Source organism: Pseudonocardia xinjiangensis, from assembly GCF_012911925.1.
Classification (GTDB): domain Bacteria; phylum Actinomycetota; class Actinomycetes; order Mycobacteriales; family Pseudonocardiaceae; genus Pseudonocardia; species Pseudonocardia xinjiangensis.
The window spans coordinates 1-44400 of sequence record NZ_JAAXKY010000051.1; the positions used below are offsets into that span (position 1 = coordinate 1).

The 44400-nt window shown below is 72.4% G+C and carries 44 protein-coding genes; 33 read left to right on the top strand and 11 right to left on the bottom strand.

Annotated elements, in window-relative coordinates:
* Positions 1-290: 290 nt before the first annotated feature.
* The 9 genes from HF577_RS39285 to HF577_RS16840 all read left to right on the top strand — a co-directional run bounded on the left by HF577_RS39285 (position 291) and on the right by HF577_RS16840 (position 12735).
* The gene (locus HF577_RS39285) at positions 291-1151 is read left to right on the top strand and encodes an NUDIX domain-containing protein (RefSeq protein ID WP_312859183.1); all 861 of its coding nucleotides are present in this window, start codon (positions 291-293) and stop codon (positions 1149-1151) included.
* 54 nt (positions 1152-1205) lie between these two features.
* Positions 1206-2168 carry a DUF559 domain-containing protein gene (locus HF577_RS16805; RefSeq protein WP_169396809.1) on the top strand — a complete coding sequence of 321 codons (963 nt, stop codon included), beginning with the start codon at positions 1206-1208 and terminating at the stop codon, positions 2166-2168.
* A 475-nt stretch (positions 2169-2643) separates the two neighbouring features.
* On the top strand, positions 2644-4572 hold the full coding sequence (gene typA, locus HF577_RS16810) for a translational GTPase TypA (RefSeq protein ID WP_169396810.1): 1929 nt from the start codon (positions 2644-2646) through the stop codon (positions 4570-4572).
* An 83-nt stretch (positions 4573-4655) separates the two neighbouring features.
* The gene (locus HF577_RS16815; RefSeq protein WP_312859184.1) at positions 4656-6536 is read left to right on the top strand and encodes an ABC transporter family substrate-binding protein; all 1881 of its coding nucleotides are present in this window, start codon (positions 4656-4658) and stop codon (positions 6534-6536) included.
* A gap of 227 nt (positions 6537-6763) precedes the next feature.
* The gene (locus HF577_RS16820; protein ID WP_169396812.1) at positions 6764-8515 is read left to right on the top strand and encodes an ABC transporter family substrate-binding protein; all 1752 of its coding nucleotides are present in this window, start codon (positions 6764-6766) and stop codon (positions 8513-8515) included.
* Between the two features lie 141 nt (positions 8516-8656).
* Complete coding sequence (locus HF577_RS16825; protein WP_169396813.1) at positions 8657-9637, top strand: ABC transporter permease; 981 nt, start codon at positions 8657-8659, stop codon at positions 9635-9637.
* Entirely contained in the window at positions 9630-10568 is a 939-nt protein-coding gene (locus HF577_RS16830; RefSeq protein WP_169396814.1) for an ABC transporter permease, read from the top strand. The genes HF577_RS16825 and HF577_RS16830 overlap by 8 nt, the downstream gene beginning before the upstream one ends.
* Positions 10569-10633: 65 nt before the next feature.
* The gene (locus HF577_RS16835; protein ID WP_425563878.1) at positions 10634-11683 is read left to right on the top strand and encodes an ABC transporter ATP-binding protein; all 1050 of its coding nucleotides are present in this window, start codon (positions 10634-10636) and stop codon (positions 11681-11683) included.
* A gap of 11 nt (positions 11684-11694) precedes the next feature.
* A complete protein-coding gene (locus tag HF577_RS16840) occupies positions 11695-12735 on the top strand; it encodes an ABC transporter ATP-binding protein (RefSeq protein ID WP_169396845.1) in 1041 nt (346 codons plus the stop codon).
* Positions 12736-12778: 43 nt separating this feature from the next.
* Here the strand turns inward: HF577_RS16840 and HF577_RS16845 are convergent, their stop codons facing one another.
* The 5 genes from HF577_RS16845 to HF577_RS16865 all read right to left on the bottom strand — a co-directional run bounded on the left by HF577_RS16845 (position 12779) and on the right by HF577_RS16865 (position 18378).
* Complete coding sequence (locus HF577_RS16845; RefSeq protein WP_169396816.1) at positions 12779-13795, bottom strand: ABC transporter ATP-binding protein; 1017 nt, start codon at positions 13793-13795, stop codon at positions 12779-12781.
* Complete coding sequence (locus HF577_RS16850; protein ID WP_169396817.1) at positions 13792-14793, bottom strand: ABC transporter ATP-binding protein; 1002 nt, start codon at positions 14791-14793, stop codon at positions 13792-13794. The genes HF577_RS16845 and HF577_RS16850 overlap by 4 nt, the downstream gene beginning before the upstream one ends.
* Positions 14793-15755: an ABC transporter permease gene (locus HF577_RS16855; RefSeq protein ID WP_169396818.1), complete on the bottom strand. Its 963-nt coding sequence runs from the start codon at positions 15753-15755 to the stop codon at positions 14793-14795. Before HF577_RS16855 ends, HF577_RS16850 begins: the two co-directional genes overlap by 1 nt.
* Positions 15748-16674 (bottom strand): ABC transporter permease, encoded by a 927-nt coding sequence (locus tag HF577_RS16860; protein ID WP_169396819.1) that lies wholly within the window; start codon positions 16672-16674, stop codon positions 15748-15750. Before HF577_RS16860 ends, HF577_RS16855 begins: the two co-directional genes overlap by 8 nt.
* Before the next feature lie 102 nt (positions 16675-16776).
* Positions 16777-18378, bottom strand: a complete 1602-nt coding sequence (locus HF577_RS16865) for a peptide ABC transporter substrate-binding protein (protein WP_312859185.1) — start codon at positions 18376-18378, stop codon at positions 16777-16779.
* Positions 18379-18625: 247 nt separating this feature from the next.
* Between HF577_RS16865 and mshB the strand changes: the two genes are divergently transcribed.
* From mshB to HF577_RS16880, 3 genes are read left to right on the top strand one after another with little or no spacing between them, the layout of a single operon-like run.
* Positions 18626-19510 (top strand): N-acetyl-1-D-myo-inositol-2-amino-2-deoxy-alpha-D-glucopyranoside deacetylase, encoded by an 885-nt coding sequence (mshB, locus tag HF577_RS16870; RefSeq protein WP_312859186.1) that lies wholly within the window; start codon positions 18626-18628, stop codon positions 19508-19510.
* On the top strand, positions 19494-19892 hold the full coding sequence (locus tag HF577_RS16875; protein WP_246266472.1) for a hypothetical protein: 399 nt from the start codon (positions 19494-19496) through the stop codon (positions 19890-19892). The genes mshB and HF577_RS16875 overlap by 17 nt, the downstream gene beginning before the upstream one ends.
* Positions 19885-20652 carry a hypothetical protein gene (locus HF577_RS16880; RefSeq protein WP_169396821.1) on the top strand — a complete coding sequence of 256 codons (768 nt, stop codon included), beginning with the start codon at positions 19885-19887 and terminating at the stop codon, positions 20650-20652. The genes HF577_RS16875 and HF577_RS16880 overlap by 8 nt, the downstream gene beginning before the upstream one ends.
* A gap of 19 nt (positions 20653-20671) precedes the next feature.
* On the opposite strand, the gene HF577_RS16885 is transcribed toward HF577_RS16880, so the two are convergent.
* On the bottom strand, positions 20672-21634 hold the full coding sequence (locus HF577_RS16885) for a GNAT family N-acetyltransferase (protein WP_169396822.1): 963 nt from the start codon (positions 21632-21634) through the stop codon (positions 20672-20674).
* A 115-nt stretch (positions 21635-21749) separates the two neighbouring features.
* Between HF577_RS16885 and fdxA the strand changes: the two genes are divergently transcribed.
* The 3 genes from fdxA to HF577_RS16900 are packed head-to-tail and all read left to right on the top strand — an operon-like array spanning position 21750 to position 24407.
* Complete coding sequence (gene fdxA, locus HF577_RS16890) at positions 21750-22076, top strand: ferredoxin (RefSeq protein WP_169396823.1); 327 nt, start codon at positions 21750-21752, stop codon at positions 22074-22076.
* A gap of 31 nt (positions 22077-22107) precedes the next feature.
* Positions 22108-23205, top strand: a complete 1098-nt coding sequence (dapC, locus tag HF577_RS16895) for a succinyldiaminopimelate transaminase (RefSeq protein WP_169396824.1) — start codon at positions 22108-22110, stop codon at positions 23203-23205.
* Positions 23206-23249: 44 nt separating this feature from the next.
* The gene (locus tag HF577_RS16900; RefSeq protein ID WP_312859187.1) at positions 23250-24407 is read left to right on the top strand and encodes an MFS transporter; all 1158 of its coding nucleotides are present in this window, start codon (positions 23250-23252) and stop codon (positions 24405-24407) included.
* Between the two features lie 11 nt (positions 24408-24418).
* On the opposite strand, the gene dapD is transcribed toward HF577_RS16900, so the two are convergent.
* Entirely contained in the window at positions 24419-25369 is a 951-nt protein-coding gene (gene dapD / locus HF577_RS16905) for a 2,3,4,5-tetrahydropyridine-2,6-dicarboxylate N-succinyltransferase (protein WP_169396826.1), read from the bottom strand.
* A gap of 170 nt (positions 25370-25539) precedes the next feature.
* On the opposite strand from dapD, the gene dapE reads away from it, so the two are divergent.
* From dapE to HF577_RS16955, 10 genes are all read left to right on the top strand, one after another.
* Positions 25540-26613, top strand: coding sequence for a succinyl-diaminopimelate desuccinylase (gene dapE / locus HF577_RS16910; protein ID WP_312859190.1), 1074 nt, complete (start codon positions 25540-25542; stop codon positions 26611-26613).
* 97 nt (positions 26614-26710) lie between these two features.
* On the top strand, positions 26711-27490 hold the full coding sequence (locus tag HF577_RS16915; protein WP_169396828.1) for an LOG family protein: 780 nt from the start codon (positions 26711-26713) through the stop codon (positions 27488-27490).
* A complete protein-coding gene (locus HF577_RS16920; RefSeq protein ID WP_425563877.1) occupies positions 27487-28122 on the top strand; it encodes an LOG family protein in 636 nt (211 codons plus the stop codon). The genes HF577_RS16915 and HF577_RS16920 overlap by 4 nt, the downstream gene beginning before the upstream one ends.
* Positions 28123-28184: 62 nt before the next feature.
* Positions 28185-29000: a dihydropteroate synthase gene (folP, locus tag HF577_RS16925; RefSeq protein ID WP_169396849.1), complete on the top strand. Its 816-nt coding sequence runs from the start codon at positions 28185-28187 to the stop codon at positions 28998-29000.
* Positions 29001-29161: 161 nt separating this feature from the next.
* Positions 29162-30091 (top strand): glucosyl-3-phosphoglycerate synthase, encoded by a 930-nt coding sequence (locus HF577_RS16930; RefSeq protein WP_211174399.1) that lies wholly within the window; start codon positions 29162-29164, stop codon positions 30089-30091.
* Positions 30092-30118: 27 nt separating this feature from the next.
* Complete coding sequence (locus HF577_RS16935; protein ID WP_169396829.1) at positions 30119-30463, top strand: DivIVA domain-containing protein; 345 nt, start codon at positions 30119-30121, stop codon at positions 30461-30463.
* On the top strand, positions 30460-30954 hold the full coding sequence (locus tag HF577_RS16940; protein ID WP_169396830.1) for an SRPBCC family protein: 495 nt from the start codon (positions 30460-30462) through the stop codon (positions 30952-30954). The genes HF577_RS16935 and HF577_RS16940 overlap by 4 nt, the downstream gene beginning before the upstream one ends.
* The gene (locus HF577_RS16945; RefSeq protein WP_169396831.1) at positions 30947-31513 is read left to right on the top strand and encodes a DNA-3-methyladenine glycosylase I; all 567 of its coding nucleotides are present in this window, start codon (positions 30947-30949) and stop codon (positions 31511-31513) included. The genes HF577_RS16940 and HF577_RS16945 overlap by 8 nt, the downstream gene beginning before the upstream one ends.
* Positions 31514-31656: 143 nt before the next feature.
* A complete protein-coding gene (locus HF577_RS16950; RefSeq protein WP_084211001.1) occupies positions 31657-31824 on the top strand; it encodes a DUF3117 domain-containing protein in 168 nt (55 codons plus the stop codon).
* 387 nt (positions 31825-32211) lie between these two features.
* Complete coding sequence (locus tag HF577_RS16955; protein WP_169396832.1) at positions 32212-32781, top strand: CGNR zinc finger domain-containing protein; 570 nt, start codon at positions 32212-32214, stop codon at positions 32779-32781.
* 5 nt (positions 32782-32786) lie between these two features.
* Here HF577_RS16955 and glgA read toward each other — a convergent pair whose 3' ends face one another.
* Positions 32787-33956, bottom strand: coding sequence for a glycogen synthase (glgA, locus tag HF577_RS16960; RefSeq protein WP_312859188.1), 1170 nt, complete (start codon positions 33954-33956; stop codon positions 32787-32789).
* A gap of 188 nt (positions 33957-34144) precedes the next feature.
* On the opposite strand from glgA, the gene glgC reads away from it, so the two are divergent.
* Positions 34145-35395, top strand: coding sequence for a glucose-1-phosphate adenylyltransferase (gene glgC, locus HF577_RS16965; RefSeq protein ID WP_246266474.1), 1251 nt, complete (start codon positions 34145-34147; stop codon positions 35393-35395).
* 55 nt (positions 35396-35450) lie between these two features.
* Here glgC and HF577_RS16970 read toward each other — a convergent pair whose 3' ends face one another.
* Positions 35451-36101: an O-methyltransferase gene (locus HF577_RS16970; protein ID WP_169396834.1), complete on the bottom strand. Its 651-nt coding sequence runs from the start codon at positions 36099-36101 to the stop codon at positions 35451-35453.
* Positions 36102-36341: 240 nt separating this feature from the next.
* On the opposite strand from HF577_RS16970, the gene sigE reads away from it, so the two are divergent.
* The 4 genes from sigE to tatB all read left to right on the top strand — a co-directional run bounded on the left by sigE (position 36342) and on the right by tatB (position 39849).
* Positions 36342-36974: an RNA polymerase sigma factor SigE gene (gene sigE / locus HF577_RS16975; protein ID WP_169396835.1), complete on the top strand. Its 633-nt coding sequence runs from the start codon at positions 36342-36344 to the stop codon at positions 36972-36974.
* Positions 36971-37732, top strand: a complete 762-nt coding sequence (locus tag HF577_RS16980; RefSeq protein WP_169396836.1) for an anti-sigma factor family protein — start codon at positions 36971-36973, stop codon at positions 37730-37732. The genes sigE and HF577_RS16980 overlap by 4 nt, the downstream gene beginning before the upstream one ends.
* An 88-nt stretch (positions 37733-37820) precedes the next feature.
* The gene (locus HF577_RS16985; RefSeq protein ID WP_169396837.1) at positions 37821-39341 is read left to right on the top strand and encodes a S1C family serine protease; all 1521 of its coding nucleotides are present in this window, start codon (positions 37821-37823) and stop codon (positions 39339-39341) included.
* A gap of 100 nt (positions 39342-39441) precedes the next feature.
* A complete protein-coding gene (gene tatB / locus HF577_RS16990) occupies positions 39442-39849 on the top strand; it encodes a Sec-independent protein translocase protein TatB (protein ID WP_169396838.1) in 408 nt (135 codons plus the stop codon).
* A 3-nt stretch (positions 39850-39852) separates the two neighbouring features.
* Here tatB and HF577_RS16995 read toward each other — a convergent pair whose 3' ends face one another.
* Together HF577_RS16995 and HF577_RS17000 are read right to left on the bottom strand one after the other, a co-directional pair.
* The gene (locus HF577_RS16995; RefSeq protein WP_169396839.1) at positions 39853-41292 is read right to left on the bottom strand and encodes an amidase; all 1440 of its coding nucleotides are present in this window, start codon (positions 41290-41292) and stop codon (positions 39853-39855) included.
* Complete coding sequence (locus HF577_RS17000) at positions 41289-42248, bottom strand: D-2-hydroxyacid dehydrogenase (RefSeq protein ID WP_169396840.1); 960 nt, start codon at positions 42246-42248, stop codon at positions 41289-41291. Before HF577_RS17000 ends, HF577_RS16995 begins: the two co-directional genes overlap by 4 nt.
* Before the next feature lie 105 nt (positions 42249-42353).
* Here HF577_RS17000 and HF577_RS17005 point away from each other — a divergent pair, with 105 nt between their 5' ends.
* The 3 genes from HF577_RS17005 to HF577_RS17015 all read left to right on the top strand — a co-directional run.
* Entirely contained in the window at positions 42354-42860 is a 507-nt protein-coding gene (locus HF577_RS17005) for a DUF3830 family protein (RefSeq protein WP_169396841.1), read from the top strand.
* A gap of 6 nt (positions 42861-42866) precedes the next feature.
* Positions 42867-43634, top strand: coding sequence for a maleate cis-trans isomerase family protein (locus HF577_RS17010; RefSeq protein WP_169396842.1), 768 nt, complete (start codon positions 42867-42869; stop codon positions 43632-43634).
* The coding region (locus HF577_RS17015) for a maleate cis-trans isomerase family protein (protein WP_169396843.1) at positions 43631-44400 on the top strand (770 nt) is incomplete at its 3' end. The genes HF577_RS17010 and HF577_RS17015, both read left to right, overlap by 4 nt.

The window sequence follows — 44400 nt, forward strand, 5'->3', positions numbered from 1 at the left end:
CCGTGACCGCGGGCGCCACCCCGTCCGGCGGCGCCCGCATCGAGGTGCGCTGGCCGGCCCCCACCCCCGCGAGTCGCCCGGTTTCCGAGGGCGAGTCGCCTCCCCCGCGAGTGGACGGCCCCGCGGCGCCGGAAGCCGGTCCCGGCCCGGAGTGACCCTCGCGCAGAGCCGCGAGATCGACGTGCCGGGGGAACTCCGGTCCGGGAACCCCGCGGAGGTCGATCTCACGGCGCTTCTGCGGAACGGACCGCGGTGCGGGGCGGCCGCGGATTCGCTGGGAACATCGCGGGGTGCCCGTCCTCAGGTCGACCGTGCTCATCGACGCCCCGCCCCGGACGGTGGCCGGGTTGCTCCGCGACGCCGACGTGGCAGCGGCGGCCCTGGAGCGCTGCGGCCACCGGCTCACCGCGCCGGTGCGGTTGCTGACCCCGGGCACCCGGGTCCGGATCGGTGTGCGCGTCGGGCCGGGTGTCCGGGTGGCGGTGCACACCCGGATCGACGCGGTCTCGCCGTCCGGGATGACCTCGACGCTGGTCGCGGGCCCGTTGCGGGAGCTCGTGCACACCGTCGTCCTCACCCCGACCGCAGCCGGCACCCTCGTCCTCGACGAACTGCGGTGGACGGCGCCGTTCGGGTGGCCGGGCCGGCTCGCCGACGTGCTGCTCCTGCGTCGGCTGATGCTGCGGATCCTCGCCGCCCGGTCGGAGGTGCTCGTCGAGCGGGCGGCCGCCCTCGCCGCCGGGCCGGTGGTCGTCGCCACCGCCGCAGTGCGCGCCGGCCTGCTGCTCATCGCCCAGCGGACCCGTCCGCCGGCCCTCGCCGGCCGGTGGGAGCTGCCCGGCGGGCGGGTGGAGCCGGGGGAGTCGGAGCCGGACGCCGTCGTGCGGGAGTGCCGGGAGGAGCTGGCCACCCAGGTGCGGGTGACCGGGAGGCTCGGCACCGACCTGCCGATCGACGCCGGGGTGCTGCGGGTGCACACCGCCGAGCTCGCCTCCGGTGCCCCCGAGCCCCAGGCGCTGGAGCACGCCGCCGTCCGTTGGGCCGGGCCGGACGAGCTGGCGGAGGTGGACTGGGTGGACGCCGATCGGGCCGTGGTCGCCGACCTCGTCGCGCTGCTGCGCTCGGGCGTCCCCGCGCCGGAGCGCGCGTAGCGGGCGGCCCCCGGGTTCAGGAAAGCCACTTTCCTGCCCTCTGCGGACCTGAAAGTGGCTTTCCTGAACCTCGGCCGGGCGGCCGGCGTTCCCCATCGCAACGGCCGTGGCCACCGGTGGAACCGGCGCGGGGGCGGCGCCGTCGATGGGGGCGTGTCCATCGACGACATCCTCGCCCGGCAGGCCGGTGTGATCGGTCGTGACCAGGCGATCCGGGCGGGCCTCTCCCGCAACTCCGTCGACCACCGGCTGCGGCTGCGGCACTGGCACCCGCTGCATCCCCGCGTCTATCTCGCAGGCGGCCACCGCTACGACGACGAGGCGCGGGTGCGGGCGGCCGTGCTGTGGGCGGGCGACGGCGCGGTGCTGTGCGGCGGCGCCGCCGCCTGGTGGCACGGCATGGCCGAGCGGCCCCCCGCCACGGTGGCGGTCACGGTGCCCCGCCAGCGCCCACCCCGGTTGCGCCCCGGGGTCGCGGTGCGCTGCCGGGACCTCGCGCCCGAGGACGTCCTCGAGCGACGTGGGGTCGCCGTCACCGCCCGGCCGATCACCGTGCTGGAGGCCGCCGTCGAGCTCGGCGCCGGCGGGGGGCCGCTGCTCGACCGCGCGCTGCAGCACTGGGTGGGGTTCCGGGAGGTGTACGCGGCCCACTGCCGCCACCTCGGCTCGCCGGGGTCGGCCACCGCCGGTCGCCTGCTGGTGGCCGCGGCCGACCGGTCGGCCGCCGTGGCGGAGCGCCTGCTGGTGCGGATGCTGCGGGATTCGGGTGCCACGGGCTGGCGGTGCGGCTTTCCCGTCGCAGGGCACCTGATCGCCCTCGCCTTCCCCGCCTCGCGGGTGGCGATCGAGGTGGACGGCTGGGCGTGGCACCTCGACGCGGAACGAGCCCGGGGCGACCAGCGTCGTCGGGATGCGGTGGCCGGGCAGGGCTGGAGGGTCCTGCGCTTCACCTGGCTCGACCTCACCAGCAGGCCGCGGTCCGTGATCGCCGAGATCGCACGGGCGGTGGCAGGGTGACGGCGCAGCGGGCCGCAACCGCTGATCATGAGCCGCGCGACGTCGGCCATCAGAGTGATCCTCGACACGTTGCCGGTGCCGTCGTGCCCCTGCGCGCAGGGCACCTCCCGGGGGAGCCGGGACCGCGCGGACGGCGTCTCGCCGGGATTCACCGTCGCCTGCCCACCCGCACCGGCTGATCCCGGCTTGTTTCCCTGGTTGTCACTCCCTGGTGCCACTGGGACCGTTCGACCCTCGGACGCTGCCGCTCGGCGCACCGATCTGGCCGAATCGGTTCAGTACGGCGGGCCGGGTGCCACCGTTCGTCGCACAGGCTCGCTGGTCGATGCCACCGAAAACGGGTCGCTGCTCCCGCCACGCAGGCGAGGAGCGGGGTGACCCGAGGCGTCGTCACCGCCTCCCGGAGGAGCGGGGGCAGGTGAGGCTGCGCTCACGCCTGCGTCCGGACGGGGGTGCGGGCGGGCTACCCTGAATTGTGAGCACAGCAGCATCTACTCTCGCGGCCCCCGCGGACAGTCCTCGCGCGACCCGCGGGACGGACGCCTCGCTCCGCAACGTCGCCATCGTCGCCCACGTCGACCACGGGAAGACCACCCTCGTCGACGCCATGCTCCGCGCCTCGGGCGCATTCGGGGAGCGTGCCGCCCTCGTCGACCGGGTCATGGACTCCGGCGACCTGGAGCGGGAGAAGGGCATCACCATCCTCGCCAAGCACACGGCGATCAACTGGCACGGCATGACGGTCAACGTCGTCGACACCCCCGGCCACGCCGACTTCGGCGGCGAGGTCGAGCGCGGCCTCTCGATGGTCGACGGCGTCGTACTGCTCGTCGACGCGAGCGAGGGCCCCCTTCCGCAGACCCGCTTCGTGCTCCGCAAGACCCTGATCGCCGGGCTGCCCGTCGTGCTGGTGGTCAACAAGACCGACCGGCCGGACGCCCGCTGCGCCGAGGTCGTGAACGAGAGCCTCGAGCTGCTCCTGGAGCTGGCCGACGAGCTGGAGCTCGACGAGGCCATCACCTCCCGCCTGCTCGACCTGCCCGTCGTCTACGCGAGCGGTCGCGCGGGGCGCGCATCCCGCAACCGGCCCGCCGACGGCGACCTGCCCGACGAGCCCGGCCTCGAGTCGCTGTTCGACGTGATCGCCGAGACGGTCCCGCCGCCTGCCGACGACCCGAACGCGCCGCTGCAGGCCCACGTCACCAACCTCGACGCCACCCCGTTCCTCGGCCGCATCGCGCTGTGCCGCGTCCGCGCCGGCGTGATCCGCCGTGGTCAGCAGGTCGGCTGGTGCACCGCCGACGGCAAGGTCACGCGCGTCAAGATCACGGAGCTGCTGCGCACCGAGGCCCTCACCCGCGTCCCGGCCGAGTCGGCCAGCGCGGGCGACCTCGTCGCCGTCGCCGGCATCCCGGACGTCACGATCGGCGACACTCTCGCCGACCCGGACAACCCGGTGGCCCTGCCGCGGATCCACGTGGACGAGCCGGCCATCTCGGTCACGATCGGCATCAACACCTCGCCGCTCGTGGGCCGCGACCCGCACCCGGGCACCAAGCTCACCGCCCGCCAGGTGAAGGGCCGGCTCGAGTCGGAGCTGATCGGCAACGTCTCCCTGCGCGTGCTGCCCACCGAGCGCCCGGACTCGTGGGAGGTGCAGGGCCGCGGTGAGCTGGCGCTGGCCATCCTCGTCGAGACGATGCGCCGCGAGGGCTTCGAGATGACCGTGGGCAAGCCCGAGGTCGTCACCCGCATGGTCGACGGCAAGCTGCACGAGCCGTTCGAGCAGCTCTCGGCCGACGTGCCCACCGAGCACCTGGGCGCCGTCACCCAGCTGCTGTCCGCGCGCAAGGGCGAGCTCGTGCAGATGGTGCACGGGGAGACCCGCGTGCGCATGGACTACCGCGTCCCGAGCCGCGGGCTCATCGGTTTCCGCACGGAGTTCCTGACGATCACGCGCGGCGCCGGCATCGTCAGCCACGTGTTCGACGGCTACGGCCCCTGGGTCGGTGAGATCAACAACCGCCTGCGCGGCTCGCTGATCGCCGACCGCAGCGGCCCGGTCACCGGCTACGCCGTCGACGCGCTGTCGGACCGCGGCGTGCTGTTCGTCGGCCCGGGCACCATCGTCTACGACGGAATGGTGATCGGGGAGTACACCCGCGCCGAGGACCTCGAGGTCAACATCGTCCGTGAGAAGAAGCTCACGAACATGCGCAAGTCCACGAGCGACGAGCTGGTGAAGCTCACCCCGCCCACGGTGCTCAACCTCGAACAGGCGCTGGAGTTCTGTGCCAACGACGAGTGCGTCGAGGTCACGCCGGAGTCGGTGCGGATCCGTAAGGTCGAGCTCGACTCGCACACCAGGGCGCGGATGCGCTCGCGGGCGCGGTCAGTCTCCTGACGGCCCGGTTCGCCGCACCTGACGGCGGTGCGAGGATGACCGCCCGCGGGCGGAGCGCCCGCCGGACCAGGTGGAGGTCGAGGGTGCCCGAGCACGCCCCGTTGGCGCGGCGTACGGGGGCGGTGCTGTGCCTGCTGCTCGCCGTGCTGCTGACGGCGTGCACGAACAGCCCTGTGAGCGGCCCGGTGCAGCCTCCGCCGCCCGCGCCGATCCCGACGGCGCAGCCCGAGCCCACGCGGCTCGTCGTCGGCGTGGGGGAGCTGGGTGCCGGGTTCAACCCGCACCTGCTCGCGGACCTGTCGCCGGTCACCACGGCGCTGGCGGCGCTGGTGCTGCCGTCGGTGTTCCGGCCGGATGCGGCCGGTGTGCTGCAGCTCGACCAGACCGTCGCGACCAGCGCGAAGGTCGTCTCCACCGCACCGTTCACGGTGAACTACGAGCTCAACCTCGAGGCCTCCTGGTCGTCGAACGCGCCGATCGCCGCAGAGGACTTCGTCTACCTGTGGGAGCGGATGCGCAGCGAGCCGGGCGTCGCCGACGCCGCCGGCTACCGGCTCATCACCGACGTGCGCTCGCGAGCGGGGGGCAAGGCGGTCGACGTCGTGTTCTCCCAGCCCTACCCGGCGTGGAAGACCCTGTTCTCCGACCTGCTGCCCGCCGCCATCCTCAAGGACGCGCCGGGTTCGTGGACGGGCGCCCTGACCGACGGCCTGCCGGCCTCCGGGGGCCCGTTCCGCATCAACTCGGTGGACCGGGCGCGCGGCGAGATCGTCCTCGAGCGCAACGACCTGTACTGGGACACGCCCACGGTCCTCGACCGGCTCGTGCTGCGCCGACTGGACGGGCCCGTGCTCGCCGACGGTCTGGCCAGCGGTGACGTGGACGTGGCCCTCCCCGAGTCGACTCCGGCGATCCGGATGATCCTCGGTGGGCTGCAGCCGCCTCCCCGGTTGCAGCCGGCACCGGAGCCGGTGGTCACCCAGCTCGGCATGCGTTCCGACTCCGGCCCGCTCGCCGACCCGCGGGTGCGCCGGGCCATCGCGTTCCTCGTCAACCGGGACGCGGTACGCACCGCCGTGGCTCCCGAGTCGCTCCCGGCCGACTCCTTCGGGCTCGCGCCGTCCGAACCCGGCTACGCCTCCACCGCACCCCCGGACGCCCCGTTGCGGCCCGACCCGGTGGCGGCGGCCCAGCTGCTGACCGCCGCGGGATGGACCCGAAACCAGGCCGGGCGCTGGACGGTCCACGGTTCGCCTGCCCAGCTCGTGCTGGCCGCCGCCGCCGAGCGGCCCGAGGACGTGCGCGTGGCCCAGACGATCGCCACGCAGCTCGACGCGGCAGGGATCGACGTCTCGGTGATCGCCCCGCCCGGGGTGGCGCTGTTCGGGCAGCCGGAGGTGCCTGCGGTCCCGCCGACGACCACGGCGCCCCCCACCCCGACGCCGACCTCGACGCCACAGACACCGTCGGCGACGCGGTCGGGCACGCAGCCGGTCGACCCCACGCAGTCGGTGCCGCGCTCCGCCAGGGCGACCCCGTCGACCACGCCGTCCGCGACGCCGAGCGCCACCCCGACGCCGTCCGCTCCGGGGGGCAACGTCGAGGCGGACATGGTGATCCTGCCGCGCACGGTCGGCGGCGACCCGGGCACGGAGCTCGCGTCCGATTTCGGCTGCCCGGCCCCGACGGCTCTCGTGCCCGACCCCCCGCGTTCACCGACGGGATTCTGCTTCCCGGCGCTGCAGCCGTTGTTCGACGAGCTGGTTTCGGCCTCGCCGCGGCCTACCACCGCGGCAGCCGTGGAGCGTGTGCTGTGGGCGCAGCTGCCGGCGCTTCCGCTGTTCCAGCCGGTGAACCTGCTGGTCAGCACCTCGGCGGCCGACGCGGCCACGCATGTCGGGCCAGGTCCACTGTCGACCGGACCGCTCACCGGGGCCCAGGAGTGGCATCCCACGAACGGGTGACATGATGCCGCGGCGCCCGGGTTACCGGAAAGTAATCTGGTTGTGTCGGTGTGTTCAGACCTGATCACCCTTTGGTCACGATCAGTGGGCCGCAGGTGACGGGTGCGACCTCGGTTTCTACCGTGCCCTGGGTCGGTGTACCCGGTTCGTCGACATGACCGGGTCAGCCGCCGTGCGCACGCAGGGCGTCCGACCGGACGATCCAGGTAGAGAGAGGTCAGAATTCCATGAGGAGAACGAGGGCTGCGTCCCTTGCCGCCACAGTGGCGGCGGCGGCGCTGGTGCTCGCCGCATGCGGTGGCGGTGGCGGTGGCGGAAGCCAGGACGCTTCCGAGGGCGGTGTCTTCGCCGACTGTGCGACCAGCCCGAACACCTGCAACTCGGCGCCGGCCGACCAGCTCCAGCAGGGTGGGACGGTCACCGTCGCGTCCGAGAAGAACATCGACAACTGGAACGTCATCTCCTCGGAGGGGAACGTCGACTGGACGGGCATGGCCACCAAGCCGCTCGTCCCGTACACCTTCTACACGGCGCCCGACCTCAAGTCGACGATGAACACCGACCTGCTCGCGTCGGCAGATGTCACCAGCGACAGCCCGTTCACGGTGACGTACAAGATCAAGCCCGAGGCCGTGTGGAACGACGGGACCCCGATCGCCGCCGACGACTTCGTTCTGAACTGGAAGTGGCAGAACGGCCGCGACTGCCCTGAGTGCGAGACCGCGGGCAACGGCGGCTACGACCTCGTCACCAGCCTCGTCGGATCCGACGGCGGGAAGACCGTCACGGCGACGTTCAGCAAGCCCTACACCGACTGGCAGAGCCTTTTCGGTTCGAGCGCCCCGCTCTACCCCGCGCACATCGGTGCGAAGCAGGGTGACCTCAACACTCCGGCCGGTGTGAAGGCGGCGTTCGACTACTTCGGCTCGACCCCGCCGAACTGGTCCGGCGGCCCGTTCCAGGTGCAGAACTGGCAGAACAACGTCGCGCTGACGCTGGTGCCCAACCCCAAGTGGTACGGGGCCACCAAGCCGAAGCTCGACCAGCTCGTCTTCCGCATCATCACCGATGCCACGCAGGAGCCGCTCGCCCTGCAGAACAACGAGGTCCAGGTGCTGTTCCCGCAGCCGCAGGTGGACCTGGTGTCGCAGCTGCAGCAGATCCCGAACGTCTCGCAGTTCCAGAACCAGGGCCTCACCTGGGAGCACTTCGACTTCAACCTGCAGAACAAGTTCCTGGCCGACAAGGCGCTGCGCCAGGCGCTGTTCACCGCGGTGAACCGCCAGGAGATCATCGACAAGACCGTGGGGCAGTTCAACAAGGACATCAAGCCGTTGAACAACCACATGTTCATCCCGCAGCAGGACGGCTACCAGGACAACATCGCCGCCACCGGCCAGGGCAGCGGTGACGTCGAGAAGGCCAAGAAGATCCTCACCGACGCGGGCTACACGGGTGTGGGGACCGCGCTGGTGGCGCCGGACGGCCAGCCGGTCCCGGCGCTGCGGATGCGCTACACCACCGGCAACGCCGTGCGGCAGAACGAGTGCGAGCTGTTCGCCGGTTACGCCAAGCAGCTGGGTGTGAACATCGACATCTCCACCACCGACTCGCTGGGCGACACGACCTCGTCGGGTGACTACGACGTGATCGTGTTCGGCTGGATCCAGTCGCCGTACCCCTTCAACGGCGCGCAGCAGCTGTGGCTCTCGAACTCGGGCAGCAACTACGGCAAGTACCAGAACCCGGCGATGGACCAGCTGATCAACGAGGCGGCGGCGTCCACCGACCCGGCCGACGCCACGGCCAAGCTGAACCAGGCCGACGAAATGCTGTCCGCGGACGCGTACGTCCTGCCGCTGTACCAGAAGCCCACGCTGGCCGCGGTGCAGAACAACATCGGCAACGTCCGCAACAACTCCTCGCTCGACGGCATCAGCTACAACACGTCGGAGTGGGGCATCAAGACCTCCAGCTGACCTGCTGGCGGGATGCCTCGGGCGGTCTACCGTCCGAGGCATCCCGCCGGGGTCTTACCCTTGATTGGTCAATGAGGGCGGAGGCCCATCCGCTGCCGCCCCCTGGCCGCCCCTCCGCCCGGAAGAAGCAGGACGACCTCCATGCTCGCCTTCGCCGTGCGCAGGATCCTCATCTCCATACCGATCCTGCTGCTCGCCTCGTTCATCGTGTTCGCGCTGGGCGTCAGCTCCGGCAACCCACTGGCTCCGCTGCTCGAGAAGAACCCACCGGCGCCTCCCAACGTCATCGCCGCCGAGACGGTTCGCCTCCACCTCGACCAGCCCTTGATCCCGCGCTACTTCTCCTGGCTGGCCGGCCTGTTCCACGGAGACTTCGGCCCGTCGGTCGTCTCCACCATGAACATCGGCCACGAGCTAGGTGCCCGATTCTGGGTGACGATCCGGCTGATCGCGCTGGCGATGGTGATCGCGCTGGTCCTCGCCGTCGTCGTGGGCGTGCTGAGTGCCGTGAAGCAGTACACGGTCACCGACTACACCACCACGTTCCTGGGCTTCCTGTTCCTGGCCATGCCCTCGTTCTGGCTGGCGATCCTGCTCAAGCAGGGCGGCATCGAGTTCAACAAGGCCGTCGACGCGCAGGTGATCTACACGATCGGCGCCACCTCGATCCCGCCGCCACCCGGCACCGGCGCGCAGATCGTCGACGTGCTCGGGCACATGGTGCTGCCCACGATCGCGCTGGCGCTCATCTCGTACGCGTCCTGGAGTCGGTTCACCCGTGCGTCCATGCTCGAGGTGATGAACAGCGACTACGTGCGGTTGGCCCGGTCGAAAGGCCTCTCGCGGCGCACCGTGATGGTCAAGCACGCGCTGCGCACCGCCCTCATCCCGTTGACCACCGTCACCGCGCTCGACATCGCGTCGATCATCGGCGGCGCTGTCGTCACGGAGACCGTGTTCCAGTGGAAGGGCATGGGTGACTTCTTGCTGACCGCAATCCGCACCGAGGACGTCTACGCCGCCTCGTCCTGGCTGCTGCTCACCGGCGTCATCGTCGTGATGTTCAACCTGATCGCCGACCTGCTCTACGGCGTCCTCGACCCCAGGATCCGCTATGCGTGAGGTAGCCCCGACGCCCGAGACCACGCCGGTGCCGGCCCCGGCGGCCGGGCAGGCTTCGGTGGAGCGCGAGTTCACCGTGGCCGAGCGCAGCCAGGCGCAGCTGGTGCTGCGGCGGTTCCTGCAGCACCGGGCAGCGATGATCAGTCTCGTCGTCCTGATCATGGTGGTGCTGCTCGCGTACGTGGGTGGCCTGCTGTGGCACTACCAGGCGGGCGACATCACCCCGGACAACTCCCAGCCGCCGTCTCTCGACCACCCGTTCGGCACCGACGCCGTGGGCAAGGACCAGTTCGCGGAGGTGCTGCGCGGCACCCGGATCTCGCTCCAGGTGGCCGTGTCCGTCGCGGTGTTCGCCACCGTCGTCGGCACCATCTGGGGTTCGCTCGCCGGCTTCTTCGGCGGCCGCACCGACTCGTTGCTCATGAGGCTCGCCGACCTCATCCTGACCCTGCCGCTGATCGCGGTGGCCGCGATGCTGGCGCACAACTTCGGTGGCACCTGGTACCTCATCGCGGTGGTCATCGCGGTGCTCTACGCCCCGTACGTCTCGCGCGTCTCCCGCGGTGTCGTGCTCTCGCTGCGGGAGAAGGAGTACATCGAGGCCGCGAGGGCGCTCGGCGCCACGAACACCCGCATCATCGTGCGGCATCTCGTGCCCAATGCGCTCGGCTCGATCCTCGTCAACCTGACGATCCTCGTCGCGCTGGCGATCCTGCTCGAGACGGCGCTGTCCTACCTCGGCTTCGGTGTGCAGACCCCCGACACGTCGCTCGGTCTGCTCGTCAGCCAGGCCCAGACGGCGCTGACCACGCGGCCGTGGCTGTTCTACTTCCCCGGCCTGTTCATCATCGTCATCGCACTGACCATCAACTTCATCGGCGACGGTCTCCGCGACGCGCTCGACCCGCAGCAGAGGAAGGTGCGCCAGTGACGGAGGATCCTCTCGCCGTGTCGACCACCCCGACCGCATCAAGGAACGGCGCCGCCACCGACGTCGTGCTGGCGGTCGACGACCTGACGGTCGGCTTCCCGAGCGACGACGGGCTGGTGCAGGCCGTGCGTGGGGTCAGCTACGAGCTGCGCGGTGGCGAGGTGCTCGGGATCGTCGGTGAGTCCGGCTCCGGGAAGTCGGTCACCTCGCTCGCCGTGATGGGACTGCTCCCGGGCAACGCCCAGGTGTCCGGCTCGGTGCGCTTCCGCGGCAAGGAACTGCTGGGGGCCCGGGAGTCCGAGCTGAACTCGGTGCGCGGTCGCAGCGTGGCGATGATCTTCCAGGACCCCATGACCTCGCTGAACCCGGTGTACTCGATCGGCTACCAGATCGCCGAGGCCGTCCGCGCGCACCACAACGTCAGCAAGGCCGCTGCGCTGGACCGGGCCACGGAGCTGCTCGAGCTCGTGCGCATCCCCAACCCGCGCCAGCGGCTGGAGAACTACCCGCACGAGATGTCGGGCGGCATGCGCCAGCGGGTGGTGATCGCCATCGCGATGGCCAACAACCCCGACGTGATCATCGCCGACGAGCCGACCACCGCGCTGGACGTCACGGTGCAGGCGCAGATCATGGACTCCCTGCAGCTCGCGCAGCAGGAGACCGGCGCGGCGATGGTGCTGATCACCCACGACCTCGGCGTCATCGCCGGGCAGGCCGACCGCGTGATGGTGATGTACGCGGGCAAGCTGGTGGAGGTCGGCACGGCCGAGGACGTCTTCTACACCCCGCGGATGCCCTACACCGTCGGGCTGCTGGGCAGCCTGCCGCGGCTCGACCGCCCCAGCGAGCGGCTGACCCCCATCGAGGGCGCACCGCCGTCGGTGGTCAACATGCCGCCGGGCTGCCCGTTCACCCCACGCTGCCCGCTCGCGGTGGCCGTCTGTGAGGAGATCGAGCCGGAGTTGGCCCCCACTACCGGACCGGGCCACCTCGCCGCCTGCCACCGCTCCGAGGAGCTCGTCGGGGCGAGTGCCGGCGACGTGTTCGACACCGATGTCGTGGACACGGAGGCGCTCGCGCACTTCGTGCGCGAGAACGAGGGACAGTCGTGAGTGCGCCTGTGATGCACGAGAGCGGCTCGTCCGCCGCCGGTTCCGAGCCGATCCTGTCGGCCCGCAACCTGGTGAAGCACTTCCCGATCCGCTCGACGGGCCTGATCCGCCGCCAGGTCGGCACGGTGCACGCGGTCTGCGACGTCTCGTTCGACCTCGGCCACGGAGAGACGCTGGGGCTGGTCGGTGAGTCGGGCTGCGGCAAGTCGACCACCGCCCGGCTGGTCCTGAACCTCATCGAGGCCACGTCGGGCGAGGTGCTCTACGAGGGCACCGACCTCACCGCGCTGTCCCCGAAGAAGATGCGCGAGCTGCGCCAGGACCTGCAGATCGTGTTCCAGGACCCGTACGCGTCGCTCGATCCGCGGATGCCGGTGAACGAGATCGTGGCCGAGCCGCTGCGCATCCACGGCCGGTACGACCGGGGCGGGCGCACCGCGGTGCAGGACCTGTTGCGCACGGTCGGGCTCAAGCCCGAGCACGGCAACCGGTTCCCGCACGAGTTCTCCGGCGGCCAGCGTCAGCGGATCGGGGTGGCTCGGGCACTGGCCCTGCGGCCCAAGGTGCTCGTGCTCGACGAGCCGGTCTCCGCGCTCGACGTGTCGATCCAGGCGGGCGTGCTCAACCTGCTCGACGAGCTGCAGGCCGAGCTGGGCCTGTCCTACCTGTTCGTCTCCCACGACCTGTCGGTGGTGCGCCACATCGCCGACCGGATCGCGGTCATGTACCTGGGCCGGATCGTGGAGACGGGCACGGCGAGCGAGCTGTTCGAGGGCCCGGCGCACCCCTACACGCAGGCGCTGATCTCGGCGATCCCGCTGCCCGACCCGCGCAAGCAGCGGGCCAGGGAGCGGATCACGGTGGTCGGTGACGTGCCGAGCCCGGCCGACCCGCCCAGCGGGTGCCGGTTCCGTACCCGCTGCCCCAAGTTCGCGGCCGAGCTGAGCGACGCCGAGCGCAGCCGGTGCGTCGACGAGGTCCCGGAGCTGGTGGACCGCGGCCAGGGCCACCCGGCGGCGTGCCACTACGCGGAGCGCAAGACCCTGATCTGACGTGCGCGCCGGCCGGGCGCGGTGCGCCCGGCCGGCGCGCGGGTCAGCCGGGGAGCAGGTGCTGCTCCTCGGCGTGGTGACACGCGCTGGGGTGGTGGCCGCCCTGCCGTACCTCCAGGGCAGGCTCCTCCTCCGCGCAGATCTCGGTGGCCTTCCAGCACCTCGTCCGGAAGCGGCAGCCGCTGGGCGGGTTCACCGGGCTGGGGACGTCGCCGGTGAGCCTGATCCGCTGCCGCCCGGCGCGGACCGACGGGTCCGGCACGGGCACGGCGGAGAGCAGCGCCTGGGTGTACGGGTGTGCCGCCCGGTTGTAGATCTCGTCCTCCGTGCCGAGCTCGACGATCTTGCCCAGGTACATCACCGCCACCCGGTCCGACAGATGCCGGACGACCGACAGGTCGTGGGCGATGAAGATGTAGGACAGCCCGAACTCGGTCTGCAGGTCGCCGAGCAGGTTCATCACCTGCGCCTGGATCGACACGTCCAGCGCCGAGACCGGCTCGTCGCAGATGATCACCTCGGGGCGGAGCGCCAGCGCCCTGGCGATGCCGATCCGCTGGCGCTGGCCACCGGAGAACTGGTGCGGGTACCGGTTGATGTGCTCAGGGTTCAGCCCGACCACGTCGAGCAGCTCCTGCACCTTCCGCCGCCGCTCACCCTTCGGAGCGACCTCGGTGTGGATCTCGAACGGCTCGCCGACGATGTCGCCGACGGTCATCCGGGGGTTGAGCGACGTGTAGGGGTCCTGGAGCACGATCTGGATCTGCCGGCGCAGCGCCTTCAGATCCTTGCCGCGCTTGCCGAAGATGTCCTCGCCGTGGAACCGCACGGCTCCCGCCGTCGGCGGCTCGAGGCGCATCAGCACCTGCGCGAGGGTCGACTTGCCGCAGCCGGACTCGCCGACGACGCCCAGCGTCTCGCCGCGCCGCAGGTCGAACGACACGCCGTCGACGGCGCGGACGTGCCCCACCGTGCGCTTGAACACCACGCCCAGCTGCACCGGGAAGTGCTTGACCAGGTCCTGGACCTGCAGGATCGGCTCGGTCCCGGTGGAGCTCATCGGGTCACCAGCTCATCGGCGAACAGGCAGGCCGAGGACCGGCCGCCGGGCAGTAGCGCCAGCGCGGGCACCACCTCCCGGCAGACGTCCACGGCCATCGGGCAGCGCGGGTGGAACGGGCAGCCCGGCGGGATGCGGGTGAGGTTGGGCGGCAGGCCCGTGATCGCCCGCAGCTGCGTGCCCTTCGTGTCCACCCGCGGGATCGACTCCAGGAGCGCGTGCGTGTACGGGTGGCACGGGTTGGAGTACAGCGTGTGGACGTCGGCGTGCTCGACGATCCGGCCCGCGTACATCACGGCGATCCGGTCGGCCACCTCGGCGACCACACCGAGGTCGTGCGTGATGAGGATCAGGCCCATGTGGCGCTCGGCCTTGAGCTCGGCCAGCAGGTCCATGATCTGGGCCTGCACCGTGACGTCCAGTGCCGTGGTGGGCTCGTCGGCGATGAGGACGTCGGGGTCCAGGGCGAGCGACATCGCGATCATCACGCGCTGGCGCATGCCGCCGGAGAACTGGTGGGGATGGTCGCGCACCCGCTGCCGGGCGGCCGGGATGCCGACCTGGTCGAGCAGCTCGACGGCCCGCCTGCCGGCGTCGCGACGGCTCATCCCGCGGCGGGTGCGCAGCTGCTCGGCGATCTGGAACCCCACGGTGAACACCGGGTTCAGGGCCGACAGGGCGTCCTGGAAGATCATCGCCATGTTCTCGCCGCGCAGGTCGCGGCGCCGCTCCGGCGTGGCCGTCAGCAGCTCCTCGCCCCGGTAGCGCACCGACCCTGCCGTCACGACGCCGGGCGGGCTCTCCAGGATCCCCATGATCGTGTTGGCGGTGACGCTCTTGCCCGAGCCCGACTCGCCCAGCACGGCCAGCGTCTCGCCGGCCTCGACGCGGTAGTCGACGCCGTTGAGGACCTTGGCCACGCCGTCGCGGGTGCGGAACTCGACGTGCAGGCCCGCCACCTCCAGCAGGGGCGCGTCCAACGGGGGTGGGATCGTCATCAGCGGCCCTTCGGGTCGAACGCCTCGCGCACGGCGTCACCCAGCATCACGAAGGCGAGCACGGTGACGGCCAGGAAGGCGGCGGGGAACAGCAACAGGAACGGGGCCACCCGCAGGTAGTCGCGGGCCTCACTGATCATCACGCCCCAGGAGACGACCGGGTCGCGCAGCCCGATCCCGAGGAACGAGAGCGTGGCCTCGGTGCCGATGAACGCACCCAGCGCGATCGTGGCGTAGACGAGCACCGGGGCCAGGCAGTTGGGCAGCATGTGCCGCCAGATCACGCGGGGCGCGCTCGCCCCCAGGCCCCGCGCCGCGCGGACGTAGTCCTGGTTGCGCGCGGCGATGGCCGCCGAGCGCATGATCCGCATCGTCACCGGCCAGGACAGCGCCGACATGGTCAGCACCACGAGCGCGGTGATCCCGACGGGCCCAGCGCCGACCGACTCGCGGAAGGTGGACAGGATCACGATCGCGCCCAGCACGAACGGCAGCCCGAAGAAGACGTCGGCGAAGCGGGACAGCATGCCGTCGATCCACCCGCCGTAGAACCCGGCGAGCAGCCCCATGGAGCCGCCGATCAGCACCGTGAGCGTGGTGGCCAGCACCCCGACGATGATCGACACACGGGTGCCGTGGATCGTGCGCGCGAAGACGTCGCGTCCCAGCAGGTCGTAGCCGAACCAGGCCTGCGCCGACGGCGCCTGCCGGCTGCGGGCCAGGTCGCCGGCGCTCGGGTCGACCGAGGTGAACAGCTGGGGCACCGCGGCCAGCACCAGCAGCACGGCGATCAGACCCACCGAGAGCAGGAACAGGGGGCGGCGGCGCAGGTCGTGCCACGCGTCGGCGGCGAGGCTGCGGGGCCGCTCCGGGCCGTCGGTGGTGGCGGCGGGGCCGGCCACGAGGTCGTGGCTCGCCTCGGCGAGCGGGCCCGCCGTTCCGAGCGACGCGGGGTCAGTCATAGCGGATCCTCGGGTCGAGAACGGCGTAGAGCACGTCCACCAGCAGGTTCATCAGCAGGTAGACGACCACGAGCAGGACGACGACCCCGGTGACGGTGGCGCCCTCCTTCGTCTGGATGGACCGGAAGATCAGCCCGCCGACCCCACGGATGTTGAAGATGCCCTCGGTGACGATGGCGCCGCCCATCAGCGACCCCAGATCCACACCGAGGAACGTGACGACCGGGATGGCGGAGTTGCGCAACAGATGCACGCCCACCACCCGGCGCGGGGTGAGGCCCTTCGCCACGGCGGTGCGGACGTAGTCGGTGCGCCGGTTCTCCGCGATCGACGTGCGCGTGAGGCGCGCGACGTAGGCCATCGAGAGGCTGCCGAGCACGAAGCCGGGCACGATCAGCTCGCCGAACCCGGCAGCCGGCGACACGGTGGGGGAGATGAGCCCGAGGCGCAGGCCGAGCACGGTCTGCAGCACGTACCCCGTGACGAACACCGGGATCGCGATGAGGAACAGCGTGGACACCAGCACCAGGTTGTCCAGGTACCCGCCCGAACGCAGGCCGGTGAGCACGCCTGCCGCCAGGCCGATCACCGCCTCGATCAGCAGCGCGACCAGCGCGAGCCGCACCGTGACGGGATAGGCGGCGGCGATCAGCGCGCCGACGGAGGTGCCGTTGAACGTCTGACCGAAGTCGCCCTGCACGAGGTTGCCCAGGTACCGGGCGTACTGGACGACGACGTTGTCGTCGAGGTGGAACTCCGCCCGCATCCGCGTGATGTAGGCGTCGGGACAGGGGCGGTCACCGCACTTGCCGGCGAACGGGTCGCCGGGGATGGCCCAGACGAGCAGGTAGATCAGGAACGTCGTGCCGAGGAACACGGGCACGAGCTGGACCAGTCGGCGCAGGACGTAGCGCCCCACGGTTCACCTCCATGGGCAGGGGCGTGGCCTCCTGGGCCGACGCCGGCCTGCGGTGGCGGCGGCCGGGACGGGTGGTCCCGGCCGCCGTGACCGTCGGCGTTGCTACGACGTTGCGGTGACGCTGAAGAGGTCGAGCTCGCGGAGCTGCGTGACCGTGACATTGGCGAGCCGCGGCGACCAGCCGGCCTGCACCGATTGGAAGTACAGCGGGATCGCCGGCATGTCCTGGATGATCATCCGCTCCGCCTCCTGGTAGAGGGCGTTGCCCTCCTCCGTGGACGGGGCGGCGTCCGCCCGCGCCAGCAGTGCGTCGACGGCCGGGTTGGAGTACTCGCCGTCGTTGGTGGACCCGCCGGTCCGGTACATCGGGTTGAGGAAGTTCTCGATCGACGGGTAGTCCGCCACCCAGCCGGTGCGGTAGATCCGGCTCATCTCGCGGCCGTTGATCGCCGAGCGGAACTCGCCGAACGTCGGGACGGGCACGAAGTTGCACTCGCGGCCCAGCGCCTGGGTGATCGTGACGCAGGTGGCCTGCATCCACTCGGCGTTGCCGGAGTCGGCGTTGGAGGTGAGCTCGATCGGCCCCTGGAACCCGGTGGCGTCGAACATCTGTTTCGCCTTGGCCGGCTGGTAGGTGCAGAGCTCACCGCACTGGCCATCGATGCGGCCCGGGACGTTGGGCGCCACGAGCCCGTCGGCCGGCGGCTTGAGACCGTTGAAGATCTGCTGGTTGACCGCCTCCCGGTCGATCGCCATCGAGAGGGCCTGGCGCAGCTGCGGGTTCTGGAAGCGCGCGTCGTAGAGCGGGAAGCCGATGCGTTGCAGGCCGAGGTAGGTCTGCGACACGCTGCGGCCCGGCAGGTCGGTCTCGAACAGGTTCCCGGCGATCGCCGAGGGCGGGATGATCTCGAGGAAGTCCAGGTTGCCCGACACCACGTCGGCGTAGGCGGCCTCGACGCTCTCGTAGAAGCGGAACTCCACTCCCTTGACGCTGGGCTTGCGCTCCCCGGCGAACTGCTCGTAGCGCTCCAGCACGATGTTCGCGCCCGGCTGGCGCGACACGAAGCGGAACGGGCCGTTGCCGACCGGGTTGGCCTCGAACGCCGCCCGGTCGGTGAAGAAGGCCTGCGGCAGCGGCATGAACGCCTGGTAGCCGAGCTGGGTGGGGAAGACCGAGAACGGCTGGGCGAGGGTGACCTCCAGCGTCCGGTCGTCCACCGCGCGCAGCCCCGACATCGCCTGGGCAGGCGGCTGCGGAGCCTGGAGCGGTCCACTCGTGCCGTCCGGGTCCTCGGTGTTGACCTGGTCGAAGCCGGCGATCTGGGCGAAGAAGCTGGCGTTCTGCTGGCCGTTGGGGGAGTAGGCCGTGTAGTTCCAGGAGTCGACGAAGCTCTGCGCGGTGACGGGGGTGCCGTCGTGGAACGTCCAGGGCTTCAGCCGGATCGTGTAGACCTGGGAGTCGGTGGTGTCGATCGACTCCGCCACGGCGTTGCTCGGCTCCGCGGTGCGGGGGTCGTACTCGACGAGGCCGGTGAACAGGGCGTCGACCACCTTGCCGCCGCCGGTCTCGTTCGTGTTGCCCGGCACCAGCGGGTTCTCCGGCTCGGTGCTGTTGACGCTGATGGTGACGTCGGTCTGCTCGCCACCGGACCCACCGCCGTCGGTGCCGCCGCCGGACCCACCGCATGCGCTCGTGAGCAACACGATGGAGATCGGAAGGGCGAACCAAGCGGTACCACGACCTGTGCGCATGGGCTCCCAAATCCTGGATACGACACAGGGGTGACCTGGGTCGTATATCGGGTGATGTTCGCGCACGGACAGTAGCTGTCCGGATCGTTACAGCGATCCGCCCGAACATCACAAATAGGTTTCCGATCGCGGGAGGGCAAGAACCCGGCGGAACAGGCGGACCCAGCGGAGTGCGTGACGCCGCACGTAGAGTGCGCTCGTGACGCCAGCTCCCCGGCGCCGGCTGCTCCTGGTGCACGCCCACCCGGACGACGAGACGCTCACCACCGGCGGCACGATCGCGCGCTACGCGGCCGAGCCGGACACCTCGGTCACCCTCGTGACCTGCACCCTCGGGGAACAGGGCGAGGTGATCCCACCGGAGCTCGCACTGCTCGCGCCGGACGAGGGCGACCAGCTCGGTGGCTACCGGATCGGCGAGCTCGCCCGCGCCTGCGCCGCGCTCGGGGTCAGCGACCACCGCTTCCTCGGCGGACCCGGGCGCTGGCGCGACTCCGGCATGGCGCTCAGTGGCCAGGGCGTCCGGGCCGCCGTCCCCGAGCGGTTGCATCCCCGCGCGTTCGCCCGCCCGGAGGCCGTCGACGAGCAGGTGGACGCGCTGGCCGCGGTGCTGGAGCAGGTGCGTCCGCAGGTGGTGGTGACCTATGCCGCCGACGGCGGCTACGGCCATCCCGACCACGTCCGGGCCCACGAGATCACCGTGGCGGCGGTGCGGCGGGTCCCGGCCAGGCTCTACTTCACGGTGATCGGCCGCTCGACGCTGGCGGCCGGGTGCGCAGCACTGGCGAACGCCCACGGGCTGCCGTTCCGCATGCCAGGGCCCGACGAGCTGCCGAGCGTTCCGGATGCAGAGATCACCGCCCGGCTCGACGTCACGGCGCAGCGCGCGGCCAGGATCGCCGCGATGCGGGCGCACGCCACCCAGATCGCGCTCTGGGAGGGCGAGGGCATGATCGCGCTGGCGATGAGCAACCTCATCGCCCAACCGCTGCTCGACGTGGAGGAGTACGTGGCGGCTCACGGTGCAGGCGACCGATCTGCGCGGGAACCGATCGGGGACCTGTTCGATGACGACGATGAATGAGCCGGAGCCGCCCGCGGTGTCCGACGGGACACTGCTCGGGCTGCTCGTCCTCGACGGGGTGCTGGTGGGCGCGCTGGGTCTGGTGTTCACCCCGCTCTACCTGGGCGGCGTGCCCGCGCCGCTCGGGGTCCTGCTCTCGGTGCTGGTCCTGCCGTGGCTCGTGTTCCGGGCAGGTGAGATCGACGTGCGGCCCTCCCGGGCGGGTGCCCCGCTGCTGGCGTGGGTGCTCACCGTCGGGGTGCTCGGCCTCGTCAGCCCCGGTGGCGACGTGATGCTGCCCCCCACGTGGCAGTCGCTCCTGCTGGCCGTCGGCGGTATCGGGGCGGGGCTGTGGGCGTTGCGCAGCGTGCTCAACTCCGCGTACCGGAGGAACGGTGGCTGATCCGGTCTCCGACGGGCCCATCCCCGACAGCGCGATCGTCGGCGTGCTGCGGCCGTTCGTGCGGGCCACCCGCCCGGTGCTCGACGGGTTGCGCGAAGCCGACCCGTTCGGCCTGCGGGCGCGCGTCCGGTCGTCCGAGATTCCCGCGCTGGGGATGCGGGAGCGGCTGCTCGACATGCTGGCCGGCGTCGAGGTGCCCGGCACCTCGGCCTGGGCGGCGATGGACGTCGAAGGCCGTTCGCGCTGGTGGGTGCGCCGGGTGGGCCGCTTCACCACGCTGGTCGCCGCCGTGCCCGGGCTGGGCGGAGCGCTGCTGAGCAGGCTGCCGGTGTCCAAGGTGCTGGGTGCCGCGGGGCAGGGGTTGCTGCTGGTCGCGATCGCGGGGGAGCACGGGATCCGCGAGGAGGACGAGCTCGTGGCCCTGCTGGGCGCGGTGATGTTCCGTCGTGAGCTGACCGTGCGCCCTCCCAGCACGGCGGACGACGCCGCCGCCGACGCCCGTGCCGCCGAACTGACCGCCGACCTCGCGGAGCCCGGCGACCAGCAGCCCATGGTGAAGCGTGTCGCGAAGGTGGTGTGGCGGCTCGGCCGGGCACTGTTCGCGGTGGAGGACGAGCTCGACAAGCGCCCGCACGGGAACTTCCTGCACGAGGGTCTCGGGATGCTGCCGGTCGTCGGGGCGTTCGGGAAGTACCTCGGGGAGTGGTCCGGGCTCAAGCGCGCGGCGCGGGAGGCCGAGAAGCGGTTCCACGGCCGGTGAGCCGGGGTCGGTGCCGGCATCAGGCCGGGGGCACCAGATAGCGGTACTGGTGGTGCTCGACGTAGCCGACGCGGTCGTAGAGCGCCCGCGCGCCGGTGTTGTGCAGCGCCACCTGCAGTACCGCCCAGCGGGCGCCGTGCTCCCTGCCCCACGCGGCCACCGAGGCGAGCAGCGCCGTCGCGAGTCCCTGCCGGCGGGCGGTCGGCGCGACCTCCAGCATCGACACGTGCAGGTGGTCCTCCACGACGGTGGCGCGGACCGTGCCGGTGACGGTTCCGTCGGGGGCCGGGACCTGGGCGAACACGGTGCGGGGGCGACCACCCGGATCGAGGACGTGTCGCTGCGCCGGCGTCGGGGGGCCACCCAGCCCGAGCTCCCACCACGCGTCGGACGGGCGCTCCGGCAGCTCCACGCGCGGGTCGCGGGTGCCGTCGAGGGGCGCCACCAGCACCGCGACCTCGGCGCCCCGCTGGTGGGCGACGTCGAGCACCCAGCCCTGCGCCGTCACGGCCCGGTCCCACGGCGAGCCGACGGGCACGTGCACCCGCGGCCGGATCGAGTGCTCCCCGGCGAACGAGCGCACCGCCTCGAGCGCGGCCGGGACCGGCATCCCGGGGTCCCCGATGGCGAGGCCGGCGTTGGCGCGACCGGTCCAGCCCGCTGCGGCGCGCAGCCGCCAGGCCCCCAGTGGCCGGTCGACCACGGCGGGCCAGGCGTCCGCGCAGAGGCCTTCCAACCGGGCGATCGCGGTCAGGGACGCCCGGCGCGGCGGGGCAGGCGGCACGGAGCGCACGGCGACCACGGCGGCGCGGTCGACGTGGACGGGGCCGCGCCGGGTCTGCACCAGCACCGTGCCCGGACCGGACGCGCTGAGCTCGCCGACCGCGTCGGTGTAGAGGAGGCGGCCGTCGCGGTGCCCGATGCGGTAGCGCAGGGCCACCCGCTGCCCGATGAGTTCGTCGGAGATCTCCACCTGCTCCATCCTGGTGCAGGATCCCGTCGCCGGTACGAGCCTTGTCACACCGCCCCGGCTCCCGGTTACCTCAGCTACAGGGACATACTGAGAAGCATCTGAACGCCCGAGTGGAGGACCACCCGTGACCTACGTGATCGCCGAGCCCTGCGTCGACCTCTTGGACAAGGCGTGCATCGAAGAGTGCCCGGTGGACTGCATCTACGAGGGCGGCCGGATGCTCTACATCCATCCTGACGAGTGCGTCGACTGCGGTGCGTGCGAGCCCGTCTGCCCTGTCGAGGCGATCTACTACGAGGACGACGTCCCCGAGCAGTGGAGCGCGTACACCAAGGCGAACGTCGACTTCTTCGATGAGCTGGGCTCGCCCGGTGGTGCGTCGAAGATCGGCAAGGTCGAGCGGGACGTCGAGCCGGCCCTGAGCCTGCCGCCGCAGCAGCACGACGAGTAAGGGAGACCTACGCAGTGACGGTCGCTGCCGCATGGTGAAGATCGAACTCCCGGACTTTCCCTGGGATTCCCTCGCCGCCGACACGAAGCTCGCCAAGGCCCACCCCGACGGGATCGTGGACCTATCGGTGGGCACTCCGGTCGATCCGGTTCCGGGCGTGGTGCGGGCGGCTCTCACCGGCCCCGCTGCAGATGAGCCCGGCTATCCGACCACCCACGGCCCGGACTCACTGCGCGAGGCACTCGCCGGCGCACTGTCCCGCCGGTTCGGTGTCACCGTCGACCCGGTGTCGGTCCTCCCCACGATCGGTCTCAAGGAGACCGTCGCCTGGCTGCCCACCCTGCTCGGGGTCGGAGCGGGGGACCTCGTGGTGATCCCGGAGCTCGCCTACCCGACCTACGAGGTCGGCGCGCGGCTGGCCGGAGCCGACTTCGTCCGCTCCGACTCCACTGCCCGGCTGGGCCCGCAGCGGGTGGCGATGGTCTGGCTGAACTCGCCGTCGAACCCGACGGGGAAGGTCCTGCCGCGCGAACACCTCCGCAAGGTCGTCGAGTGGGCCCGCGAGCGCGGTGCGGTGGTGGCGTCCGACGAGTGCTACCTGTCGCTGGCCCCCGCGGACCAGGATGCGGTCTCCGTGCTGCATCCCGACGTCTGCGGCGGCTCCCACGAGAACCTGCTCGCCCTGCACTCCATGTCGAAGTCCTCGAACATGGCGGGCTACCGGGCGTCGTTCCTCACGGGCGACCCGTCGCTGGTCGCGAGCGTGCTGGAGCTGCGCAAGCACCTCGGCATGATGGTTCCGCGTCCGGTGCAGGCGGCGTTGGCCGCCGCGGCGTCCGACGACACCCACGTGGCGGCGCAGGCCGAGATCTACGTCCGGCGCCGGGCGCAGCTGCGCGCCGCGTTGGAGGCCGCCGGGATGCGCGTCGACCACTCCGAGGCGGGGCTCTACCTGTGGGCCACCGCGGGTGAGGACGGCCGGGCCACGGTGCACCGGCTGGCGAAGCTGGGTGTCCTGGTGGCGCCCGGGGAGTTCTACGGACCGGCGGGCACCCAGCACGTGCGGGTGGCCCTCACCGCGTCCGACGAGCGGATCGCGGCGGCGGCGGAGCGGTTGCCCGCGGCGTGACCCCAGGCTCCGGGACAGCGTCGTCCTCGGGGGTCGGAACGCAGGTGGTCCGGCCCGGCGTCGTGCTGCTCGGGCTGCTCGCGCTCGCGATCAACCTCCGTGCGGCGCTGGCCGGCTACCCGCCGCTGCTGGAGACGGTGCGCGACGATCTCGGCACCTCGTCGGGCGTCGCCGGGTTCGTCCAGGCCGCTGCCGTGCTCATGATGGCCGCTGGCTCGTTCGCCGGTTCCGCGCTCGGGGCCCGGTTCGGGCGTGAGCGCGCCCTGGGCGGCGCGGTCGGGCTGGTGGCGCTGGGCAGCGCGGTGCGCGGCATACCCGCGCTGGCGAGCCTGATCGGCGGAAGCCTGCTCGCCGGACTCGGCATCGGGCTGGCCGGGGTGCTGATCGCCGGCGTGGTCAAGGAGCACCTCGCGGAGCGGGCCGGCGCCGTGACCGGTGCCTACGTGGTCTCGATGATGGTCGGGGCCACCGTCGCCAGTGCCGTGGCGGTCCCGCTGGCCACCGCGCTGGGCGGCTGGTCGTTCTCGCTCGCCGTGTGGGCGGTGCCCGCCGCGCTCGCCGTGGCCGTCTGGGTGCCGGTGGCGCGGCGGACGGCCGTGCCCGACCGCGCCGCCGCGCGTGCACCGCTGCCCTGGCGCCACGGGTTCGCCCGGCTCACGGCGTGCTACCAGGCCGGCACCTCGCTGTTGTTCTACGGCTGGCTGACCTGGCTCTCGCCGTACTACGAGGGGCAGGGCTGGAGCCCCCAGCGGGCCGGGCTGCTCCTGGCCGTCTGGAGCGTCGCGCAGATCCCCGCGGCCCTGCTCGCCCCGGCACTCGCGGAACGGCGCCGCCGCTGGCGGTTCTGGGCCGGCCTGACGCTGGCGTGCGGCGTGGTGGGCACGGTCGGCGCGATGCTGCTGCCGATGCCGTCGGGTCCCGCACCCTGGGTGTGGGCGGCGCTGCTCGGGATCGGGGTGGGGGCCGGGTTCCCGCTCGGCCTCACCGTGATCGCCTGGCGCACCCCGGACGGCGCCGCCAGCGCGGCCACCAGCGGGCTGGCCCTGGGCGTCGGTTACGTCAGCGCGGGCCTGGGCCCGTTGCTGATGGGCGTGCTGATCGACCTGACGAAGGGGTTCCCGGCCGCGATCGCCGTGCTGCTCGCGGCGGCCGCGCTCCAGGCCTGGGCGATCTGGCGGATCGGCGACCGGCCCGCCGCCTGACCTCCAGGGTGTCAGTTGGCGTGCAGGGCGCTGTTGAGCTCGATGCCCTCACCGGTGCGGGCCAGCACCTCGACGGCCCCGGTCACCGAGTTGCGCCGCAGCAGCATCCCGTTGCGTCCGGAGAGGGTGCGCGCGGCTGCCTTCTCACCGGTGGGGAGCACCACCTTCGTGCCCGCGGTGACGTACAGGCCGGCCTCGACCACGCAGTCGTCGCCCAATGAGATCCCGATCCCCGCGTTGGCCCCGATGAGGCACCGCCTGCCCACCGAGACCACCTCCTTGCCGCCGCCGGAGAGCGTCCCCATGATCGACGCTCCGCCGCCGACGTCGGAGCCGTCGCCCACGAGCACCCCGGCCGAGATCCGGCCCTCGACCATGGACGCGCCGAGCGTTCCCGCGTTGTAGTTGACGAAGCCCTCGTGCATGACCGTGGTGCCCTCGGCCAGGTGGGCCCCCAGCCGTACGCGGTCGGCGTCGGCGATCCGGACGCCCGTGGGGAGGACGTAGTCGACCATCCGCGGGAACTTGTCCACGCCGAGCACCGTGACCGGGCCGTCGGCGCGCAGCCGGACGCGGGTGAGGTCGAAGCCCGGCACGGCGCACGGGCCGCGGCTGGTCCACACCACGTTGGCGAGCAGCCCGAAGACGCCGGCGAGGTTCACCTCGTGCGGGACGACCAGGCGGTGGCTGAGCAGGTGCAGCCGCAGGTAGACGTCGTGCGCGTCGACGGGCGGGTCGGCCAGGGACTCGATCGCGGTGCGCACCACGACGGTGCGCACGCCACGGACATCGTCGGTGCCGGCCAGGTGCTCGAGGTCGGCTGCGACGTCCGGCGCGTCCGCGCCCAGCGCGGGCGATGGGTACCAGGTGTCGAGGACGACGCCGTCGCCGCCGTCGGCCGGCACGGTGACGGTGGCGAGGCCGGTGCCGGAGGCGCCTTCCCGGCGGGGTGCGGTGCTCACGACACCACGGTATCCGTCCGCAGCACCGAACCCCCGGCCCGCACCACCGCCCCGGGCGGTTCGCGAGGTTCAGGAAAGCCACTTTGCTGCCCTCACAGGGCCGGAAAGTGGCTTTCCTGAACCTTCGCGGGGGGTGGTGACGGCGGCAGGTAGCGTCGGTCCGCGTGACGATCCCCGCGTTGGACCTCACCGCCGACCCCGTCGACCTGTGTGCCGCGCTCGTCGACGTGCCCAGCGTCTCGGGTGCCGAGGGCCCGCTCGCCGACGCCGTGGAACGGGCGCTGCGCGAGCAGGCCCCGCACCTGGAGCTCCTGCGGTCGGGCGATGCGGTGCTCGCCAGGACGAACCTCGGACGCGAGCGCCGCGTGCTGCTCGCCGGGCACCTCGACACCGTCCCGATCGCCGACAACGTCCCCAGCCGCCGCGACGGGGACCTGCTCTACGGCTGCGGCACCACGGACATGAAGTCGGGCGACGCCGTGATCGCGCACCTGGCGGCCACCGTCACCGAGCCGCGCCACGACCTCACTGTCGTGTTCTACGAGTGCGAGGAGGTGGAGGCCGCCCGCAACGGGCTCCTGCGCATCGAGCGCGAGCACCGGGACTGGCTGCAGGCCGACCTCGCGATCCTCAGCGAGCCGACCAACGCGGGCGTGGAGGCCGGGTGCCAGGGCACGCTCCGCGCCGAGATCACCACCCGCGGCCGGCGCGCCCACTCCGCGCGGTCCTGGCACGGCACCAACGCGATCCACGCCGCCGCCGCCGTGCTCGACCGGCTGGGCGCCTACACCGCCCGCGAGGTCGACATCGACGGCTGCGTCTTCCGCGAGGGGCTGCAGGCGGTGCGGATCGGCGGCGGCGTGGCCATGAACGTGGTGCCCGACGAGTGCGTCGTCACGGTCAACTTCCGGTTCGCCCCCGACCGGGACGCGGCGGCGGCCGAGGCACACGTGCGCGAGGTGTTCGACGGGTTCGACCTCGCGGTCACCGACCTGGCGCCCGGCGCCCTCCCCGGGCTGGGCGAGCCCGCTGCCGGCGAGTTCATCGCGGCGACCGGGGCCACGCCGTCGGCCAAGTTCGGCTGGACCGACGTCTCGCGCTTCGCCGCGCTCGGCATCCCCGCGGTGAACTACGGCCCCGGTGACCCGAACCTCGCCCACACCCGTGAGGAGCACGTCGACACCCGCCAGATCACCGACACCGCTGCCGTCCTGCGCCGGTTCCTTTCTCCCCAGGAGCGCTGAGAGCGCGCGCACCGTTGACGGAACGGCGGACGCCGCGGGGCGCCCGGCCCGGCGGCGCCCCGGCACGGTGGGCATCGGTCTCATTACTCTGGCGACCATGACCGCCAGCGGGAACCGGCGTCCTGACGACAAGCAGCCCGAGCAGAAGCAACGGGGCCCTGTGGTGTTGCGGGGTGAGTACCGCAACGAGACCTCCACCACCGACCAGCGACTTCTGGACTCACGCGGGCCCAGCGACTGGGTGCACACCGACCCGTGGCGGGTGCTGCGGATCCAGGCCGAGTTCGTCGAGGGCTTCGGCATGCTCGCCGAACTGCCGCGCGCGGTCACCGTGTTCGGCTCCGCCCGCACCCCGCGCGACCATCTCGAGTACGCCCAGGGCCGCGCACTGGGCACCGCGCTGGCCGAGGCCGGGTTCGCCGTGATCACCGGCGGTGGTCCCGGCGTGATGGAAGCCGCCAACAAGGGCTGCTCCGAGGCGGGCGGGCTCTCGGTCGGGCTCGGTATCGAGCTGCCGTTCGAGCAGGGTCTCAACGACTGGGTCGATCTCGGCATCAACTTCCGGTACTTCTTCGCCCGCAAGACGATGTTCGTCAAGTACTCGCAGGCGTTCGTCTGCCTTCCGGGCGGCTTCGGCACGCTCGACGAGCTGTTCGAGGCGCTCACCCTGGTGCAGACGAAGAAGGTCACGAAGTTCCCCGTGGTGCTGCTGGGCAGCGAGTACTGGGGCGGCCTCTACGACTGGATCTCCAACACGGTGCACACGAGCGGCAAGGTCGGGGAGAAGGACCTGGCGCTCCTGCACGTCACCGACGACGTCGACGACGCGGTGAAGATCGTCCAGGAGGCGTGGCGGGCGTGGGAGGAGGCGCATTGAGCGAGCTTGCGAGCGAAACATCGGCGCTGGGCGAGCTTGCGAGCGAGACATCGCGCTCGTCCGCGCGTCGGCTCGCGGTCTGCGTCTACTGCGCGTCCATCGAGGGCATTCCCGCGCACTATCTCGAGCTCGCCGCCGAGGTGGGCCGCCAGATCGCCGCCCGCGGCTGGGACCTGGTGTCCGGTGGTGGCCGGTCCTCGATGATGGGCGCGCTGGGCATCGCGGCGCGGACCGCCGGGGCGCGCACCACCGGGGTCATCCCGCGCGCGCTCGTGGAGCTCGAGTGGGCCGACCACGACTCGGACGAGCTGCTCCTCGTCGACACCATGCGCGAGCGCAAGGCGTTGATGGAGGCCCACGCCGACGCCTTCCTGGCCCTGCCGGGAGGCATCGGCACCTGCGAGGAGCTCTTCGAGGTGTGGACGGCGGGCTACCTGCGGATGCACCCCAAGCCGGTGGTGCTGCTCGACCCGGACGGGCACTACACGGGCCTGCTCGACTGGGTGCGCGGGTTGGGCGAGCGCGGGTTCGTGCGCCCGGAGGCGCTCACCCGGCTGGTGGTCGTCACCGACGTGGCCGCCGCTCTCGACGCCTGCGCCCGCCCGGTGGACATGTCACGATCGCCGTCGTGACGGGTACGGCCGGCCTCATCCGGTTCGGGAAGCGCGTACCGGCCCAGGACCGTGCGCTGGTGATGGCGATCGTCAACCGGACCCCCGACTCCTTCTACGACCGGGGCGCGACGTTCGCCGACGACGCCGCGATGCGGAAGGTCGACGCCGCGCTCGCCGAGGGCGCGGACATCATCGACGTGGGAGGCGTGAAGGCCGGCCCGGGCCCCGAGGTGGACCTCGGCGAGGAGATCCGCCGCGTCGTCCCGTTCGTCGCGGCCGTCCGCGAGCAGTACCCGGACATCGTGATCAGCGTGGACACCTGGCGTGCCGAGGTCGGGAGGCTGGCCGTCGCCGAGGGAGCCGACCTGATCAACGACACGTGGGCGGGCGCCGACCCGGCGCTGGGCGAGGTGGCCGCGGCCACCGGCGTGGGCATCGTGTGCTCGCACACCGGTGGTGCGGTGCCGCGGAGCCGGCCGCACCGCGTGCGCTACACCGACGTCGTGGCCGAGGTGCTGGCCGACGTGTGCGGCCAGGCGGAGCGGCTCGTGGGGCTCGGGGTGCCCCGGGAAGGCATCCTCGTCGACCCGACGCACGACTTCGGCAAGAACACCTTCCACGGGCTCACCCTGCTGCGGCGCTGCAGCGAGCTGGTGGCCTCCGGCTGGCCGGTGCTGATGGCGCTCTCCAACAAGGACTTCATCGGCGAGACGCTGGGCGTCGCGGAGGTGACCGACCGGCTCGAGGGCACCCTCGCCGCCACGGCGCTGGCCGCCGCCGCCGGTGCGCGGGTGTTCCGCGCCCACGAGGTGGCCGCCACCCGTCGAACCGTCGACATGGTGGCCGCGATTACGGGTACCCGGTCACCGTCCCGAACGGTTCGCGCACTGGCGTGACGCGCCGCGTCACCGACACGGCCGGGCAGGTGACCACCACAGCCGTTGATCACCACTAGCCTCCCGGACCACCACCACCGACGATCGGAACGACGCGTCACCGGCACCACCAGCATCAGTCGGCAACGAGGCCGCCCCCTTCGAGCGCGTAGGAGAGGCCCATGGACCGCATCGCGGAGGACTGGTTCCGCCGTCGTACCTGGCAGGAACCGTGCTGGCACGTCGACGAGCTGGTGGCGGCGAAGGCCGGCCGTCGCGTGTCGGTCGTGCTGCCCGCCCTCGACGAGGAGGCCACGGTGGGGGCGATCGTCGCGGCGATCGTGCCGCTGACGCGCGGGGCGTCCCCGCTGGTGGACGAGCTGGTCGTGGCCGACTCCGGGTCCACCGACCGCACGGTCGAGGTCGCGGCGGCGGCCGGGGCCACGGTGGTGCTGCGCACCGACGTCCTCCCCGATCTCGCGCCCCTGCCGGGCAAGGGGGAGGTGCTGTGGCGCTCGCTCGCCGCCACCACCGGTGACGTCATCTGCTACCTCGACTCCGACCTGATCGACTTCGACGCCGGTTTCGTACCGGCGCTGCTCGGCCCGCTGCTCACCGAGCCGGGCGTCGAGCTGGTCAAGGGCTTCTACCGGCGTCCGCTGCGGCTGGAGGCGATCGAGGCCGACAACGGTGGTGGCCGGGTCACCGAGCTACTGGTGCGGCCCTTGCTCGCCGCGCTGCGACCCGAGCTCGCCGCCGTGGTGCAACCCCTTGGAGGGGAGTACGCCGGCACCCGGGAGCTGCTGGAGTCGGTGCCCTTCGCGGCGGGGTACGGGGTCGAGATCGGGCTCCTGCTCGACACCTACGCCACGGCCGGGCTGGACGCGCTGGCACAGGTCAACCTCGGCGTGCGGAAGCACCGCAACCGCTCGCTGCTGCAGCTGGGGGTGATGGCGCGCCAGATACTCGCGGCGGCACTCACCCGATGCGGTGTTCCGGACACGGGGGCGCCCCTCACCCAGTTCCTGCAGGTCGACGGCGAATGGCTGCCCTCCTACACGAAGGTCGCGGTCGCCGAGCGACCCCCGATGCGTGAGGTCTTGGTGCGCTGACCGGGGACCCGTGGTGGGATTGCCCAGGTGGGGACCGCGCTGATCTATCTGATAGTCGTCGCTGCGGTGGCCGCGGCACTGTTCGGGCTGGCCGCGGTCGTGTTCGGGCGCGGCGAGGAGCTGGCACCGCTGCCTCCCGGCACCACGCCGACACGACTGCCCGCAGGTGAGCTCGACGGCGAGGACGTCCGGGAGCTGAGGTTCCAGCAGGCGGTGCGCGGCTACCGGATGGACGAGGTCGACTGGGTGCTCGACCGGCTCGCCGACGAGCTCGACCGCTCCGGTGTGGAACGTGACGGACTGCTGGCCCGCGTCGCGGAGCTGGAGGCCGAGCTCGCGTCCGCCGGGATGCCGGCCGAGGGCGAACGGTGAGCGAGCCTCCGGGCTCCCGGGTCGAGCTGACGATCCCGGTCGACGTCGGGGCGCCCGCCGAGGCCGTCTGGCGGATGGTCACGGACTGGGAGGGCCAGGGCGAGTGGATGCTCGGCACCCGGGTCGAGGTCATGAGCGCGGGCGACGGGCGTGAGCTGGGCGCCCGGCTGCGCGCCGTGACGGGTGCCGGGCCGGTCGCGTTCGCCGACACGATGGAGATCGTGGAGTGGACGGTGCCCGCGCAGGGCGGTTCCCGGCGGTGCGTCGTGCGGCACACCGGCAAGGTGGTGCGCGGCGACGGCGTGTTCGAGGTGGTCGAGCTGGCGCCCGGACGCGCGCGGTTCGTGTGGTCGGAGCTGCTGGACCTGCCGTTCGGTCCGGCCGGCCGGTTCGGCTGGGTGCTGGTGCGGCCCGCGTTCCGCGCCGGTGTCGCCCACTCCCTGCGCCGGATGGCCAGGCTGTGCGAGTCGAGGTACGGCACCGGTGCCTGAGCCCGACGGGCGGGAGCGGTGCGGTTGGGCAGGCACCGCCCCGGAGTACGTCGCCTATCACGACGACGAGTGGGGCTGTCCGCTCCACGGGATACCCGCGATGTTCGAGCGGTTGAGCCTGGAGGCCTTCCAGTCGGGGCTGTCCTGGCTGGTCATCCTGCGCAAACGGCCGGCGTTCCGCGCGGCGTTCGCGGGCTTCGACCCGGTCACGGTGGCCGGCTTCGGCGCTGCGGACGTGGAGCGGCTGCTGGCGGATGCTGCCATCGTGCGCAACCGGGCGAAGATCGAGGCCACCGTGAACAACGCGCGCCGCGTCCTGGAGCTGGACCGGCCCCTCGACGAGCTGCTGTGGTCGTTCGCGCCGGAGCCGGCCGCCCACCGGCGGCCTGCGACGCTCGCCGAGGTGCCTGCCACCAGCGTGGAGTCCGTGGCGATGGCCCGCGAGCTGAAACGCCGTGGGCTGCGCTTCGTGGGACCCACCACCTGCTACGCGCTGATGCAGGCCGCCGGGCTCGTGGACGATCACGTAGCGGGGTGTTGGCGTGCCTCGTCCCGGTGATGCCGCAGGGTCCATCCGGGAGAGTTGATCGCTCCGGTTACACCCCGGCCCGGTCGATGAGGAAAGATGTTCGCAGCATCCCCGCCGCGCGCTTCCCCCGGCGCAGCGGCGCACCCTGCAAACGACGACGGAGGGAGCAGGAGATGGCGGCGATGAAGCCCCGGACCGGCGACGGTCCCCTGGAGGTGACCAAGGAGGGTCGGGGCATCGTGATGCGCGTCCCCCTCGAGGGCGGCGGCCGTCTGGTCGTCGAGATGTCGGCCGAGGAGGCCAGTGACCTCGGCGACGCGCTGAAAGCCGCCTCTGGCTGAAACGAGTACGAGTCCCCGGCACCACGGGGCACCGCCCGGTTCCTGAACGGCACCGACGAACGGAACGCACCGTCCGCCGGTGCCGTTCGTCGTTCCTCGTTCGGGGGACGCCCGGACGGGTACGGCTAGCGGGTGCCTGTGGACCCGGCCGCGGGCGCGGCGACCGTGCCGGAACTCCCACCGGGAGTGACGAGCTGGATCGACAGCGTGCCGCACACGCAACGCCGGTAACGCACCCACCCCTGAGATGTCGAGTGGGTCGACAGCACCGTCGCCTCGTCGACGGGCCATCCGCAGCGCTCGCACCTCATGATCTGCGGCCCCCTTCCGGTAATAGGTATCCTTCGTTGGCATGTTACACAGCGAACGGGCCGGAGTAATAGACCAATGAACTTCATCGGTTACCGCAGCGATGCGCTGGGCGCCGCCGTCGCGCTCGTCAACGAGGTGGGCGCGGGATCCGGCGGAGAGGCGCAGGCCGGGGACGAGCAGGCCGACCGGATGCGGTCGGTGCTCGTGGCGCACGGCTACCTCGCCGAGCAGGCGCCCGACTCGGTAGAACCCGCGCTGCGGGCGTGGGCGCGCCGGCTGCGCACCGTGTTCGACGTCACCGAGGTGGAGGAGGCGGCCGTGGCGGTCAACGCACTGCTCGCCGACGTCCGCGTCGAGCCGCACCTGTCCAATCACGACGGCCAGGCGTTCCACCTGCACTACACGCCGCCCGAGGCCGATGTGGTCGACCGGCTGCGCACCAGCACCGCGTTCGCGCTGGCGATGCTGGTGTCGGAGTACGGCGTGGACCGACACGGGCGCTGCGCGGCCGAGGGATGCGCCCGGGTCTACGCCGACACCTCGCGCAACGCCGCCCGCCGCTACTGCTCGTCGGCGTGCGCCAACCGCTCAGCGGTGGCCGCCCACCGGGCCAGGGCCCGGGCGTCGGGCTCCGGCGTGCGCTGAGGCGGTCAGCCCACGGCGCGGTAGATCTCCACGGTGCGCGCCGCCGCCTGCTCCCAGGCGAACTCCCGCTCGGCCCGCACCCGGCCGGCCGCCCCCATCGCGGCGGCCCGCTCCGGGTCCGCCAGCAGCGCGTTCACCGCAGCGGCCAGGCCCGCCCGGAACTCGTCGACGGCGTGCTCGTCGAAGTGCACCAGCAGCCCGGTCCCACCGTCGTCGACGACCTCGGGGATGCCACCCACGTCCGAGGCCACCACGGCGGTGCCGCAGGCCATCGCCTCGAGGTTGACGATACCGAGCGGCTCGTAGACCGACGGGCAGACGAACACCGTGGCCGCCGACAGCAACTGCCGCACCTCCGTGGTCGGGAGCATCCGGCGGACCCACACCACCCCAGGACGCGATGCGCTGAGCTCGGCGACGGCCTTCTCGGTCTCCTCGGCGATCTCCGGGGTGTCGGGTGCCCCGGCGCACAGCACGATCTGGGCCTCGTGGTCGATCTCGTGCGCCGCGGCCACGAGGTGCGCGAGCCCCTTCTGCCGGGTGATGCGCCCGACGAACACCACGCTCGGCCGGTCCGGGTCGACACCTGCGGCGCGGACCGCGTCACGGGCCGGGTCGGGGTGGTAGAAGGCGGTGTCGATGCCGTTGTAGACCACGTGCACGCGAGCGGGGTCCAGTGCCGGGTAGCAGTCGAGGACGTCGCGTCGCATCCCCTCGCTCACCGCGATCACCGCGTCGGCGTCCTCGTAGGACGTGCGTTCCACCCACGACGAGAGCCGGTACCCGCCGCCGAGCTGCTCGGCCTTCCACGGCCTGCGCGGCTCGAGGGAGTGGGCGGTGACCACGTGCGGCACGCCGTGCAGGATCTTGGCCAGGTGCCCGGCCATGTTGGCGTACCAGGTGTGGGAGTGGACCAGGTCGACGGCGGGCGGCCCGGCCAGCGCCGCGACCATCGACAGGTCGACGCCGAGGGTCTGCAGTGCCGGGTTCGCACCGGCCAGCCCGGTGGGTGGGACGTGCGCGTGCGTGTGGGGCTGCTCGGGGCGCGGCTCGCCGAAGCAGTGCACGTCCACGTCGATCAGCGCACGCAGCGCGGGCACGAGATGGTCGACGTGTACGCCGGCACCGCCGTAGACGTCCGGGGGGTACTCGCGGGTGAGCAGACCGATGCGCACATCGGGACGGTAGGGCATTGCGGGCCGCATGGCATTGACCAGGAGTGTGGCGGGTACATCGGAGGCATGATGTTCGCCGGTTCGACTCTTGCCAACGGTGGCCCGCCACGGTGTGAGAGCACTAGTGTCGGCGGCGTGACGATGCTGCCGGCACGCCAGGGCCCCGTGCCCACCGACGGAGCGCCGGAATGACCGCGGCCCGTCTGTCGCCCGCCTCGCCCCGAGCGATGGCCGCCAACGTGCTCGGCATCGTGCTCGCGGGTGGCGAGGGGAAGCGGCTCTGGCCGCTCACCGCCGACCGGGCCAAGCCCGCCGTGCCGTTCGGCGGCCACTACCGGTTGATCGACTTCGTGCTGTCGAACCTGGTCAACTCCGGGATGCACCGGATCTGCGTGCTCACGCAGTACAAGTCGCACTCGCTCGACCGCCACATCTCCACCACGTGGCGGCTCTCCAGCGTGCTAGGGCAGTACATCACCACCGTGCCGGCGCAGCAGCGGCTCGGCAGGCGCTGGTACACCGGGAGCGCCGACGCCATCTTCCAGAGCCTCAACCTCGTCTACGACGAGCGGCCGGACTACATCGCGGTCTTCGGCGCCGACCACGTCTACCGGATGGACCCCGGCCAGATGCTGGCCCGGCACATCGAGAGCGGCGCGGGCGTCACCGTCGCCGGCATCCGGGTGCCCCGGGCCGAGGCGAAGGCGTTCGGCGTGATCAACTCCGACCCCGGGGGCCGGATCACCGAGTTCCTCGAGAAGCCGTCCGACCCGCCGTCGGTGCCCGACGACCCGGACGTCACCTTCGCGTCGATGGGCAACTACATCTTCACCACCGAGGTGCTGCTCGACGCGCTGCGCGTCGATGCCGAGGACGGCGACTCCGACCACGACATGGGCGGCGACATCATCCCGAGGCTGGTGAGCCAGGGTGACGCCGCGGTGTACGACTTCGCCGACAACGTCGTGCCCGGCGCCACCGACCGCGACTCCGGCTACTGGCGCGACGTCGGCACCGTCGATGCGTACTACGAGGCGCACACCGACCTCGTCTCGGTGCACCCGATCTTCAACCTCTACAACGATCGCTGGCCCATCCGCACCGCCATGGCGCCCCTGCCGCCCGCCAAGTTCGTGGAGGGTGGCATCGCGCAGGACTCGATCGTCGGCGCCGGCACGATCATCTCCGGCGCCATCGTCCGCCGCTCGGTGATCAGCCCGAACGTCCGCATCGAGGCCGGCGCGGAGGTGTCGGACTCCGTGGTGCTGCCCGGCGTCCGCGTCGGGCGCGGGGCCGTGGTGCGGGGCGCGATCCTCGACAAGAACGTGGTGATCCCGGACGGGGCGCTCGTCGGCGTGGACCTCAGCCTGGACCGCGCCCGCTACACGGTCAGCCAGGGTGGCGTCGTCGTGCTGGGCAAGGGCGCCACCGCGCTCTGAGCGCTGCTGCGCCCACCGGCGCCACCGGGTCACGGGGACCGGGGCGCACGGGCCCTCAGGCCGTCTTGACCGCCGCGAGCAGGCCGCCACCCAGGGGCAGCAGCACGGGCGCCAGCCGGTCGTCGTCGCGGACCTGACGGGCCACCTCGCGCAGGGCCACGGTGCCGGGGTCGGTGACGTCCGGGTCGAGGACGCCGGGCGAGAGCACCCCGTGCAGCGCGATGATGCCGCCACCGCGCAGCAGCCGGACGGCCTCGTCGAGGTAGCGCGGGTAGTCGGCGGGGCCCGCGTCGACGAACACCAGGTCGTAGCCACCGTCGGTGAGCCGGGGCAGCACCTCGAGCCCGAGCCCGTTGATCAGCCGGAGCCGGGACGGCCCGTACCCGGCGGCGGTGAACGACTGCCGTGCGGCGCGCTGGTTCTCCGGGTCGATGTCGATCGAGGTGAGCACTCCGTCGCCGGCCATCCCGCGCAGCAGCCACAGCCCGCTGACGCCCATCCCGGTGCCGACCTCGACCACCGCCCTCGCGGCGGTGCCGGCCGCGAGGAAGCGGAGCCCGGCTCCCGCTCCGGGGCCTACCGGAGCGTTGCCACGCCGCGCCGCAGAGGCTCTCGCCGCGAGGAGTACGTCGTCCTCGGGGAGGTAACCTTCGACGTGGTCGCGCAACGCCCACGGGTCGGGAGCGCTGTCCGGGCGGCCGGTCATGGTCAAAAGGCTACTGTGCTGGCTCTTTTCCGCGCTGCGGGCCCGTCGGTCGGGTCGTCGGCCCCGGAGGGCCGGTTGGTTTCACAGGTTTCTCTCAGTCGCCTCTCACACCACGTTCACGGCCATCAGGCACGGTAGGTTGCATCGGTCGGGGTCGTCGACCGCTGAAGGGCCGGGGGAACGTCTATCCCCGGTGCTTCGTTGGTCGGAGGCACGCCCGCCGCAGGAGGTTGACCCACCATGACCGACGGCTCCGCCACGCTGCTGAGCGGTACGGTGCTGCCCGGTGAGGGAGCCGAATGGACGCCCCCGAGCTGGGACGACGTCGTCCGGGAGCACGCGGACCGGGTCTACCGCCTCGCGTACCGGCTCACCGGTAACCCGCACGATGCCGAGGACCTCACCCAGGAGACGTTCGTCCGGGTCTTCCGGTCGCTCGCGGCCTACAAGCCGGGCACGTTCGAGGGCTGGCTGCACCGCATCACCACCAACCTGTTCCTCGACATGGTGCGCCGCCGCTCCCGCATCCGGATGGAGGCGCTGCCCGAGGACTCCGACCGGTTGCCCGGCCGGGGCCCGGAGCCGGAGCAGGTCTTCTCCGAGACCCACCTCGACCCGGTGCTGCAGGCCGCGCTCGACGAGCTGCCTCCGGAGTTCCGGGCCGCGGTCGTCCTGTGTGACGTGGAGGGTCTCTCCTACGAGGAGATCGGCGCCACCCTCGGCGTGAAGCTGGGTACGGTGAGAAGCAGGATCCACCGTGGCCGGGCTGCCCTGCGCAGCGCGTTGGAGCGCCATCGTGCGGCCGAGGTGCAGAGCGCCGGAGCCACCGCGGAGGATTCCGACGTCGGTGTGCTGGAGGAGGTTCACGGGTGAGCGAAGGGCGCTGGCGCATCACGGTGACCCCCCCGGACTGGGGGCAGGATCACCTGTCGTCCGACGCCATCGTCGCCTATGTCGACGACGAGCTCGCCCAGGGTCCGCACGAGCGGGCCACGCAGCACATCGCCGCGTGCGCGGAATGTGAGGCGCAGGTCCGCGCCCAGGGCCAGACGCGGTCCGCGTTGCGCACCGCGGGGGGTCCGGTTCCGCCGTCCACGCTGCTGAGCACCCTGCGCTCGATACCGGAGAGCGCCGAGCTCCCGCCTCCGCCCGCCGGGCTCGCGGTCACCCCCGACGGTCAGTTCGTCTCCGTGCTCCGCCCGCAGTCCGACATCCTCGCCCTCGCAGGCGCCGAGACCCCACCGGCCGACCACGGCAGGCGCAGGCCGCCGAGCCGGTCCCCGGTACAGCGGCGCATCCGGCTCGGCACGGGGGTGGCGGTGTCCGGCCTCGCGCTCGGCGCGCTCGCCTACGGCCTCCCGCCCACCTCCACGGACCCCGGCTCGTCCACCAGCGGACCGTTCGGCGGCTCCGTGCTCGGTGGCGGCACGGCGAGGACGGTCGTCGACGGGCCCGGTCTGCTCGACGCGCAGATGCGGCTGGAGCGCGCCGTGCGCCGCGACTCCGACCCGGACCCCGGTCGCACGGACTCCGACTCCGACCCCGGCATCACCTCCGGCTCCGAGTTCGAGCCCGATCTCCTCGAGGGCCGGCTCGACGTGGTGCCCGGCTCCTTCATCGGTATGCCCTGAGCCGTCTCGACCCGGCTACGCGGACTTCACCGCCGCTGGGGCAGGCTGATGGACGTACGGTCGGCACACCTCAGGAGCCTGCAGCGCGATGAACGAACGCAGCCCTGCGACGCGTTCGAGTGACCGCGCGGGCGGTGAGCCCCCGCGGCTCGGACCGCGCCCGCTGGAGCGCACGCCGGTCGATCCCGGTGCGGCGGAGATGTTCGGGCGCCCGAACGGCGTGGAGGGCGGCTTCGCGGCCCCGCGGGGTGACACCGCGGGCCGTTCGCCCGCCACCATGGCCGCTCCGCCGCCTGCCGCGCTCGCGAGCGCCTTCGGCAGGCCGGCCACCGATGCGCCAGCCCTGCAGCGGCCCCCGGCCAGCACCACCAACGGCGCCGAGCCCGACGCCGCGTTCTGGGTCGACGGCGCCGACCGCGACCCGTGGCGCGACCCGGAGAGCGCTGTCGCACTCGGTCCGCCCGCGGCGCCGGACCGCGCGGCCGGATCCCCGCCACGCGGCGAGGGCCCCCGGCTCAGCCTGCGGGAGCTGGTCTTCGGCCGGCGGGTCGATCCGCGGGCCCTGGCCGCGCTGGCACTCGTCGCGGTGCTGATCGGTGCGGCGGGCGGGTTCATCGGGCGGCTGACGGCCGACGGAGCCAGCGGGCTCACCGATCCCGACCCGACGATCACCCAGACCATCGACGCGAAGGAGCGCCCACCCGGCTCCGTCGCCGACATCGCCAGGCGCACCGTGCCCGCCGTCGTCTCGATCGAGATCAGGGTCGGCCAGGAGGGCGGCACGGGTTCCGGGGTCGTGATCGACCCGGCCGGCTACATCCTGACGAACAACCACGTGGTGGCTCCGGCCGCCGACGCCAACGGTGCCCAGATCGAGGCGATCTTCCACGACGGCACGCGCACCGCCGCCCGGATCGTCGGGCGGGACCCGAAGACCGACCTGGCCGTGGTCAAGGTGGACGTCGCCAACCCGGTGGTGGCCACCATCGGTTCCTCCGCCGGGCTCGTCGTCGGCGACGGCGTGCTCGCCATCGGCTCGCCGCTCGGCCTCGTCGGCACGGTCACCGACGGCATCGTGAGTGCGCTCAACCGCCCGGTCCGGCTCGACGGCAGCGGCGCGGACGCCAACGCGGTGATCGACGCGATCCAGACCGACGCCGCCATCAACCCGGGCAACTCGGGAGGCCCGCTCGTCGACTCCACCGGCGCCGTCGTGGGCATCAACACGGCGATCCGCAGCCTCGGCATGGGGGAGGGCGGCTCGATCGGCCTCGGCTTCGCCATCCCCATCGACGACGCCCGCACGATCGCCGAGGAGCTGATCCGCACCGGCGTGGTCACCCACGCCGAGATCGGGATCAACGCCCGGTCGGTCAGCGACGGCACCACCGACGGCGCCCAGGTGCAGAACGTGCAGCAGGGCGGTGCGGCTGCGGCGGCCGGCATCGTGGAGGGCGACGTGATCGTGCGCGTGGGGGACCGGCCGATCGCGGGGGCGGACGAGCTCGTCGTGGCGGTCCGGGAGCACAACCCGGGCGACACGCTGCCGGTCCAGCTGATCCGGGACGGCAGGCCGCTCACCGTCTCGGTGGTCCTGACGTCCGACTGAGCGCTGCTCAGGACGTCCCCGAGCTGAGAACGTCACAGTCTGCGCTCGTGTTCACACGCTGTCGGCTCTCCGGACGCGTGTTGGCCCGTACGATGGTCAGGTGTTCGAGAGCGTCGGCTGGGGCGAGATAGTCGTGTTGGTCGTGGCCGGGTTGTTCATCCTCGGTCCCGAGCGGCTTCCGTCTGCCGCGGCGTGGGTGGGCCGTTCGGTCCGGCAGGTCAAGGAGTTCGCCAACGGGGCGCGCGATCAGCTCCGCGGTGAGCTCGGCCCCGAGTTCGACGAGCTGCGCAAGCCGCTGGAGGAGCTGCGCGGGCTGCGCGACCTCCACCCGCGCAACGCCGTGCGACGCACGCTCTTCGACGACCCCGAGCCGAAGCCGAACGGCTTCGCGCCCGGCCCGAACCTCACCAAGAGCAACGGCACCCCGCAGGCCCACCCGGCCGCGCCGCAGCCCCCGGCGCCGCTGGCCCGCAACGAGCGTCCGCCGATCGACCCCGACGCCACCTGAGCATCAGCTTCCCGGCGCCCCGCCGGCAGCCGGGCTCCGCCGGTGCCACGCGGTGGCTTCCTGGAAGGCGTGCGCGGCCGCCAGCACCGCGTTGTCGGCGTGGCGCGGGCCCACGATCTGGAGCCCGACCGGCAGCCCGGCCGAGGTGACGCCGCACGGCACGCTCGCCGCCGGCTGCTGGGTCATGTTGAACGGGTAGGTGAACGGCGTCCAGGACGTCCACCGCTTCCGTGGCCACCCCGGCGGGACCTCCCGGCCCGCCTCGAACGCGGGGATCGGCAGCGTCGGGGTGAGCAACAGGTCATAGCGGGAGTGGAACTCGCCCATCAGTGTGCCGAGCTCGTTGCGCACGCCCATGGCGTCGACGTACTCCTGGGCAGTGGCGCCCGCCGTCGCCTCGGCGCTCTCGATCAGTCCCTGGTCCATCAGTGCCCGCTCGGCCGGACCCAGGTGCCTGATCGCCTTCGCCGCGCCGACGAACCAGAGCAGCTCGAACGCCTCCACGGGGTCGCCGAAGCCCGGGTCGGCCTCCTCCACCTCGGCGCCCATCGCGCGGAACACCTCGACCGCGGCGGTGAACGCGGCCACGATCTCGGGGTCCGGCTCGACGTAGCCGAGCGTGGGGCTCACCGCCACCCGCAGGCCGGTGACGGGCGTTCCCAGCGCGGCGACCGCGGACGTGGTGGGCGCCAGCGCCCAGGGATCGCGGGCGTCGAGGCCGGAGACGACGTCGAGCAGCAGCGAGGTGTCGGCCGCGGTGCGCGCCATCGGCCCGATGTGCGCGAGCGTGCCGAACGGGCTCGCCGGGTGTGCGGGGACCCTGCCGTAGGTGGGCTTGTGTGCGGTGATGCCGGTGAACCCGGCCGGGATGCGCACCGAGCCGCCGCCGTCGGTGCCGAGGCTCAGTGGCCCCATCCCGAGCTGGATCGCGGCCGCGCTGCCGCCCGAGGAGCCCCCCGCCGTGCGCGTCGGGTCCCAGGGGTTGCGGGTCACCCCGGTGAGCGGGTTGTCGGTGACGCCCTTCCAGCCCAGCTCCGGGGTGGTGGTCTTGCCGAACAGGACGGCACCGTGGGCGCGCACCCTGGCGACCGGGGGACCGTCGACGGTCCACGGGCCGCTCGGGTCGATCGTGCGGGAGCCGCGCAGCGTGGGCCACCCCTCGGTGAGCATCACGTCCTTGATCGAGACGGGCACCCCGTCGAGCAGACCCACGGGCTCGCCCCGCGCCCAGCGCTCCTCGGAGCGCGCGGCGCTCGCCATGGCCGTGTCCGCGTCGACCAGGCAGAACGCGTTGACCTCGGCGTCGCGCTCGGCCACCCGGTCGAGCACGGCCCTGGTGGCCTCCACCGGGGAGAGCTCCCCGGCCCGGTAGGCGGCGAGCAGCTCGGTGGCCGTGAGGTCGGCGGCGGTGCGGGTGCCGGTCCCGGTGGTCGTGCCGGTCATGAGGTTCCTCCGGTGACGTAGCCGAGCGTCTTGTCCACGACGTTGCGCAGCGGCTCCCCCGCGCGGTAGCGGGCGAGGTTGTCGGCGAACACCTCGACGAGCTCCTCGCGCCAGCCGAGCACGTCGCCGGACATGTGCGGCGAGACGATCACCCCGGGCAGCTCCCACAGCGGGCTGTCCGGGGGAAGCGGTTCGTGGGCGAACACGTCCAGCGCCGCCCCGGCGAGGCGGCCGCCGCGCAGCGCGTCCACGAGGTCGGGTTCGACGACGAGCGCTCCCCGCCCCACGTTGATCACGCGCGCAGACGGGCGCAGCGCGGCGAGTGCCGCCGCGTCGAGCACGCCGCGGGTGGCCTCGGTGAGCGGCGCGGCGAGCACGAGCCAGTCGGCCCGGGCCAGCAGTTCCGGGAGCGCCCCGGCCGCGTGCACACCTTCCGACGCGCGGCGTCCGACCAGCTCCACCCGCATGCCGACCGCTGCGAGCAGCCGGGCGATCGCGCGCCCGATCGGCCCCCCGCCCACCACCACGGCGCAGGTGCCGGCGACCCGCTCGCTCTCGCGGTGGCGCCACTCCCGGCGCAGCTGGGCGGCCACGGTCGCCGGGAGGTCCTTGGCCATCGCCAGCACCAGCCCGAGCACGTACTCGGCCATGGGCGCGTCGAAGACGCCGCGGGAGTTGGTCAGCGTCACCGGGGAGTCGAGCAGCTCGGGGAAGATCAGCCGGTCGACGCCGGCGCTGGCGGTGTGCACCCAGCGCAGCGCGTCGGCGGCGGGCCAGGAGTGGCGCACCGCGTCGGAGGTGAAGTCCCAGACGAGCAGCACCTCGGTGCCGGGCAGGGCATCGCGCAAGGTGTCGCCGGTGGCGAAGCGGATCCCGTCGGCCACGAGGCCGGGCGGACGGTCCTCGGAATGGAGAACGGTGATCGTCGGATGCCGCTGAACAGCGGAAACGGGCAAATCCGGCCACCTTCCGAGGCATGAGCGGAGTATTGACACGCTAGGAAGCCATCGTATTATTGTCAACAATCCGCGGCGTTGCGGGATCCGTCGGACGGAGTGCCCATGACGAGTTTCCTCCGCATCAGCCTCGCCCGCCGCGGTGTCTCCTGCGTGGCCGAGCTGCTCGAGAAGGACGCCCCACGCACCTGCGCCGCCGTGTGGGACGCGCTGGCCCGCGGGCCGCTCGGCGGCGACGCCCAGCATGCCAAGTACGCGCGCAACGAGGTCTACACGATGGTGCCGCGCTTCGCGCAGATCGGCCGCGAGAACCCCACCGTCACGCCCATCCCGGGCGACGTCGTCCTGTTCGACTTCGCCGGCGGCATGCTCGACAGCGCGTTCAAGGCCGACCAGGGGATCGACGCCGAGGAGGGCGCCATCGATCTGGCGATCTTCTACGGCCGCAACAACCTCCTGATCAACGGGGACGTCGGCTGGGTGCCCGGCAACGTCTTCGCGTCGATCGTCGAGGGCCTCGCCCCGATGGCCGAGGCGTGCCACGACGTGTGGCGCTCGGGCAGCGCGGGCGAGCGGCTCGTCTACGAACGCCTCGCCGCGGACCCCCGGTAGGCCGGGATGCCCGCCGAGCTGTCGGTGGGGCTCGCCGAACCCGCCCACCAGCACGGGATCGGCGTGGTCGCACCGTTCGACTTCGCGCTCGACCGTGAGCTCTGGCGCTGGGTGCCGGAGGACGTCTCCCTCTACCTCACCCGGCTGCCGTTCTTCACCACCCCGGTCACCGTCGAGATGGCGGTGGCGTGCGGCGACCGGCGGGCGGTCCGCCGGGCCACCCGTGACGTCCTCACCCCGGAGCCTGCCGTCGTCGCGTACGCGTGCACGTCCGGGAGCTTCGTCGACGGTGCCGCAGGCGAGGAGGTGCTGCGCCGCACGATGGTGGGTGCGGGAGCGCCCGCGGCCTGCACCACGTCCGGGGCGCTGATCGACGCGCTGCGCGTGCTCGGCGTGTCGCGGCTCGCGATCGCCACCCCGTACGTCGAGCCGGTCACGCGCCGGTTGGTCGGCTACCTCGCGGAGCACGACGTGCGGACGGTCTCCTGCGAAGGGCTGGGGCTGCTGGGCAACATCTGGCGGGTCACCTACGCCGAGATCGTCGAGATCGTCCGCACCGTCGACGCCGACGACGCGGAGGCACTCTTCATCAGCTGCACCAACGTGCCCAGCTACGACCTCATCGAGCCGCTGGAGATGGCGCTCGGCAAGCCGGTGCTCACGGCCAACCAGGTCACCATGTGGGCGGCGCTGCGGGCGATGGGCCGGGTTGCCGTCGGCGGTGGCCGGCTGCTGCGCGCCGGGGTGCCCCATCTGGAACCGGGGGCGGCATGACCCGGGAACCGGCGGCGGTGACCGTCGGTGTCCTCTACCCCGGCTTCTCCGCCGAGGACGACTACCCGCGCGCGGAGGCGCTGCTGGGGGGCTGGGCCCGGCTGCCACTGGTGCACACCGAGATGCGGGAGGACGCCCACCGCGTCGACGCGCTGCTCGACATCGGTGCCGACGACGTGCTCGCCGCGGGGGTGGGGGCGCTGCGGGCCAACGGCTCGGCCCCCCTCGACGCCGTGATGTGGGCGTGCACCAGCGGGAGCTTCGTCTTCGGCCGCGACGGAGCCGCCGCGCAGGTCGCGGCACTGGAGGCAGCGGCAGGCGTACCGGCGTCGAGCACCTCGTTCGCCTTCGTTGACGCGTGCGCGAGCCTCGGCGTCACCCGGGTCGCCGTGGGCGCCACCTATCCCGACGACGTGGCCGGGCGGTTTGTCGCATTCCTCGGCGCGGCCGGCATCGAGGTGCTGTCGCTGTCGGCGCGCGGGATCGTCACCGCGGCCGAGGTCGGCACCCTGCCGGCCGCCGCCGTGCTGGAGTTCGCCGCCGCCGCCGACCATCCCGACGCGCAGGCCGTGCTGCTGCCCGACACGGCGCTGCACACGATCGGGCTGCTCGACGCGCTCGACGCCCGCGTCGGCAAGCCGGTGCTGACGGCCAACCAGGTGAGCATCTGGCAGGGCCTGCGACTGGCGGGCGCGGACGTCGTGCGGGCCGGGCTGGGTAGCGTGTTCGCCCACACTGCCACCGGTCCGACGGGGCGGGCGGGACC

Excerpts from the sequence above, each read along its gene's own strand:
- HF577_RS16820 (WP_169396812.1), top strand. The coding sequence starts at position 6,764 with ATGAGGAGAACGAGGGCTGCGTCCCTTGCCGCCACAGTGGCGGCGGCG.
- HF577_RS16825 (WP_169396813.1), top strand. The coding sequence starts at position 8,657 with ATGCTCGCCTTCGCCGTGCGCAGGATCCTCATCTCCATACCGATCCTG.
- HF577_RS16830 (WP_169396814.1), top strand. The coding sequence starts at position 9,630 with ATGCGTGAGGTAGCCCCGACGCCCGAGACCACGCCGGTGCCGGCCCCG.
- HF577_RS16840 (WP_169396845.1), top strand. The coding sequence starts at position 11,695 with ATGCACGAGAGCGGCTCGTCCGCCGCCGGTTCCGAGCCGATCCTGTCG.
- HF577_RS16845 (WP_169396816.1), bottom strand. The coding sequence starts at position 13,795 with ATGAGCTCCACCGGGACCGAGCCGATCCTGCAGGTCCAGGACCTGGTC.
- HF577_RS16850 (WP_169396817.1), bottom strand. The coding sequence starts at position 14,793 with ATGACGATCCCACCCCCGTTGGACGCGCCCCTGCTGGAGGTGGCGGGC.
- HF577_RS16855 (WP_169396818.1), bottom strand. The coding sequence starts at position 15,755 with ATGACTGACCCCGCGTCGCTCGGAACGGCGGGCCCGCTCGCCGAGGCG.
- HF577_RS16875 (WP_246266472.1), top strand. The coding sequence starts at position 19,494 with ATGACGACGATGAATGAGCCGGAGCCGCCCGCGGTGTCCGACGGGACA.
- HF577_RS16885 (WP_169396822.1), bottom strand. The coding sequence starts at position 21,634 with ATGGAGCAGGTGGAGATCTCCGACGAACTCATCGGGCAGCGGGTGGCC.
- dapC (WP_169396824.1), top strand. The coding sequence starts at position 22,108 with ATGGTGAAGATCGAACTCCCGGACTTTCCCTGGGATTCCCTCGCCGCC.
- HF577_RS16915 (WP_169396828.1), top strand. The coding sequence starts at position 26,711 with ATGACCGCCAGCGGGAACCGGCGTCCTGACGACAAGCAGCCCGAGCAG.
- folP (WP_169396849.1), top strand. The coding sequence starts at position 28,185 with ATGGCGATCGTCAACCGGACCCCCGACTCCTTCTACGACCGGGGCGCG.
- HF577_RS16930 (WP_211174399.1), top strand. The coding sequence starts at position 29,162 with ATGGACCGCATCGCGGAGGACTGGTTCCGCCGTCGTACCTGGCAGGAA.
- HF577_RS16950 (WP_084211001.1), top strand. The coding sequence starts at position 31,657 with ATGGCGGCGATGAAGCCCCGGACCGGCGACGGTCCCCTGGAGGTGACC.
- HF577_RS16955 (WP_169396832.1), top strand. The coding sequence starts at position 32,212 with ATGAACTTCATCGGTTACCGCAGCGATGCGCTGGGCGCCGCCGTCGCG.
- glgC (WP_246266474.1), top strand. The coding sequence starts at position 34,145 with ATGACCGCGGCCCGTCTGTCGCCCGCCTCGCCCCGAGCGATGGCCGCC.
- HF577_RS16970 (WP_169396834.1), bottom strand. The coding sequence starts at position 36,101 with ATGACCGGCCGCCCGGACAGCGCTCCCGACCCGTGGGCGTTGCGCGAC.
- sigE (WP_169396835.1), top strand. The coding sequence starts at position 36,342 with ATGACCGACGGCTCCGCCACGCTGCTGAGCGGTACGGTGCTGCCCGGT.
- HF577_RS16985 (WP_169396837.1), top strand. The coding sequence starts at position 37,821 with ATGAACGAACGCAGCCCTGCGACGCGTTCGAGTGACCGCGCGGGCGGT.
- HF577_RS16995 (WP_169396839.1), bottom strand. The coding sequence starts at position 41,292 with ATGACCGGCACGACCACCGGGACCGGCACCCGCACCGCCGCCGACCTC.
- HF577_RS17005 (WP_169396841.1), top strand. The coding sequence starts at position 42,354 with ATGACGAGTTTCCTCCGCATCAGCCTCGCCCGCCGCGGTGTCTCCTGC.
- HF577_RS17010 (WP_169396842.1), top strand. The coding sequence starts at position 42,867 with ATGCCCGCCGAGCTGTCGGTGGGGCTCGCCGAACCCGCCCACCAGCAC.